Raw genomic sequence first — 57671 nt, forward strand, 5'->3', positions numbered from 1 at the left:
TCCAGGGGTGTCGGTGCCGACTCGACGGGAACGCGCAGGTCACAACGCTCCCGCCGGGCCGTGTCCACTCAGGACAGCACGTGAACGCCCGCCATGTGACGCTTGCCACGGCGAATCACCAGCCATCCGCCCGGAAGCAGGTCGGAGCTGGTGGGACACCACTGCTCGTCGGTGATCCTCGTGTTGTTCACGTACGCCCCGCCCTCGGCGACGGTGCGCCGGGCGGCACCTCGGCTCGTCACCACGCCCGAGGCGACCAGGAGTTCCACGATGGTCAACTCCTCGGTCAAGGCGCGCTCTCCACCCGGTACCTCGGCCATCGCCGAGGACAGCGTGGCCTCGTCCAGTTCGTGCAGTTCTCCCCTGCCGAACAGCGCCGAACTGGCGGCCGTGACCCGACGGGTCTCGTCCGCGCCGTGCACCAGGGTCGTCAGCTCGTCGGCGAGCCGTCGTTGCGCCAGGCGCAGGGCGGGCTTCTCCCGAGTCGTCTGTTCCAGCTCCTCGATCTCCTCCCGGGACAGGAAGGTGAACAGCCGGAGGTAACGACCGACTTCGGAGTCGGCCGTGTTGAGGAAGTACTGGAACCAGGCGTACGGCGAGGTCATCGTGGGATCGAGCCAGACGCTGCCGCCCCCGGTGGACTTGCCGAACTTGCGCCCCTCGGAGTCGGTGACCAGCGGCACCGTCATGGCGTGCGCGGTCTGGGCGGTCACTCGCCGGATCAGGTCGACCCCGCCGACGATGTTGCCCCACTGGTCGGAGCCGCCGATCTGCACGGTGCATCCGTACCGGCGGAACAGCTCGAGGAAGTCGTTGGACTGGAGCAGCAGGTAACTGAACTCGGTGTAGGAGATGCCGTCCGTCTCCAGTCGTCGTTTCACCGTCTCCCTGGCGAGCAGGGTGTTCACGGGGAAGTGCTTCCCGACGTCACGGAGGAACTCCAGGACCGTCATCTCGCCGGTCCAGTTCAGATTGTTCTCGGTCAACGCGCCGGTGATCGGATCGTCGAAGTCGACGAAACGCTCCAGCTGACCACGAAGGCGCACCACCCAGTCCGAGACCGTGTCCTCGCTGTTCAGCGTTCGCTCTCCCACGTCTCGCGGATCGCCGATCATGCCGGTGGCTCCGCCTGCCAGCAGGATCGGTCGATGCCCCGCGAGCTGAAAGCGTCGCAGGGTGAGCAACGGGACGAGGTGGCCTGCGTGCAGGCTCGGTCCGGTCGGGTCGAAGCCCGAATAGAGCGTGAGGGGCGCGTCGTCGAGGGCCCGCCGCAGGGCGGCCGAGTCGGTGGACTGCGCGATCAGGCCGCGCCAGGACAACTCGTCGATGATGTGCTCGCTCACGAACGCATTCTGCCGCATCAGAACGGCCGCGCCGGGGTCACCCTGTCGGCTCGGCGGCGGTCACCCGCCTGCGGCCGCCCCGGCGATAGCTGCTCACCGCGCTCGAGCCGTCCACCCAGAACCGCCACGGGGTGCCGATCGCCGAGGCGACACCGACCCGAGGTCCGTTGCGCACCGAGACGGCGGGGACGTCGGCACCCCAGCGAAGCCGTACCGGGGAGTCCGGGTCGGTCAGGTCGAGGCCGTCATGGTCGCGGTGCAGGCCCAATGTCGAGGTCAGCCGGGCGGGTCCCCGAGCCAGCTCGGCATCGCTGCGGGCGGCGGGCCGCCGCGCGCGAGCGGTCGCGGTCCCGCTGATCACCTCGGCGCCACGAAGCAGAACGGCCCCGGCCACCCCGTCGGTCAGGCAGACGACGTTGGCACAGAAGTGCATGCCGTAGACGAAGTAGACGTAGAGATGACCGGCAGGCCCGAACATGACATCGTTCCGGGGCGTCCGGCCTCGGTAACAGTGCGAGGCCGGGTCGTCGGCGCCCCGATAGGCCTCGACCTCCACCAGCCGAACGACGACCGGCTCGGCGTCGCCGACGGCAGAGGGCAGCCGCGACTCGACCACGCAGCCCAACAGGCGTCTGGCGGCCACCACCGGATCGATCGCCAGTTCATCCCTGGTCACCAGGGCGCCGGGCGTGCCCGGCGTGCCGGAGCTCAGCGTCACTTGATCACCGGGACCGCCGCCCAGGCGCGGTGATCAGCCACGACGGCGGTGAGTCGGGAGAACTGCTCGGCTACTCGCTGCGGCGCCGTTCCGCCGTGTGCGTCCCGCGAGGCGATCGAGCCCGCCACGTTGAGCACCTCACGAACCTCGGGGGTCAGGGCGGGCGAGATCTCGACGAGTTCCTCGTCGGTGAGATCGGCCAGGCCGACCCCCCGCGCTTCGGCTGCCCGCACGCAGGCACCGGCCGCCTCGTGCGCGACGCGGAAGGGCACACCCGCCCGCACCAGCCACTCGGCGACGTCGGTGGCGAGGGTGAAACCCGCCGGAGCCAGGTCCGCCATCCGTGCCACGTCGAAGCGCAGCGTGCCCAGCATCCCGGCGACCGAGGGCAGCAGCAGCTCCAGCTGAGCGACGGAGTCGAACAGCGGCTCCTTGTCCTCCTGGAGATCGCGGTTGTACGCCAGCGGCTGCGCCTTGAGCGTCGCCAGCAGTCCGGTCAGGTTGCCGATCAACCGACCGGACTTGCCCCTGGTCAGCTCCGCGACGTCGGGGTTCTTCTTCTGCGGCATGATCGAGCTGCCGGTCGACCAGGCATCGTCCAGGACCGCATAGCCGAACTCCGCCGTCGTCCAGACGATGACCTCCTCGGCGATGCGGGAGAGGTTCACGCCGAGCATCGCGAGCACGAAGGCGGCCTCGGCTGCGAAGTCCCGCGAGGCGGTGCCGTCGATCGAGTTCTCCACCGGGGCGTCGAAGCCGAGCTCCTCGGCCACCGCCGCCGGATCAAGCCCGAGCGAGGAGCCTGCGAGCGCGCCGGAGCCGTAGGGCGACACCGAGGTGCGCAGATCCCAGTCGCGCAGCCGGGCGACGTCGCGGACCAGCGCCTGTCCGTGCGCCAGCAGGTGGTGGGCCAGCAGCACGGGCTGAGCGTGCTGGAGGTGGGTTCGTCCCGGCATCACTGCGTCCGGGTGGGCGCCTGCCTGGTCGAGCAGCGCCGCCACGACGTCGAGGGTGCCCAGCGCCACCCGGCGCGCGCCGTCGCGAAGCCACATGCGGAACAGCGTCGCCACCTGGTCGTTTCGCGACCGACCGGCCCGGAGCCTGCCGCCGAGTTCTGGACCGACCCGCTCCAGCAGGCCGCGTTCCAAAGCGGTGTGCACGTCCTCGTCAGCGCGGGTCGGCGTGAAGTCGCCATTGGCGACGTCGACGGCCAGCCGATCCAGACCCTCGTGCATGCGCGTCAACTCGTCCGCGCTGAGCAGGCCTGCCCGGTGCAGCACTCGTGCGTGCGCGCGGGAGCCTGCCAGGTCGTAGGGCGCGAGCACCCAGTCGAAGTGGGTGGAATCGCTCAGTGCCGCCATGGCCTCTGCCGGGCCGGAGCTGAACCTGCCGCCCCAGAGACGACCCGTCGAGCCGCTGGAGTCACTCACAGTGCAGACCTCGTCTTCTCACGCCGTGCGGTCGCGGTGGACCACGCTGAACACGCTGTTGTCGAACTATCACAGCCGACCGACCGTCGCGGTCGAGCGGGTCGCGCCGACCGACGACCGACGGGCCGGAGCGGCCCGACCGCACGGGCTGCCCGCGTTCCCCTCGGCTGCGGAGCGATGACCGTCCGCTCGGCTTCGAAGATGCGGCCGAACAGGGCGGCGGCCGAACAGCCGTCGCTGCCTGCCATGGTGGTCGGGCAGCCACGGTTCCTCGGTCACCATGATCAATTGAACACGATGGTCGATTGACCGTCGAACACGGTAGTCGGTCGGTCCGGCACCGTAGCCGGTCGCGGGCGGCGATCGGCAGGCACCACCGGTCGCGGCGGGCCGGTGCCTGTTGGTCGAATCTCGCCCCGACCTGCCGAACTCCGTTCCAGCAGGCACGCCTGGGATCGGCGTGCCTGCCTCCGCCGGAACACCTGCCCCCGGAACACCTGCCGTCTTAGCACCCTGCCGTCGGGCACTTCGCCGCCGAGACACTTGCCCGAGGCGGCGACGCGCCCGGGCCACAACTCCGATCGCCGGGTTCGAAAGGCGGGCAGGCCGCCACGCGACCAGCCGCCGCCCGCCCTGCTCTCGGTCTTCTGCACCCGAGAGCCGCAGCACGATCGGGCAGCAGCGGCGATTGGTGCGGCGGAGCGCCACCAGCGAATCGCCCGGACCGCTGGGCGAGAAGTCCCGCGCCCGCGACGTCGAGCACCTGGCGACGCAGGCAAGCGTCCGAGGCCGAGTGGTGGCCGCCGACACCACGATCGGCCCTGCCGCCGCCCGCCGGGCCCGTTGATCAGGTCAGCTTCGGTTCCTACCCCGGTCGTCGTGTCTTCTGAGCTCCTCCGCCAGCCCGCGCTCCACCTGGGAGGCGACGGCGACCCCGTTGTCCGCACGATTCGCCAACTCGGCGAACCGCCCCGCGAGTTCGGCACCGCTCAGCGGCTCCCGCGCGACCACCAGCAGGGTGTCGTCGCCCGCGATGGTGCCGACCACATCGTGTAGGGCGGCGCGGTCCAGCGCGCTGGCCAGGAACTGCGCGGCGCCGGGCGGAGTACGGAGCACCGCCAGGTTCTGGGAGGAGTCGACAGAGACGAGCAGTTCGTTCAACAGTCTGCCCAGCCGAGAGGTGCCGCCCTCCAGGCTCCGCAGCGGGCTGCCGTCCTCCGGAATCACGTAGACGGCCGCGCCCCCGTCGGCACCACGCAGCTTGACTGCGCCCAGTTCGTCGAGATCGCGTGACAGCGTCGCCTGCGTGACCTCGATGCCCTCGATCGCGAGCAGTCGAGCCAGCTCCGCCTGGCTGCGCACCGCGCGCTGCGTGACGAGCGCGACGATCCGTGCCTGTCGGGCGACGCGGGTCGGGGCCGTGCTTCCCCGAGACTCGGTCATCGCCGTCTCTCCTCCGCCAACAACCAGCACAACAGCGCCTTCTGCGCGTGCAGGCGATTCTCCGCCTCATCCCACACCACGCTCGCCGGGCCGTCGATCACCTCATCGGTGATCTCCCAGCCCCGATGCGCGGGAAGGCAGTGCAGGACGATCGCGTCGGAGTCGGCCCTGGCCAGCAGCGCGCCGTCGATCTGGTAGGGCCGAAACGGTCCGACGCGGTCCTTTCCGTCGTTCTCCTGGCCCATCGAGCTCCACGTGTCGGTGACCAGGACGTTCGCGCCCTCGGCCGCAGACCCCGGATCGTCGGAAAGGGTGACGGAGCCGCCGGTCTGCTCAGCGCGCCGTCGGGCGTCGGCGACGACCGAGGCGTTCGAGTCGAACCCCTTCGGCGCGGCGATCCGCACATGCATGCCCGCCGTGACCCCGCCGAGCATCAGCGAGTGGGCCATGTTGTTCGCGCCGTCGCCCAGGAAGGTCATGGTGAGCCCGGCGAGCGTGCCGTGCCGTTCCCGGATGGTCTGCAGATCCGCCAACACCTGGCAGGGATGGAAGTCGTCGGTGAGCGCGTTGATCACCGGGACGGCGGAGATCGAGGCCATGGCCTCGATCCTCGCCTGCGCGAAGGTCCGCCAGACGACCGCGGCGACGTAACGGGAGAGCACCCGGGAGGTGTCCTCGATCGTCTCCTCCCGACCCAGCTGCATGTTCCGGCCGTCCACCGTGATGGGGTGTCCGCCGAGCTGGGCGATGCCTGCTTCGAAGGACAGCCTGGTGCGCGTGGAGTTCTTCTCGAAGATCACGGCGACGGACTGCGGCCCGGCCAGTGCCCGGTGTCCGAGTGGGTCCTTCTTGAGTTCGTCGGCGAGATCGAGGACCTCCGTCTGCTCGGCAGGGCTCAGGTCGTCGTCCCGCAGGAAATGCCGCAGCATCAGTCACCACTCTCGTTCTCGGCCGCCGGATCGCTCGCATCGAGCACTGCGGGAAGGTCACGGACGAAGCCCTCTGCCTCGTCGATGGTCAGGATCAGGGGCGGGGCGAGCCGCAGGACGTCGGGTTGTGTCGGGTTGACCAGGTAACCCGCCGCACGGGCCTCGTCGGCGACGCGCGCCGCCACCGGCCGGTTCAGCAGAACGCCGATCAGCAGGCCGCTGCCTCGGACTCCGGCGAGCAGCGGATGGCCGAGATTCTCGATCCCGGCGGTGAGCGCCTTGCCGACCCGGTTCACGTTGTCCAGCAGTCCGTCCTCGTCGACGGTACGGAGCACGGCGAGGGCGGCGGCACAGCAGACCGGGTTGCCGCCGAACGTGGTGCCGTGCTGTCCCGGCGCGAGGAGGCGCGCGGCCGGGCCGACCGCGATGCACGCGCCGATGGGCAGGCCGCCGCCGAGCTGTTTGGCGATGGTCAGGACGTCGGGGACGATGCCCTCGCTCTGGAAGGCGAACCAGGAGCCGGTGCGGCCGATCCCGGTCTGCACCTCGTCGATCACCAGCAGCGCGCCGTGCTCGGCGGTGATCTCACGGACGGCCCGCAGGTAGCCCTCCGGCGGCAGCACCACCCCGGCCTCGCCCTGCACGGGTTCGAGCACCACGGCGGCGGTCTGGTCGTCCACGGCCGCGCGCATGGCCTCGACGTCGCCGAAGGGCAGGTGGGTGACGCCTGCGGGCAGCGGTTCGAACGGGGTCCGCTTGGCGGGCTGGCCGGTGAGTGCGAGGGCTCCCATCGTGCGGCCGTGGAACGAGTTCTCCGTAGCGATGATCTTCGTTCGACCGGTGCGGCGGGTGATCTTGAAGGCCGCCTCGACGGCCTCGGTGCCCGAGTTGCACAACAGCACCCGGCCCTGATCACCGAATCCGGTCAGCCTGAGCAGTGTCTCGGCCAGTTCGACGGCCGGGCCGGTGGCGAAGAAGTTGGAGGTGTGGCCGAGCGTGCCGATCTGGCGGGTGACCGCCTCGACGATCGCCGGATGGGCATGCCCCAGGATGTTGACCGCGATCCCGCCGAAGAGATCGAGGTACCGCGTCCCGTCGGCGTCCCAGACGTGGCTGCCCTCGCCCCGTTCCAGGGTGACGGCGGGGGTGCCGTAGTTGTTCATCAGGGCGGCGTCCCAGCGCCGTGCCCCTGTCTTATTGCCGGACTGTCGACTGGTCACCGGTCACCCTCCTCTGGGAGCACCATCGTTCCGACGCCCTGGCTGGTGAAGACCTCCAGCAGGACGGAATGAGCAAGCCTTCCGTCGATGACGTGGGCCCGGGGCACGCCGCCGCGCACCGCCCGCAGGCACGCCTCCATCTTCGGCCGCATCCCGCTGTCCAGATCCGGGAGCAGCCGGGCGAGCTCGGCCGCGTTCAGCCGGTCGATCAACGAGGAGCGGTCGGGCCAGTTCGCGTACAGGCCCTCGACGTCGGTGAGCACCACCAGCTTCGCTGCCTCCAGGGCGACCGCGAGAGCGGCGGCGGCGGTGTCGGCGTTGACGTTGTGGACCACGCCGTCGATATCGGGCGCGATCGTGGAAACGACCGGGATGCGCCCCGCGCGCACGATGTCGAGCACCGCGTCGGGGTTGACCGACACCACGTCGCCGACCAGGCCGATGTCGACGGACACGCCGTCCACCACGGCACCACGACGCCGGGCGGTGAAGAGCTGCGCGTCCTCGCCGGAGATGCCTACCGCGTACGGACCATGGGCGTTCATCAGCCCGACGAGCTCCCGGCCCACCTGGCCGAACAACACCATGCGGACGACGTCCATCGTCTCCGGCGTGGTGACGCGCAGTCCGCCCCGGAACTCGCCCGCGATGCCGAGCCGCTCGAGCATCGTGCTGATCTGCGGGCCGCCGCCGTGCACGACGACCGGATGCAGGCCTGCCAGCCGCAGGAACACCATGTCCTGTGCGAAGGTCCGTTTCAGGTCTTCGTCGATCATGGCGTTTCCGCCGTACTTCACCACGATCGTCGCGCCGTTGAAACGCTGCAGCCACGGCAACGCCTCGACCAGGACGGCGGCTTTGGCACCCGCGTCGGCGAGCCGGTCCTTGGCGTCTCCTGAATCGCCTGGCGTGCTCATGACGAGTACGCGCTGTTCTCTTCGACGTAGGCATGGGACAGGTCGGTGGTGAGCACCGTGGTGCTCTCCTCGCCCAGCTTGAGATCGATGCGGACCTCGATCTCCGGCCCGGACAGGTCGGCGGTGTCCCGTTCGGCGGCCTTCGCCCCGTTCTTGCAGAGCAGGATGCCGTTGATGCTGATGTCGAGGAGATCCGGATCGACGTCGGCACCCGACCGGCCGACCGCCATGGCGATCCGGCCCCAGTTCGGGTCCGAGCCGAACAGGGCGGTGCCGACCAGGTGGTCTTCGGCGACGGTGCGGGCGACCCTCGTCGCGTCGCCCTCACTGTCCGCCCCGCTCACCTCGATGCGCACCCGCTTCGTCGCACCCTCCGCGTCGATCTGCAGCTGCTGCACCAGGTCGGCACACACCTCGGTGAGTGCGCTGGTGAAGACGCCCGCAGCAGGGCTGATCCGGGAGGCGCCGGAGGAGCAGAGCAGGACGGTGTCGTTGGTGGAGGTCGAGCCGTCGACGTCGAGACGGTGGAAGGTGCGTTCCACGGCAGCACGCAGGGCGAAGTCGAGCAGCTTGGCGTCGACCACCGCGTCGGTGGTGATGAGGGAGAGCATCGTCGCCATGTTCGGTGCGCACATTCCCGCGCCCTTGGCCAGCCCGCCGATGCTCCACCCGGCCGGGTGTCGGTAGGCGACCTGCTTGGGAACCGTGTCGGTGGTCATCACGGCGGTGGCGGCGTCGAGCCCGGACCGGGCCGCACTGGAGAGCGCTTCGACTGCGGTGCGGACCCCGCCGTGCACCGCGTCCATCGGCAGCCGCTCGCCGATGAGCCCGGTGGAGCACACCGCGACGTCGATCGCGCCGATCTCGAGCAGCTCGGCGACGCCCTCCGCCGTGGCGTGGGTGTCCTGGAAGCCCGCCGGCCCCGTGCAGGCATTGGCGCAGCCGGAGTTCAACACCACGGCGCGGAGCCGGTGATGGGTCAGGACCTGCTGCGACCAGCGGACCGGTGCGGCGACGACCTTGTTGGTGGTGAACACGCCTGCCGCCACGTCGGCGGGGCCGTCGTTGACCAGCAGGGCGAGGTCCTTGGCGCCGCCTGCCTTGATGCCGGCGGCGACGCCTGCGGCACGAAAGCCCGCCGAGGCGGTGACGCCGAGTTCGCGGTCGAGGGGCAGGTCGCCGAGTTCAGCGGAGAATGTGGTGCTCACGGTGCGACTCCCACGGTGCTCAGGCCGGTGGTCTCCGGCAGGCCGAGTGCGAGATTCATACTCTGGACGGCGCCGCCCGCCGTTCCCTTGGTGAGGTTGTCGAGCGCGGCGACGACGATGAGGCGGCCCGCTTCCTGGTCCACTGCGAGCTGAAGGTGAACGGCGTTGGAGCCGATCGTCGCGGCGGTGGTCGGCCAGGTGCCCGCAGGCAGCAGACGGACGAAGGGCTCATCGGCGTAGGCCTTCCGGTAGACCTCGCGGGCCGCCTGCTCGTCGAGCCCGGCGACGATCGGGGCGGAGCAGGTGGCGAGGATGCCCCGCGACATCGGGGCGAGCACGGGGGTGAAGGACACCCGCACCGGCCTGCCCGCCGCCGCCGTGAGGTTCGAGGTCAGCTCCGGGGTGTGCCGGTGGACGCCGCCGACCCCGTACGCCGACGCGGAGCCGAGCACCTCGGAGGCGATCAGGTGCGGCTTGAGTGCGCGGCCCGCACCGGAGGTGCCGGTGACGCCGACCACGACCAGGTCCGGCTCGACCACGCCCTCGGCGAAGGCCGGGGTGGTCGCGAGCAGCGTGGTGGTGGGGAAGCAGCCGGGCACGGCGATCCGGCGGGCGCCTGCCAACGATTCGCGAGCGCCGGGCAGCTCCGGCAGGCCGTAGGGCCACCGTCCCGCGTGCGGCCCGCCGTACCAGCGCTCCCAGTCGGCGGAATCGGCGAGCCGGAAATCCGCCCCGCAGTCGATGACGACCGTCGCCGGGTCGAGCTGATCGGCGAGGGCGGCCGAGTGGCCGTGGGGCAGCGCGAGGAACACGACGTCGTGGCCCGCGAGCGCCGCCGGGGTGGTGTCGACGAGCACGCGCTCGGCGAGGGGACCGAGGTGCGGCTGGTGTCTGCCCAACGTCGTACCCGCACTGCCGCCCGCGCTGAGCGCGCCGATCTCGACCTCGGGGTGGGCGAGGAGCAGCCGCAGCAGCTCCCCACCCGCATACCCACTGGCTCCGGCGACCGCCACTCGAACCGTCATGCGAATGATTATGCACAGCCATGCAAAGTCAATCAACCGACTTTCGGGTGACACGAGTGGGCGACACGGTCGCCCCTCGAGGCGCGTGCCCGTGGTCACACCTGCGGATTCGCCGCCGAGCCGCCGTCGGACTCGCGCCGCCGGAGTCGCACCGCCACCGCGTCGCAGCGCCGTGGCCCCCGTCCGATCCCCCGTGATTCACCACGCGCCCGGCCGTCTCCCGCGAGGCGTCACCCCCTCGGGAGGTGCGCGGCGCTCCGGCACGACTCGGCGGAGACGGCGGGCAGGCTCGCGGGCAGGCCGAAGGTCCGGAACAGCCGCAGATCGAAGAAGGTGACCACATGGACGATCCCGACGCGCGCCAGAGTCAGCGTCTGCAGGGCGAACGGCCGGTGATCGCCGCGGGCCGCATCGAGCAGGTAGAGCGCGACGCAGGGCGACCCGTTCGCCCTCGTCTGGATGAGGCGAAGGTCACCGGGACCGCCGGGACACCTCGTGACCAGATGGCGGCCGACGTCTCGCCTGCCTCGATACCAGGCGGCGAACGGGGGCATCTCCCAGACGGCGTCGGCGGCGAGCAGGTGCACGACGGCCGGGACGTCCTTGGCCTCGAAGGCCGCGACGTACTGCGCGAGCGTCGCGCGCTCCTCGGCTGCCGACGGCTCGACCAGCTCCTTCTCCGCGATCGAGAGCCGAGCCAGCCGCTCGCGGGCCCGCTGCAGTGCGCTGTTCACCGCGACCGTCGTGACGTCGAGCAGCTCCGCCACCTCCGAGGCCTGCCAGCACAGCACATCCCGGAGGATCAGCACCGCGCGCTGCCGAGGAGCCAGGTGTTGGAGCGCGGCGATGAAGGCGAGGCGGACGTCCGCCCGATCAGTGACGATCTCGGCGGGGTCGGCGAACAGCGCATCCGGCATCGGTTCCAGCCACGGCACCTCGGGTCGGGAGTCCAGCGGGCCGCGCGGATCGGCGTTCGCGCCGCCGAGCCCGACGGGCAGCGGCCGCCTGCCACGCTGTTCCAACGCGGTCAGACAGGCCCTCGTCGCGATCCGATACAGCCAGGTCCGCAGGCTCGACCGCCCGTCGAATCCCGCCCGCCCACGCCAGGCACGCAGCACCGTCTCCTGGACGAGGTCCTCGGCATCGTGCACCGAGCCCAGCAGCCGGTAGCAGTGCGCACGCAGTTCACGACGGAACGACTCGACCTCCCGCAGGAAGCAGCCCTCTGTATCGCTGTTCTCCTCGAGCTGCCGGAGCCGGCTGGTCATCGAAAGTCGTCCTCTGTCTCGGTCGGGTCCCGCGCTGCCGGGGCTCGGCGGCCTGCTGCCGAGGCCCTGTATAGCCGCGCCCACCGACTGATCACCAGCTCGGCGCGTTCCGACGGCGAGCACAACAGACCGAGACGAGACGACGGCGTCGCGATCGGGAGGAGAACACGGGGGCCTGCGCCGCCCTCCTGTCGTCGTCCGTCGGTGAGCATCGGGACCGGGCGTGGGCGAGCTCCGGCGCACTACACGGATGATCGCGGCCACAGACCTACTCGCCCGCCGTCACGTCGGCAGGCGGGGCTGGACCTCGATGCAGGGTCCTGCCATGCGACGACGTCCGTCCGACCGCCGCCGAATTCCGGGCAGACCGCCGTACTCGCCGTCGTCTCGCACATCACCGACCTGCGATCTGTGCTCACGACGCGTTCCGCGCGGTGCTCGACACGATGGACTCCGACGAGACGATGTCGATCGCGACGACCGACGCTCGGCTTCGCGCCGAGACGCGGGGCGCCGGCTTCCACGCAGCCAGGTGCGACTCGCCGAAGACCGCTCGATCCCCGTGGCGATGCGGGATCGGATGATCGCCGAGGCCGACGCGCTCACCCCCGACGACCGATTCGACGTGCACACCCGCCATGCCGGTCACCCGATGTTCCTCCCCCGGGCACCCGAACCGGCCGCCGTCCTGGACTCGCTCGCCTGAGGCGGCGACGGTCGGGCCGCGTCGCGAGCCACCCGATCGAGCCCGCCCGCCGAGTCCGGGCAGGCAGCGTCGATGACGGGCAGCGTCGATGACGGGCAGCAGCATCGAGCAGGTGCCCCGGCGACGACAGGTGCGCCGCGCTCGGACCCCAGCGCGGCAGGCGACGCGCCGTCACGGACCGCGGCGGTCTGCGAGCAGCGGGACGAGTCCTCGAATCAGGCGGCCCGACCGGGATGCGACCGCCGACGGGGGCGCCGAGTGAGCCTGCCGCGCAGACTCACCACCGTGGTGGACAGCCGAGAGGCACCCGTCCCGGTCGTGGGACGCAGGCGGGAATGCTGCACCGCACTCACCAGCCATCGCCCGTCCTGCCGAATCAACACCCAGGTGCCCCGAGACGACGTCCGTGGACCGGGCTCGGCCTGCCAGGGATAGACGACCGAGGAAAGCGCATGGGCCACCGCGACATGCGCACTCAGGAATCGAATGGATTCCACTTCGAAGACGAGCCTGCTGCCTCGGAACACCCCGGAGAACAGCCGGGAATGCCACCGCTGATTCGATAGTCTGCCTCGGCGAAGCACGCCGTCGGCACCCACGAATTCGCTGTCCGGGGCGAAGACCGCGACGAAGCCTGCCGCGTCCCCTCGTGTCCAGGCGTCGGTGGCCTCGGCCAGCAGGGCTTTGATCTCATCGTCGTCGGCTGCGGGACCGTCGGTGGCCGACGGCGGAATCCTTCGGGTCAGCGTCTCGGTCATGTTCCCAGTTCAGCAGCTCCGCTCGCGACACGCCTCCGGAATTTCCCCGAGATGCCCCGCGATCACCCGGAGTCGCGCCGAAGGGCGGCCTGCACCCGGGAATCGCCCTCGCGAACCGGGTCGACGCCGCCGAGGTTCCCGCGCAACACGGCCATACGGGCGGTGACGAAGCCGATCGCGCGCCCACCACGTTCTGCCCGAGGACGTGCCTGCCGTTCTCGCCCGGCGAAAGGCCGATTCGGCAGGAATTCCACGATGTGGTCGTTCCGATGCGGTTCTGGGCAGCCACCTGTTCGACAGTAGTTTCACCCGCATCCAGCACTCCACGCTATTCGGCGAAGGAACGACATGAGTGGTGCAGACGACGCAGCCCAGGCGCCTGCCGACCGGCCTGCTCCCCGACGGATCACGATCAACGAAGACTGGGCCGCCACCGGCCTCGGCCTCCTCCTGCTGGCGCTGACGCTCTCGGCGTCATCCCGGTCGGGCTGGTGCCGTGATGAGCGAACGGCAGCTCCCCCCAGGCGAGATCGACGAAACCCCGGACTCGGGACCGACCGCAGGCTCCGACGCCGATGCCGCCCGGAGCGCGGCAGCGGAGCGAACGCCGGACGCACCGCAGTCGGACGGGTCGACCGCAACAGAGCCACCGGCCGCATCGCGCGCCGGGACGATCGGCTGAACGGCGGCCGGGCTGCTCACCGTGCTGCTGCTCGCAACCCTCGTCCGCGTGCTCGAACAGGGTGTGCCCGAGGCGATGGCGGGCACCTGGGCCGAGGAGTTCCTCTCCGCCGTCGAATACCCGGTCTACGCGATCCTGCTCGGCCTGCTCGGCAATCTGGTGCTCACCAGACTGCGCATCCGCGACCGCCTCAGCGGTGCGTTCCGCACCGAGTTCTTCATCAAGACCGGCCCGGTCCTGCTGGGCGCCTCCACCAACCTCGCGGTGGTGGTCAGTGCGGCAGGCCCCGCCATCGCACAAGCCGTCCTGCTGATCACGATCGTCTTCGGGTTCACCTGGTGGCTCGGCGGACGACTCGGACTGGCCGACAAGCTGCGTGCGCTGCTGGCCTCCGCCGTGTCGAGCTGCGGGGTGAGCGCCGCGATCGCCGCAGCGGGGGCGGTGCAGGCCAAACGCGAGCAGCTCGCCTACACGGCCAGCCTGGTGATCCTCTTCGCCCTGCCGTCGATCTTCATCCTGCCCGCACTCGCCGAGGCCTTCGGGCTGAGCACCGAGGTGGCGGGCGCCTGGATCGGCGGGAACATCGACACGACCGCGGCCGTGACGGCGGCAGGCGCGATCGTCGGCGAGGAGGCCCTGCAGATCGCGAGCATCGTCAAGGTGACGCAGAACGCGCTGATGGGCGTCGTCGCGGTGGCGTTGACCGCGTACTTCACGCTGAAGGTCGAGCGGAATCCGGACGCACCACGACCGGGCGTCTCCGCGTTGTGGCAGCGATTCCCGAAGTTCGTGCTCGGCGTCATCCTCGCCTCGGTCATCGCCACCTGGTACCAGTCGGCGGCGGACCCGGCGACGGCGGCTGACGTCATCGGGATCGTCAACGACCTGCGTGGTTCCTGATCCTGGCCTTCATCAGCATCGGACTGGAGTTCCGGGTCGCCGCGCTGCGTGAGGCGGGCTGGCGGCCGATCGGAGTCTTCGCCGCCGCGACCGGCGTCAACCTGCTCGCCGGGTTGGGCCTGGCGACACTGCCGTTCAGCTCGCTCAGCGTCTAGGGCTGCGACGAGAGATCGGTGACATCACCAGGGCTGCCGGGCAGACCCGATCGGGCTGCCCGGCACCCTCGGTGATCAGGACCGGAGTTCGGCGCCGACCCGGTCGGCCGCCGCAGCCACCGCGGCGTCCCGCCCTGCGGTGGCCTCCTCGACCGTCAACGTGCGGTCGACGGCGCGGAACCGCAGCGAGAAGGCCAGCGACTGCCTGCCCTCGCCCACCTGCTCCCCTCGGTAGACGTCGAAGAGTCGGACGTCCTCGATCAGCTCGCCCGCACCGGACCGCACGGCCTCGGTCACGTCGGCGGCAGGCACTGCGGCGTCCACCACCAGGGCGAGGTCCAACAGCACCGGCGGGTAGGCGGAGATCCTCGGCGAGGGCCTGGGGTCCGTCAGCGGCAGCGCGTCGAGGTTCAGCTCCAGCGCACACGCCCGCTTGGGCAGTCCCAGCGCCTCGACGACCTTCGGATGCAGCTCGCCGGCATGGCCGACGACCTCGCCGCCCACGGTGAATCGGGCGCAGCGCCCCGGATGCCACGGCGCGAGGTCGTCCGAGGAGACCTGCAGCTCGACGCCTGCGGTCTCCCCGACGAGCAGGGCGAGCGACACGGCATCGGACCAGTCGGCGACCCGTCCCGGCCCCCACCAGCCGGACAACTCCCGCCTGCCCGCGAGCACCGCGGCCACGTGCACCGGCTGCGCGGGCAGCGCGGCGAGCAGCGCGGCGACCTGGGCCTCGGACGGCCGCTGCGTGACGCTCACCTCGGGCATCGGAGCCAGCTGCTCGTCGGGCCGCACGACCTGTCCGATGTGGAACAGGGCCACGTCGCGATGTCCGCGAGCCACGTTGCGCACCACGGCATCGAGCAGGCCGGGCAGCAGCGTGGTGACCAGCTCGCCGCGATCGGCCTCGAGCGGATTGGCCAGCCGCATGGTGCGCCTGCGCGGATCGTCGGCAGGCAGGTTGAGCGCGTCCCAGTCGGCCCGGCCCGCGAAGGGGAAGGGCAGCACCTCGACGTACCCGGCCGAGGCGATCGCCCTGGACACGGCCCGCCTGCGCCGCTGGGCGTCCGTCAGTCCCCGACCGGCAGGCGCGGACGGCAGGACGGAGGGAATCGTGTGATAGCCCTCCAGCCGCAGCACCTCCTCGACCAGGTCGGCGGGCTGGACGAGGTCGGAACGCCAGGTCGGCGGGGTGGCCTTGACGACCGCCGTGCCCTCCGTGGTGGTGCCCACCTCCACCCGACAGCCGATCTGCTGGAGCCGCCGCGCCGTCACGCCGCGCTCGTAGCGGACGCCTGCGACCTCGTCCGGCAGGGCCAGCGGCATCGTCACCGGCGCGGGCACCTGCGGATGACCCACGTCGGTCAGGCCACGATGCAGGCTGCCCTCGGCGTAGTGCGCCAGCGCCTTCGCGGTGCGCTCCGCGGCGACGGCGGGCAGGGCAGGGTCGACGACCCGTTCGAAACGCTTGGCCGCCTCGCTCGGCAGCTTGTGCCTGCGCACCATGCGTCCGACGGTCGCGGAGTCGAAGGAGGCGGCCTCGATCAGGACGTCGGTGCTCTTCGCGCCGATCTCCGTCTTCGCACCGCCCATGACGCCTGCCAGACCGATGGGCCCGGTGTCGTCGCAGATCACGATGTCGTCGGGGTCCAGCGTCCTGGTCTGCCCGTCGAGGGTCTCGAGCTTCTCGCCCGCCGCCGCCTTGCGGACGACCACCGTGCCGCGCACCTTCGCGGCGTCGTAGGCGTGCAGCGGCTGACCGACCTCCAACATGATGTAGTTGGTGAGGTCGACGGTGAGCGAGATCGACCGGATGCCGGAGAGCATCAGCCGACGACGCAGCCACCACGGGGTAGGGGCCGTCGGATCGACGCTGGTGACGCGGCGGAACACGAAGCGGGAGCAGGCGTTCTCGTCCTCGATCCGCACCGGCCAGGCGTCGCCGTCGGACTCGTGCAGTTCGAGCACGGCGGGATCGCGGAAGGACAGGTCGAGCGCGCAGGCGATCTCCCTGGCCAGGCCGCGCACCGAGAAGCAGTAGCCTCGGTCCGGTGTGATCGCCAGCTCGATGACCGAGTCGTTCAGCTCCAGGTGTTTCGCCGCATCGGCGCCGGGCGCCGCGGTGCCGGAGGGCAGCACGAGGATGCCCGAGTGATCCTCGCCGAGGTTCAACTCCTTGGCGGAGCAGATCATGCCGTCGCTGACCCGGCCGTAGGTCTTGCGGGCGCTGATGACGAAGTCGCCGGGGAGCACCGCGCCGGGCAGCGCCACGACCACCAGGTCGCCCTCGACGAAGTTGCGGGCCCCGCAGACGATCCCCCGGATGTCCGGCTCGCCGGTGGCCTCCCGGACCACGGGATTCGGGTCACCCTCGAACGGCCGATCGGCGTCCTCCGCCTGCTCACCGTCGCTCGCGTCGGCCGACGGCCCGCCCAGCCTGCCGACCTCCACGCGACAGAAGCGGATCGGCTTCTTGAACTCGGTCAGCTCCTCGATCTCGACGACCCGGCCGATGACCAGGGGCCCGCTGACCGGACCGAGGGTGTCGACGGACTCGACCTCGAGGCCGATCCGCACGAACGCCTCAGCCAACTGCTCCGGTGTGATGTCCTCTGGCGGCTCCACCAGATGCTGGACCAGCCAGGAAACCGGGATACGCACTAGCTCAGGCCTCTCTTGTCGACCGGGTCGTCCGGGTTGCTCCGTCTGGGCGGATCATGCCGAGACCGTCTCGGCGGGTCACGCCTGACTGCTGTCGGCGTCTCACGCCTGGACGCCGAAGGGCAGGGTGAACCGAACGTCACCCTCGACCATGTCACGCATGTCCGGAATACCGTTGCGGAACTGCAGGGTCCGCTCCAGACCCATGCCGAACGCGAAGCCGGAGTACACCTCCGGGTCGACGCCGCAGGCACGAAGGACGTTGGGATTGACCATGCCGCAGCCGCCCCATTCGACCCAGCCCGCGCCGCCCTTACGCTCCTCGAACCAGACGTCGACCTCGGCCGAGGGCTCGGTGAACGGGAAGAACGACGGCCGGAGTCGGGTACGAGCACCCTCGCCGAACATCGCGCGGGCGAACGCGTCCAAGGTGCCCTTGAGGTGGGCCATCGTCAGGCCCTTGTCCACCGCCAGCCCCTCGGTCTGGTGGAACACCGGGGTGTGGGTGGCGTCGAGTTCGTCGGTGCGGAAGGTCCGACCGGGGCCGACGGCGTACACCGGAAGATCACGAGACAGCAGCGTCCTGATCTGCATCGGCGAGGTCTGAGTGCGCAGCACCAGCCCCGAGTCGGCGGGCGCGACGTGGAAGGTGTCCTGCATGGAGCGCGCCGGGTGGTCCTTGCCGAGGTTCAACGCGTCGAAGTTGAACCACTCGGCCTCCAACTCCGGGCCCTCGGCGATCTCGTACCCCATCGCGAGGAAGACGTCGGCGACCCGCTCGGCCAGGACGGTCAGCGGATGCCGGGCGCCGGGGGCGTGCCGGTCGACGGGCAGGGTGACGTCGACCGTCTCCTCCCGCAGCACCCGCTCGTCCCGCTCGACGAGCAGCGCGCTCCGGCGGCTCTCGAAGGCGGCGTCGATCGCGGTGCGAGCCTCGTTGACCCGCTTGCCCGCCTCGGAACGCGCAGCGGGCGGCAGCGCGCCGATCTCGCGGCGGGCCAGCAGCAACGGCGATCGATCGCCGAGGTGAGCCGGCTTCACGGCACCGAGTTCGTCCAGGTCGACGGCCTTCTCGAAGGCTTCGCGGGCCGCATCGACCGCGAGGTTCAGGGTCTGCGGCGCGAGCGCCGCGACCTCCTTCGGGTCGTAGCTGTCATTGACTCCGGACATGAGCGCGGGTACTCCCCAGGGTTGCCAGACGGCTGATCTCCTCCTGCGACGTCGATGCCGCAGGCAGCGGCCCGATTTTAGCCGACGAGCCCGACCCGCCCGCACCCTGTTTCCGGCAGATGCCGAAGCAGTCCGGCAGGCGCGCGGAACCGGGCGGGGCGGGCGACCGGACACGATTCCGCCCGGCACCATTGGATGAGCTGCATCACCGTCCGGTCGACACCCGAGATCTGGCGACACCGTCCGTGGTCACGCGAACACCTGGAGCGCCCGAAATCGGCTTGGCGCGATCTGAGAGCCTTGCCAGATACCGACAGGGAGACGACCCGTGACCGACCGACTCGATGCGCGACCCACGACCAAGATCTATGAACTGGAAGCACTCGTGCGCCAGGCATGGGCAGGCAACGTGCGTATCCCTCACTTCCAGCGCGACTACCGCTGGGGCTCGCAGGATGTGAGTCGCCTGTTCGACAGCATCCTCAAGGGCTATCCGATCGGCAGCCTGCTGTTGTGGATTCGTCCGGCACCGGCCGGGCCGGTTCGGCTGGGCGCACTAGAGATCGAAGCCCCTGCGGAGAATCGGGCGCTCTGGGTCGTCGACGGGCAACAGCGTCTGACCAGCCTCGCCAACACCCTGCACCCGGACGGCGGTGAAGACCCCCGCTTCCGACTGGCCTACGACCTCCGCGAGCGGACCCTGTCCCGGCAGGCGGCCCCTGACAGCCCCTGGCTGGTTCCCCTCTCCGTCATCTTCGACCTGCAACGGCTGCTTCAGTGGTTCGCGGCCAGGCCCGAGATCAGCCATCTGCTCAATGAGGCGAGCGAGGTGGCGACGCTGATCCGTCAGTTCAGCATCCCGGCGTACCAGGTCGAGCACGGCGAGGTCGAGGCGCTGCAGGACATCTTCGACCGGATGAACAACTACGGGAAGCCACTCCGCAGAGCCGAGGTGTTCAGCGCGCTCAATGCAGGCGATGAGACGGCTGATCGACGACTCGACATCCAGGCGATCTCCGAGCAGATCGATGCAGAACTCCGCTTCGGACGAATCGACGACAACACGGTGTTGCAGGCGATCCTGGCACGACGCGGCGTCGACACCCAGCGCGATATCCGGCTCGAGTTCGATGATCACCGGCGCCGAGCCGAGGTGGAATTTCCCGACGAGGATCGAGATGCCGCATACGGCGAGACTCGCTCGGCGTTGGCTCGTGCGGTGTCGTTCCTCCAGCATGACGCAGGCGTCCCTCACGTCGGCATGCTGCCCTACCGCTATCTCCTGGTCGTGCTCAGCCGGTACTTCGCCCACCACCCCGACCCCGTCGGCCGTGATCGAGTCCTGCTTCGTCGCTGGTACTGGCGGGCCGCATTGGTCGGTACCAGGGCCTGGCCCGGCGGAACTGCAGGTGCGACCAGAAAGCTCAACACGCAGATCAGACCAGGTGATCCCAGCGGCTCGATACAGCGGCTGCTCACCGTCACCGACCCGGCCGAGATCGCTCTTCCGGACGGCCGCAGCTTCCGGACCAACAACGCGGCGACGAAGATCATGCTCTGTGGCTGGTGGGCGCTCGCCCCGCGTTCCTGGACGACCGGTGCGCCCTATGAACAGACCGATCTCGCTGCCACGCTCGACGGGAGGACCACGGCAGGCCAGGCCATCGCCCCGCTGTTCCGTCGGGGGGAAATCGACAACGCGAAGCTGTCGTGGTCGGCTAATCAGCTGTTGCTGCTCGACTCGGAACTGATCGAGCCCGAATCCGTCCTCGGTGGTCGACACCCGATGCAGAGCGATCAGCAGTGGGCTGAGACAGCGCGCTCGCACGGCATCACCGTCGATGCCGCCGAAGCCGTCGCCGGCGGCCACCACACCGAGTTTCTCGAGATCAGACAACGAACGCTGGACGACGTCGTCGCCTCGTTCCTCCGACACCAGTGCGAGCACAGATTCGAAGACACCCCGCCGCTCGCGGAATTCGATCTGGATGACGAGGGAGACAATGACGATTCGTGAGACAGCGCACGCGGTCTGGTTGCACGACCAGCGGGTCGGCACGTTGTTCCAACGCGGGGACCACACCCGGTTCGTCCTGCAGGAGGCCTACCGGGAAGATCCCGATCGCGCGGTGCTCGGGCTCGACTTCGAGCAGGACCTGACCCGTAGACATGCCGCACACCTCCGACTGCCGCCCTGGTTCTCCAACCTGCTTCCGGAGGGCAGGCTGCGCCAGTGGATCGCAGTGGACCGGCGGGTGTCAGCCGATCGGGAGATGGAACTGCTCGCCCAGGTCGGACACGATCTTCCTGGCGCCGTCCGGGTACTCGCCGACGACGAACCCCCCGATCTGTCCGAGTGGGACAAGGCGGCCCAGCAGGCACGCTCGCCCGTCACGACGCACCCTGCCTGGCGGTTCTCCCTCGCCGGGGTCGGCCTCAAGTTCTCCATGCTCGCGCAGGGCGAGCGCTTCACCCTGCCTGCTTTCGGTGAAGGTGGCGACTGGATCGTCAAACTTCCGGACGCACACCATTCACAGGTGCCCAGCAACGAGTACACGATGATGACGCTCGCCGCAGCCGTCGGCATCGACGTCCCCGACCGCAGGCTGGTACACCGCGAGGAGTTGACCGGGCTACCACCGGGAACCTGGCCGGGACGGGAGGAGTGGGCGTTCGCCGTCCGTCGCTTCGATCGAGACGAGAACCGCAGACCGGTTCATATCGAAGACCTCGCCCAGGTCCGAGGCTTCTATCCGGACGACAAGTACCACGGCGCCTACGAGACCGTCGCTGCGCTGATCTACCGAAGGCGAGACCCGGCCGCGCTCCGCGAGTTCGTCCGCAGGCTCACGTTCTGCATCCTGATCTCGAACGGCGATGCACACCTGAAGAACTGGTCGTTGATCTACCCCGACCGACGGGTGCCGACGCTCTCACCAGCGTATGACCTCGTCGCCACCGCACCGTATCGAGACCACGTCGACGAGCCGGAGAACCTGGCGTTGAAGTTCGGCCGAGGCAGGCGCTTCAGCGCCGTGAACGCCACGACCTTCGCGCGGCTCGCACACAAGCTGCATGCCCCCGACCTCGCGGACGACCTCGTGTCCGAGTCCGTGACCGTCGTGGACCGGATGCGGGAGCACTGGCCGAGGTGCGGGGAAGAGATCGCCAAGCACCCCGAACTGCACCGGCAGGTGGCGGCGAGCATCGCCGAGCACAGCATGTCCCTACTGCGCACCGGGCACTGACCTCGGCGTTCATCGCCGAGGTCTGTTCAGGCCGGTAGAGGTGGAAAGGCTGCCACGTCCCGCACCGCCAGTCGGCCGATGACCGCGCGCTCGACGAACTCCGGCCGCCGCCAACTGCTCAGGCCCGCTGCGCCCTGGCGGTGGCGTAGAGGCAGACCGCCGCGGCGGTGGCGAGGTTGAGGCTCTCCGCGCGGCCGTGGAGGGGGACGGCCAGCGTCGTGTCGGCGGACGACCGCACCTCGGACGACAGTCCATGCGCCTCGCTGCCGAACAGCCAGGCGGTGGGCGCGGCGAGATCGCCTGCCCGGTCGGCGGCGTCGAGGTCCTGATCCGCTCGACCGTCGGCGGCGACCAGTCGTAGGCCTGCGGCCCGGCAGGCTGCCAGGACCGCGTCGACGTCACGTTCCCTGGCCACCGGGAGGTGGAACAGACTGCCGGTGGTGGCCCGGACGCACTTGCCGTTGTGCGGGTCGACGGCCGATCCCGCGAAGATCACCGCGTCGGCGCCCGCCGCATCGGCCACGCGCAGCACCGTTCCGGCGTTGCCCGGATCGGCGATCTCGACCAGCACCGCGACCAGCCTCGGACTGCCTGTCAGCGCGGTCGCCAACGGCACGTCGACGAGCCCGCAGACCGCGACGAGGCCCTGTGGGGTGACGGTCTCGGAGAGCCCGGCGGCGGCCTTCTCGGTGATCAGGCTGGTAGGGATGCCTGCGACGCCTGCTCGCTGCCACGCCTCGACGTGCCGCTGCGCGGCCTCCGGGGTGGCGAACAGCTCGAACACCCGGCCCACGCCGCGCTCGGCCCAGTCGAGCGCCTCTCGCACGGCCTGGGCACCCTCGGCGAGGAACCTGCCTGCGCGCTCCCGGCCGGTCCTCGTCGTCAGTCGGCGCGCGGCAGCGACCCGAGGGGTCCGCTCCGTGAAGGGAGCCGGAACCGCCTCGGGTCGAGCGGTGCGCGGGTCCGCACTCAGGCCAGGCTCTCCTGATCCTCGGCGGGCAGCGCCGCCTTGGCGGCCTCGGCGAGCACCGCGAACGTCTCGGGGTCGTTCACCGCGAGCTCGGCGAGGATCTTGCGGTCGACCTCGATCTCGGCGAGCCGCAGGCCCTGGATCAGCCTGCTGTAGCTGATGCCGTTGATCCGGGCGGCAGCGTTGATCCGGGTGATCCACAGCTTGCGGAAGTCACCCTTGCGCGCGCGGCGGTCCCGGTAGGCGTAGGTGAGCGAGTGGAGCATCTGCTCCTTGGCCTTGCGGTACAGCCGGGAGCGCTGCCCCCGGTAGCCGCTGGCCTGCTCGAGGATCGCACGGCGCTTCTTGTGGGCGTTCACAGCTCGCTTGACGCGTGCCACGGTTCCGTCCTGTCAATCTCTAGGGGCGAGTGGTGCTGGTGCCCCGGTGGCTAGTAAAGGTGACGGCTCGCGGACTGCGGCGTGAGATCGTTCCGACCTCGCGTTCGCCGTCCCGCCGCGGGCTTCAGCGTCCGAGCATCCGCTTGATGCGGGGCGCGTCGTTGGGCGACACCTCGACGGTGCCCTCCAGACGGCGGGCGAGCCTGCTCTCCTTGCGCTCCAGGTAGTGCCGGTGACCGCACCGCTCACGGCGGATCTTGCCGGTGCCGGTCACCCGGAACCGCTTGGAGGCGCCGCTGTGCGTCTTCTGCTTCGGCATGTCCTGTCCTTGTCTCTTCTTCGTCTTGTTCGCCGCCGTGATCGACGGCCGGCTGTCACACGGCGTGGGCGGGCCGTTCGCCGACGGCCCGTCCCACGGCCACATGAACCGACTACTGGCCGCCCTCGGCGACGGTCTCGTCGGCATCGGCATCGGCGCCGTCGCCGGACCTGCCCCTCGGCGGCTGCTTCTTGTGCGGGGCAAGCACCATGATCATGTTTCGACCGTCCTGCTTCGGCGTCGCCTCGATGAAGCCCAGCTCGGCCACGTCCTCGGCCAGTCGCTGGAGCAGGCGGTAGCCCAGCTCCGGGCGGGACTGCTCACGACCACGGAACATGATGGTCACCTTGACCTTGTTCCCGTGCTCGAGGAAGCGGACCACGTGGCCACGCTTGGTCGCGTAGTCATGCGAGTCGATCTTCGGCCGGAGCTTCTGTTCCTTGATGACCGTGAGCTGCTGGTTACGGCGGGACTCGCGAGCCTTCTGCGCGCTCTCGTACTTGAACTTGCCGTAGTCCATGAGCTTGCAGACCGGCGGCCGGGCCTGCGGTGCGACCTCGACGAGGTCCAGATCCGCTTCCTGGGCGAGTCGGAGCGCGTCCTCGATGCGGACGATCCCCACCTGCTCGCCGTTGGGTCCGACGAGCCGGACCTCCGGTACGCGGATACGGTCGTTGATGCGCGTCTCGGCGCTGATGGGGCCTCCTAGGTTCGTGACGTTCAGACTTGCGCCACGGCAGGCGGAGCACCCTTCGGATGACGAAGGCCCCGCCGCCGGTAAAGGCGATCGGGGCCCGTATCCGACCGATCCGTACGACGAAGTCGTCGCACGCTGTCCGTTCGGTTCGACGTCTGCACGACGAACCACGACAGACCGACACCGATCTGGTCGGCATCGGGACCGGACCCGGCCGCCTGAGGCGGCGACTCGGGTGGGAGCGGGGCTCCACTTGCCGCCCCCGCTGACGCGAAGGCTGGTCGCTCGTGGAAGGGTACCAGCCGTGGATGAGCGGCGACCAGTGGACGGGCAGGACCAGGCCTCGGCGGCAGTGGAGACGGACGAGGTTCGGGAACTCGCCGAGGTGCCCAGCGTCGAGGTGATCAGCCGCGCGGCTGTCATGTTGATGTCGGCGGCGGCGGAGCGACTCGGCCTGGCCGAGGCCGACCCGACGACGAGCCCGCACCGTGATCTGGACGAGGCGCGACGCCTGATCACCGCGCTGGCGGGACTGGTCACCTCCTCCGTCGAGTACCTCGGCCCGCACGCCGGACCGCTGCGCGACGGCCTTCAGACGCTGCAACGCGCCTTCCGCGAGGGTTCGCTCCACCCCGACGCCCCTGGTCAGGGCCCCGGCGAGAAGTACACCGGCCCCGTCCACTGAGCTGTCGTCCCCGACGGGCCTGCGAGCCGAGGGGCAGGCTCGGGCGGCGGATCGCCGACGGGCGACGACCGCGCCGTCTGGAATCCGCAGGCGCGACCGCGTGTTCTCCCTGATCCGCGACGTCGACCGGCGAGATCGTCAGGCACCGTCATTACCCTCCGTCGCGTGCCGACGACCGACCCCCTGCCCGACGCGAGACTCCGGCCGCTCCGGGTCACGCTGCTGACCTGGGCAGCGACAGCAGGTGTGCTGCTGCTCGCCTCGGCGGCCCTAGCCGCTGTCACTGCCCCTGCCGCCGTACTTCGGCCTCGGCCTGCTCCAGCACGGGCTGGACACCGCCGGGCTGGCCCTGGTGCTGGCGGGCACGGCAGGCCTGGTCGCGACGGCGCTGTTCCGCTCCGGGGCCGATGCGCTGCTCGTCGGCGCCCTCGCCGTCCTGCCCGCCCCGTTGGCCGCCGATCCCGGCCACGTCCTGTTCGCCGAGGAGCCCGGCGGGGCGCTGATCTCCTCGGCCTCGTTCCTGGTGGCCTTCGGGGCCTGCCTCGTGTTCGGCGCGGCGCTGCGGTCGGCGTGGTCGCCGATCCTGGACGATGCGTCGTGGCGGGGCGCGATCCTGCCGGTGATCGCGTTGGCCGCGACCACGCTGGGCGGGACGTCCTCGTGGGTCCCGGCCGAGACGCCCCTGGTCTCGCTCGGGGTGGCGGCATCCGCCCTCGGCTGCGCGGCGTGGGCCCGGCACTCGACGCGGCGCTCGGCGGCTGGGGCGACCACCGAGGCGCCTGCGGCTGTGTCGACCGGGGCGGAGACAAGCACCGACCAGGCGGCGTCGACCGGAATCGACGCACCGGACACGACGGCGACAGCCGACGCCGAGGCAGAACCTCGACCGGAGCGTCTCGGGCGCGCCGAGCCCGCCCGCTCCCCCAGGCCTGGCGCCCGGTTCGCGGTCTGGTCGCCGCTGCTGGCCCTCGTGTCGATCGGGACGCTGACGGCACCGCCGAGCCCGCCCGCCTGGGGGTACCTCCTGGTGGCGGCGGGCGCGGCGACGGCGGCCGCCGTCTGGCGGCCCGGCTCCGGGCTTCGCACCGGATTCCTCGCGGCGGCGCTCCTGATGATGATCGGTTCGGCCGGGCTGCTGCACGCAGGCCGGGCTTCGGCCGAGACGGGCTGGGCGCTGCCCGACGACTGGCCGTTGGTCCTGGCGGGCATGACGCTGCTCGCGCTCGCTGCGCCGGTGGTCGCGCGCGCCGAGGCTCGGCGCCGGGTGCGTCCCGTCGACGGGACGCCGGTGGTCTTCTGCCTCGGCGTCGCCGCCGCTGCGATCGTCGCCGCGATCTCGGCGGCCGCGCAGGCGCAGAACGTGGAGGCGATGCCGGGAGTCGAGCTGAGCCGCGCCTACGCCACGCCGCTGGACACGGTGTTCCCCGGTGACCACGAGCTCGTGGCGACGATCTCGGGGCCTCCGCCCACCGTGTCGATCGGGCTGCTCCTGCTCGGCGGTGCGGCGGTGATCGCGCTGTCGTGGCCGCGACGCCGAGCATGAGTCGGGCTCGCGTGCTGCCGCCCGCGGGCAGTCACAGCCGACGGTGCGATCTCACCGGGCCGAGTCGGGAACCCGACCCGGTGAGACGCCGATCAGAGCACCTGGGCCAGGAAGCGGCCGGTGTGGCTGGCCTCGTCGGCCCGCACCTGTTCCGGCGTTCCCTCGGCGACCACGGTGCCGCCGCCGGAGCCGCCCTCCGGCCCCATGTCGACCACCCAGTCCGACGTCTTGATGACGTCGAGGTTGTGCTCGATCACGATCACCGTGTTGCCCTTGGCGACCAGTCCGTTGATCACGCCGAGCAGCTTGCGGATGTCCTCGAAGTGCAGGCCGGTGGTCGGCTCGTCGAGCACGTAGACGGTGCGTCCGGTCGACCGCTTCTGGAGTTCGGTGGCCAGCTTGACCCGCTGTGCCTCGCCGCCGGAGAGCGTCGGGGCAGGCTGGCCGAGCCGCACGTAGCCGAGGCCGACGTCCACCAGCGTCTTGAGATGCCGGTGGATCGCGGTGATCGGCTCGAAGAACGTCGCCGCCTCCTCGATCGGCATGTCCAGCACGTCGGCGATCGTCTTGCCCTTGTAGTGGACCTCCAGCGTCTCCCGGTTGTACCGGGCGCCTCGGCAGACCTCGCAGGGCACGTAGACGTCGGGCAGGAAGTTCATCTCGATCTTGATCGTGCCGTCGCCCGCACACGCCTCGCAGCGGCCGCCCTTGATGTTGAACGAGAACCGGCCCGGCTGGTAGCCGCGCACCTTCGCCTCGGTCGTCGCGGCGAACAGCTTCCTGACGTGATCGAAGACCCCGGTGTAGGTCGCGGCGTTCGAGCGCGGCGTGCGTCCGATGGGCGACTGGTCGACCTGCACCAGCTTGTCGACGTTGTCGAGTCCGGTCACCCGCGTGTGCCTGCCCGGCACCTGGCGCGCCCCGTTGAGCTTGTTGGCCAGCACCCGCGCCAGGATGTCGTTGACCAGCGTCGACTTGCCCGAGCCCGACACGCCCGTGACGGAGACCAGACACCCGAGCGGGAAGGACACGTCGATGCCGCGCAGGTTGTGCTCGCGCGCGCCGACGACGGTGAGCCGTCGCCTGCGATCGATCGCCCGCCGCTTGTCCGGCACCGGGATGGCCCGACGACCGGCCAGGTACGCGCCAGTCAGTGACTCCTCGTTGGCCAGCAGCTCCTGGTAAGAGCCGCTGTGCACGACCTTCCCGCCGTGCTCCCCCGCGCCGGGGCCGATGTCGACCACCCAGTCCGCGGCGCGAATGGTGTCCTCGTCGTGCTCCACGACGATCAGCGTGTTGCCCAGGTCGCGAAGCCTGCTCAGCGTCTCGATCAACCGGTGGTTGTCCCGCTGATGCAGGCCGATGGACGGTTCGTCCAGCACGTACAGCACGCCGACCAGCCCGGAGCCGATCTGGGTGGCCAGCCTGATCCGCTGGGCCTCGCCGCCGGAGAGCGTGCCCGCCGCCCGGTCCAGGGACAGGTAGTCCAGGCCCACGTCGAGCAGGAAGCCCAGTCGGGCGGCGACCTCCTTGAGAACGCGGCCCGCGATCATCTCCTCGCGTTCGCCCAGGGCGAGTCCTTCGAGGAAGCGGGCGCACTCCACGACGCTCATCGCGCAGACCTCGGCGATCGACTTGTCGCCCTGGTCACGGTGCGCCAGCGTCACGGCCAGGATCTCCGGCTTGAGCCGCGTGCCCCGGCAGGCCGGGCAGGGCACCTCCCGCATGTAGCCCTCGTACTTGTCCCGCATGAACTCGGACTCGGTCTGCTCCTGCCTGCGCTCCAGGAAGGGGATGACGCCCTCGAACGCGGCGTAGTACGACCGCTCCCGTCCGTAGCGGTTGCTGTAGCGGACGTGTACCTGCTCGTCGATGCCGTGCAGCACGGCCTTCTGCACGCGGGCGGGCAGGCCGCGCCACGGCAGGTCCATGCGGAAGCCGACCTTCTCCGACAGCGACTCCAGCAGCCGGGTGAAGTAGTCCGCGGTCTGGCCGGAGGCCCATGGCGCGATGGCGCCCTCGGCGAGCGACAGCTCGTCGTCCGGCACCACCAGCTCGGGGTCGACCTCCTTGCGCACCCCGAGTCCGGTGCACTCGGGGCAGGCGCCGTAGGGCGAGTTGAACGAGAAGGAACGGGGTTCGAGATCGTCCACGGCCAGCGAGTGGCCGTTGGGGCAGGCCATCCGTTCGGAGAACCGGCGCTCCCGACCGGCGTCGTGCTCGGGGAGGTCGACGAAGTCGAGCACGACGAGCCCGTCGGCCAGCCGCAGTGCCGTCTCGACCGAGTCCGTCAGCCGCTGCTTCGCCGAGGCCTTCACGGCGAGCCGGTCGATCACGACCTCGATGTCGTGCTTCTCCTGCTTCTTCAGCTTGGGCGGGTCGGTGAGCGGGTGCACCGCGCCGTCGACCCGCACTCGCGAGTAGCCCTGGGTGGGCAGCTCGGCGAAGAGGTCGACGTACTCACCCTTGCGCCCACGCACGACGGGGGCGAGCACCTGGAACCGGGTGCCCTCCGGCAGGTCGAGGACCTGGTCGACGATCTGCTGCGGGGTCTGCCTGCTGATCGCGTGGCCGCACGTCGGGCAGTGCGGCTTGCCTGCACGTGCGTAGAGCAGCCGGAGATAGTCGTAGACCTCGGTGATGGTGCCGACCGTGGAACGGGGGTTGCGGTTGGTCGACTTCTGGTCGATCGACACCGCGGGCGAGAGGCCCTCGATGAAGTCGACGTCGGGCTTGTCCATCTGCCCGAGGAACTGCCGCGCGTAGGCGGACAGCGACTCCACGTAACGACGCTGACCCTCCGCGAAGATGGTGTCGAAGGCGAGACTCGACTTCCCGGAGCCGGACAGTCCGGTGAACACGACGAGGCTGTCCCTGGGCAGGTCCAGGTCGACACCGCGGAGGTTGTGTTCGCGAGCGCCGCGAACGACGAGGCGGTCTGACACTGTGGTCCCTTCAACTGATCACGTGCCCGAGCGAGATGTCACCGGCCCGAGTCGGTCGAGATTTTCTGTGCGACAGGGTTGCGCACCCGCCGCAGACCTGGGGCATCGCGCTCGGCGAGTCGTACACCCGAGCGGGCGCAGGTCAGCCTCCATGCTAGGTCTGAGCACTGACAGGAACCGGTCTTCGTGACTGCGCGCAGAGGGGCAACCCGCCGTTGGAGTGCCTAGCCTCACATCAGCGACATAGATTGCGACCCTCTGTAATTGAGACGACTCGAAGTAGTGGGCAAGTCCCCGATCGGGTGCTTCCTACGTCAGTCGAATCAGGCATACGCTGGAGGTGCAAGGCACGTCCCCTGAAGTCGGGGAGAGAAGCAGTCATGGCAGAGATCCACCTTTCACATCCACAGCCTCTCGAGGAGAGCCTCGTGGCACCCAGGACGAGCGTCGGCGGCGCGGCAGCAAGCGCCGCGCAAGGCCTGCGCGCCCTGGAGGTCGCCAACCGGGCGTTGTTGGAGGTGGTGGAGAGACTGGATGACACGGTGGTGTCCGGGCCCAGTCTGTTGCCGAACTGGTCCAGGGCACACGTGCTCACCCATCTGGCACGGAACGCAGACGGCCTGGTCAACCTGCTCACCTGGGCTCGCACCGACGTCGAGCATCCGATGTATCAGAGCGCGGCCGATCGCAACGCCGACATCGAGGAGGGCGTCGACCGACCCGCGCGGCTCCTCGTCGAGGACGTCCGCGCGGCGACGGAACGCTTCGACGCGGCGGCGGCGGGCCTGGACGACAGTGCCTGGGCCGCCCAGGTCGTCGGACGCGGCAGGACGTTCCAGGCCGACGAGATCCCCTGGATTCGGCAGCGCGAGGTCTGGATCCACCTGGTCGACCTCGACGTGGGCCCGAGCATCGAGGACATTCCCGACGACCAGATCGAGCTGATGCTCGTCGACGTCATCACCCGGTATCGGGCCAGGGACGACGCGCCCCGCTTCGGCCTGCTGGTCGAGTTGTCGGACGGCACCGAGCGCACCTTCTTCATCGGCTCGGCCACCGACGACGGCCCGCCCGCCGTGCGTGGGAAGGCGAAGGCCGTGCTCGGGTGGCTCATCGGCCGCCAGGACGGCGCCGACCTGCTCGGCACGCTGCCGGTACTGCCGGAATGGGACTGACCAGGCAGGACCCGTGAACCGGCGCGGCCAGGCCCACCCCCCCGTCGAGCCGGTGTCACGCGAGGGTCTGCGGTGAGTCGGTCCTCGTCGGCCGGTGACACGTTCGGCCAGCTGCCTCAGGCAGCCCGTTCCGTCCGGCGAACACCGTGGTTCTAGGCTCGTGGGGTGGACGTGTCGCAGCAGTACACCGGTCATGTCGAGCCCGGCGGCCCGGCCGCGCGCCGTGAGCTGGCAGAACTGAGCATCACGAAGGTGTCGGTCGGTCCGATGGACAACAACGCCTATGTCCTGCACTGTCCGCGCAGCGGCGACGCCGTGCTGATCGACGCGGCTGCGGACCCGGAGCGGTTGTCGGACCTCCTCGGCCACGATGACAGCAGGCCTCGCCTGCGCACCATCGTCACGACGCACAGCCATCCCGACCACTGGCAGGCCCTCGGAGCGGTGGCCGGGGCCTACGGGACGAACCTCGCGGCGCACCCGGCCGACGCCGAGGCGCTGCCGGTGCCCCTGGACTTCCTGCTGGAACACGGTCACACGCTGGAGGTCGGGCAGTCCGAACTCGAGGTGATCCATCTGCGCGGCCACACCCCCGGCTCGATCGCCCTGCTGTACCGGGACCCGCAGGGCTCGCCGCACCTGTTCACCGGCGACTCGCTGTTTCCGGGCGGGCCGGGGAAGACGGGCTCGCCTGCGGACTTCGCCTCGTTGATGGACGACTTGGAGCAGCGGGTCTTCGCCGTTCTGCCGGACGACACCCGGGTGTACCCCGGCCACGGCGACGACACCACGTTGGGCGCGGAGCGTCCGCACCTGGCCGAGTGGCGGGCGCGGGGCTGGTAAACCGCAGGCGGCCTGCTGCGCAGAAGTCGCGAGCCTGCCCGGCGCAGGCTGTTTCGACGACGTGCCCGCCCGACGAACGCGCCGTCGGACGGGCCGGAACGTGTTTCTCGCCGATCAGCCGTCCAGCGGGTTCGCCAGGGCTGCGGCCTCCTCGGGGCCGTACTGCTGCACGAGCATGTCCTCGACGAACTGTTCGACGGGGATGTCCTGCTGCTCGGCCATCATGGTGAAGGTCTCATCGGCGATCTCGACGATCGGTCCGATGTCGACCTTCCACACCTCGTCCTCACGCAGGAACTGGAAGCGATAGGGGATCTCCTCCCCGTCGCTGAACACCTCGGCCGAGGCCGTGTCGCCGTCGACCTCGATGGAGCCCAGCTCGGCACTGTCGATCGCCTGTTCACCGATGAGCCCTCGCACGAAGGCCTCCGTCAGGAGTTCGGTCACCGATCCGCTCCGCAGCAGCTCCGGGTCGACCTCCGCGCGGAACACGTAGACCGTGATCTGCGTCGTCGGGCTCAGGCCGTGAAGCTCGTCGGCGGTCGCGCTCAGGGCGAGATGACGCGCCTCGTCATAGAACCTGTGCACCGGACTGGCCAGGACGGCTGTCGCCCGCTCGCCGTCTCGGGCGAGGGCCGCCTCGGTGTAGATGTCGAACGCCTCCTGAACGTCCGCCGTCGCACCGTCTCGGACCTGTACGGCAGTCGGAGCCGACGGGGCGGTCGAGGCGGGGCCCGCGGCGACGTCGCCGGACGACACGCCCCCGCCACATCCACTGAGCGTGAGAAGAAACAGGGGGACACAGAGGCCGAGCAGGCCACGACTGGACTTGGTCACCAACGAAGAGTAGCCATCCGCCTGCTCCGCGTGACGATGTGTCGGTCCTTGTGCCACGCCGGGCCGGTCTGCGACCCGCCGCAGACCGGACGGGAGCACGGCGGGCGGACGCGGCGTGATCGCCTGTCGGTGCCGACGCCGGTGCCGGAAGTGTGAACAGTGTCGGACCGGCGGGCCGCGCCTGCTGCGTCACGCCCGCGTCGTCGTCTCGTTATCTCCTGCGGACCGGAACCGGCGGACGTGGTGAGGAGCGGAATGGCGCGCAGGATCGGTGGAGCAGGCGGCGGCTCGGACAAGGGCGACCGCAAGAGCAACGTGGTGGCCGCCGCGTGTGTGCTGGCGCTGGGCACGGCGGTCGCGGGCGGGACGACGCTCGGCGGCGGGGCCGTGCTGAGCGGCTCCGGCACACTGGGCGGCTCGGGCATCGCGAGCGGCTCCGGCTCGGTGAGCGGTTCGTCGTTCAGTCAGTCCTTGCGCACCCGGACCAATCAGGCCAGGACCTCCGCCCGTAAGGGCGACGCCGACACCGCATGGAAGCGGCTGGGCCTGCGCTCGACCAAGAAGACGATCCGGCGTGACCCGGAGTGCGTCGGCGCATCGTTCGGTCAGGTGCGAACGTTCTTCTTGCACACGCCGTGTCGCTCGCTGGACCGCGTGCTGTTCACCCTCGCCGCCGACGGCGGCACAGTCCTGGTCTCGGTCGCCTGGGTCGACCTCCCCAGCAGGCAGAGCACGCGAGAGTTCGTCGACCTCATCGACGTCCACGGCTCCGGCGACATCCGGCCGCTGGGCGCGGGTCTGCTCGGCATGGCCGACGTCACCTTCACCGCCGACAACTATCGGTCCCGATCTCTTGGCACGACGGTGACCATCGCCGAGACCGAGCCGGCGAGCGGACGGGTCGACGCGGCGGTCCTGCAGGCGGCGGCCGACGTCGCCTCGGAGCTGCCTCGGCCCTGACGGCGTGTCAGCTCGGTCGCCGAGGGCGGAGCCGGCACGGCAGGCCTGCTGATCGGCTGCGGAACTCGCCCGACTCCGAAGCACGGCAGAGCGGGCGGCGTGGCCGAATTCGCCGTTGTACGACACGGATCGGCACGGCCGTCGGTATCGTTCCCGAGTGCCGACTGAGAAGCCCGAGCAGGTCGTGGAGGTCTACACCGACGGGGCGTGCAGCCCGAATCCCGGTCCGGGAGGCTGGGGAGCCGTGCTGCGGTACGGCAGACACGAGCGAGAGCTGTACGGCAGCGAGTCCACGGTGACGACCAACAACCGGATGGAGCTGACCGCGCCCATCCGGGCGTTGGAGAGCCTGACCCGCCCGGCAGTGGTGCGGCTGTACACCGACAGCACCTACGTGAAGAACGGCGTCACCCAGTGGATGCCCCGCTGGAAGAGCAACGGGTGGCAGACCAGCGCGCGCGAACCGGTGAAGAACGCCGATCTCTGGAGGCTGCTGGACGCGGCGGCCGCCGCGCATCGCGTCGAGTGGCATTGGGTGAAGGGACACGCAGGACATCCCGACAACGAACGCGCCGATCGACTCGCCGTCCAAGGCGTGCGGGAGGCCCGCGGCCCCGAGGTCGAGCTTTCGGCCGTCGTCGCGAAACCCGCTGGGTCCCGGCCGAGATCGCCCCGGCCCGCCGCAGGCGAGACGCGACCGCGCTGTCAGGCGATCACGCGGGGCGGTACGAACTGCCCGACGGTCGCCCGCCCGTCCGGCCTGTGTCACGTGCACGATCCCGCCGTGCAGTGCGGGGCGGTCCTCACGAGCGGAAAGCCCTGCGCCGTGGCGACCGGCGGCGGCCGGTGCGAGCGTCATGCCGTGGGCGAGGAGTCGACGCCGGGGCTGTTCTGACGGTCCGGCTGTCCGGACGGCACGTCGGTTCGCCATCGGGCCGGCCCGCACTCAGTCTCGCGGCCTCGACCGTCTCGTCGCCGCAGGCGGAACCGGCGCACCGGACACGGGCCTACGACGGAGGAGGCGGGCGCACCGGCTTCTCCTCGTCGGCGGCCCGCCGACGGCGTCCAGACTCGTCGGCACCCTGTCGCAGAATGGGCGGATGGCAGCGTCACACCGGATCTCGACTCCCGCTCAGGTGCAGCAGCGTTGGCAGGCGCGGCAGGCGCCGGACGGCGACTTCATCGTGTTCGCCGACGGCAGTCTGTCGGCCATGGAGTTCGAGCGGTTCGTCGAACCGGTCCGATTCCGGTGGTGGGAGACCCTCCGGGCCGAGGCGTGGACGCCGATGGACTGGCTCGAGGTGGACGACGTGCTGGCCTCCTGCACTCACGGCCGCCGACGCGCGTCGGCCGGCGAGTCGGCGGCACACGGCAGCGTCGGCTGGGTCGCCCTGACCAGTGCCGACGGCAGAGACACCCTGGAGTGGCTCGCGGTGTCGCGCTACTCCGACCCGTTCTCGTCCGTCACCCTGGACGACCGTGTTCTCAGTGCCACCAGCACCTCGGGCCAGGTCTGGCGCTTCCCCTGCGACGCCCCGGCCGACGTGACCATCAGCGACGGGTCCGGTTGATCCCAGCGTGGCAAGACGTCGGAGTCGACCGACCGGGGCGGGCACGCATCGAGGTCGACGACGTCGAGCGGCAGGCCAGGAGTGCAGGCCGGGAAGTGTGTTCGGCGAATTCTCGTGCTGTGTCCAGTTCTGGACAGTGCCGAGGTCGTGCGCCGGGGAACATCGAGTCACCAGATCGATGCGAAAGGGCGATTCGTGACCAGTCAGCACACCGACGAGGCTTCTGCTCCGGGAACGTACCTCGGCGTGATGGTGATCGACACCCATCGAATCAGCGCACCCGACGATGTCGGACAAGACAGGCTGACGACCCTGATCCCGGAGATCGTGTCGAGTGCGGCACGACGAGGCGGCGTGGAACGTCTCCTGCTCAACCCGCCGGTCGGGACTCCCAGCGGTGAAGGACTCCTCTTCGGATTCGACGCGGAGCTGCTTCCGCTGGCCGTCGACCGCCTCATGGACGCACTGCAGGGTGAGCTGCGGACCAGGGCTCGTGACCTGCGGGCCGACGGGATCACCCTTCGGATGCGGGCAAGCCTGCACCTGGGGCCGGTGCCGTCGTTCACTTCGCTGTTCGTCGACTCGCCCACCGGAAGGGTCGTGATCGACAGTCACCGCATGGTCGGGGCAGCGGAGGTACGGGCATTGCTGGAGCGCTCCGATCCACAGGCGACGTTCCTGGCGACCGTCGTCTCCGATGCCGTGATGGCGGACGTCATCCAGGCGGGCCACACCGTCCGTCGGCCCTCGGAGTTCGTTCGAACCGCGCTCAGCGTGGCGGCCGAGGACTTCCCGTGCATCGGACATCTCCGGGTGCCGGTGCCCTCCGGTGAGCTGCTCACCGCCGGACTGCTCACCCCGCGGCAGCAGGCGTCCGACGCCGAGAGGCCCGCTCCGATCTCGACACCGGGCCTGGGTGCAGCCGACGCTCGGTCGGGGACAGGCTGGACGAGCAATACGACCACGACGAACGGCGGACACCAGCGATTGATCGCGCAGAGCCGGGACGTGGGACACATCGAGGACCACTCCACCGCCGTCGAGGCAGGCCTGTCCGAGGTGGCGGTCAGCGGGAACAACAACAACATCGCGGGACGCGATCTGGACCAGTCGACCGGCAGGCAGGACTTCTCCGGGACGTTCGACGTCGGCGGGGACGGAAGTTTCGGCAGCCACAGCGGGCGCCGGTTCGGCATCCCCGACCAGACCGAGCGGGACTCGTGACCGGCGCCGAGGGGCGCCCCGAGGACGACGTCGACTTTTTCGGGATGCTCGACACCGCGACGAAGGGAACAGACCTCGGTGCCGAGGGCGTCGGCGGACTCGGCCGGGTTCTCGCCGAGGAGCCAGCCGACGGCCGTGCCGACGCACTCGGCGACGACCCGGCAGAGCGTGCGCCGAGCCAGGCGCCGAATCCGGCGGTGGAGCCGTCTGCGGAACCGCTCGCACCAGCTCGAACCTCACCGGTCGCCGAGTCGATGCACCCGCCTCGCCATACCGAGTCCGTCACCGGGATCGCTGGGGACGAGAACTCCGTGGCAGGCAGGGATATCGACCAGTCCCACACGACCATCTTTCAGAACTATCACCAGGTCTTCTCCGCACAGCCCGGCGAACAGGCGGCCGAGATCGCCCGTCCGCGCAATCGGGCCAGGAGCGGGCAGTGGGACTCCGATGCGCTGTCCGCACTGGCCGGACGCTTCGTGACTCCGGCTGGGCTGCTCGACGCGTCGGGAGAGCGGTCCGCGCTCCAGATCCTCACCCACTGGCACCTGGTTCTGATCACCGCAGAGGCGAAGACCGGCGGCCAGTTCACGGCAGCGCTCCGGCTGGCACAGGAACTCCGGCGGGTCGAAGACCCCTCGCTCATCGTCCGCCAGGAGGTCCTCGATCTCGATTTCCGCCTCGATGCGGGTCTGATCCTCGACGTCGACACCCCTGCGGTCGTCATCCTCGACCTGCGCGAGGCGTCCGGCCCGGACGTCATCGAGGTCAGGAACCACCTCGTCGAGTTCGGCCACCACCTGACAGCGCATCACAGCTATCTCGTCGTCATCCTGCCCGTCGCCCAGCGACGCCGCTTCGACGAGCGGTTCCCCGGCAGGTTGCACACCCTTTCTCGACCGCCGGGTGAGGAGGTCTTCGCCCGCCACGTGGAACTGGTGGAGGACCCGCAGCACCTGTTGGACGAGTCCGGACTCCTCGCCCGCGTCGCCGAGGCATGGCCGCCGGAGGCGAAGGAACTCGCCGACGCGGTGTCCGAGGCGCGCAGGGCGGGCATCGAATCGGCGAAGGAGATCGCCGAGCGAATCGCCGATCCGACCGACGTGCTCGCCGAGGAACTCCGTGCGGAGATCACCCGGCATCAGGCGCAGGAGGACGAGGAGGCCATCGGCCTGCTCCTGGCCTGTGGCCTGTTCGAGGGCGCCCCCGCAGACCGCATCCTCGCCGCCTCGGATCTGGTGCTGGGCATGTCGAAGACTCAGGTCCGCCACCCTGATCCGCTGCTCCGGCCGGGCGTGACGACGACGTTGAAACGGCTCAGTCCCGGTCTGTTCAACGTGCGCCGACGGACGTTCACGCTGCCGGATCTCGGCTCTTCGGTGCTCACGTACTTCTGGAACGAGCATCCGGCGCTGCGGCGGACGATCCGAGAATGGTTGAAAGCACTCCCCTTCACGATCGACGACCTCGGACAAGCCGAACTGGAACGCCTCGCCGACCGCGCGGCAGACCTCGCGGCGGAGGCGGGGGTCGAGGTGATCACCGAGCTGGCCCAGGACTGGGCGACAGGCAGGCGGAACCGCGACGTCCCGTCGACGGCGATCCCCAACAGTCGACAGGACCAGACGCGTCGGTCCGTCGCGGTACGCCTGCTGACCAGGACGGCGGTCGATCCGATCCTCGGCAGGGCGGTTCGCGAGAAGCTCTGGGAGTGGTCCAGGACATCGTCTCCCGACCTTCAACTCCTGGTGGCGATCGTCTGCGGCGAGATCGGCCCGGACTTCCCCCGGGTGGCGCTGACCCGGATCAAACACCTCGCGACCGCGACGGAACCACTGGTAAGAGAGAACGCGTCGGCCGCGATGGTCCGGGTCGGCCGTGAGTCGGGATTCGCGACCTTCCTGCGCTATGTCGAGGGCTGGCTCGACCGACCGGACGCCGATCGCATGGAACTACTGGCCTCGAGCATCGAGCGACTGCTCGATGCCGAGCCCCGCAACGTCACCGGCGAGGGCGTACGTGAGTTCTGGAGTCGGGCACTGGACGCGATGCCGATGCACGAGATTCGCCGGGTGGTCGGCGCCTGGCTGCGTCATGGCGCACGTTCGGCCTCACCGTCGGTTCGAGGCGACTCGGTGGAGACACTCGTCGCCGCGACCGAGGGACGTCCACAGCGGATGGCCCGCCTTCAATGGGCCAGCCGGGTGGCTGCCATCCCCCTCGATCCGGCCTTCGTCGAGGACGACCCGGTGAACGCGCTGGTCCAGCTGGTCTGGACCCGGCTGGACGAGATCGATCCCGGACAGATCTGACCGGCCCCGCACCACGACCTGTCGAACGACCAGGATGGCGGAGAGAATCATGCGGCTGCGAAGTCGGCATCCCCGGAGCGCACTCGTCGGGGGCACCAGCCCGGATCATCGCGTGGGGACGACACTGCGGCGGCTCTTCGACGCCCACCAGCGCGGGGACCTCAGCGCCCGCCTGGACGCCCTGGCAGTAGCCCAGGCCTGACGGAGTTCGTCGGCGACGTCCCAGACGTCGCCGACGAACCGGCCTCGTCAGTTCCAGATCGCGTCGGCCCATTCCGGATGGTCGATGAACGGGTTTCGATTGCCCTGGAAGTCGTCGTAGACGACCTGGTTGCGACGCTCCTCGAAGGCGTCCGGCGGGTCCTCGGCGTTCCAGTCGAGCAGCACCGACTGGCGGCCCATGTAGGGGTTGGAGCCGTTGGACACGGTGTCGTTGAGCTCAAGGTCGGCGAAGCCGTCGCCGCCCTCGTAGCGCACGGCCATGTAGAAGATCATCCGAGCGACGTCGCCCTTGACGTCGTCGCGCGGCTCCCAGGAGTCGCCGTCGGTGAGGTTGCCCGGCGCACCCGGCACCGGCGAGCCGCCGTTGTCGAAGTCCTTGTTGCCCCGCGCGGAGTTGACCTGCACGTCGGTGGGGCGCAGGTGGTGGATGTCGGTGCCGGGGCCGGGCGCCGTGCCGATGTCGCCGTGGGACTGGGCCCAGACGTGCTCGCGGTTCCACTGGCCCACGCTGCCGCCGTTGGAGTTCTTGCTCTGCGAACGTCCGCTGTAGAACAGGATCACGTTGTTCGAGTTCGCCGGGTCCTCGTCGGTGGCCTTGAGCGCATCCCAGACCTGACTGTAGGACAGCCTCGTGCTGGTGCTGATGATCTCGTGCAGCTCGTCCTTCAAGGCATCCCCGCTCAGGCCGAGCGCGGTGCGGTAGTACGTCTCGTCGTAGTCGCCGGGGTCCGTGGGCGGTTCGGTGGGCGGCTCGGTCGGGGGCTCAGTCGGGGGTTGGGTGTCACCCGCAGGCGAGAATGCGGTCGGAGAGGTGAGACCGGCGTGTGAGAAGTAGCTGCGCAGCGGGCCCGTGACGTCGAGAGTCGTCCCGAGCAGGTCAGGGTTGGTGCGCAGGCCGTAGTCCGCCCGGAAGGACGCGGTGATCTGCACGTACAGCATCTCGGCCGGGTCGGTCTCGGTGGCCGAGTCGGCGAGGGCGAGCGCGTAGTCGGAGGGGAAGCCCGATCGGACCACGGTCGTGGTCGCCGTCGGCTGCCCCACCACGTGACCGCGCACGGTGCCGGTGCCGCCCTGCTGCGAGATCGCCTCGGCGACGGTGAGCTGGTCGGCGGCGAACGCGGCGGTCGGCACCTGGAATGCCACCACCGCAGCCGCGACGCCGACCAGCGCGGCTAAGGACCTCCACCGACTCACACGGGTTGCTGTCACGACGATGTCCTCCCCAGGTTCGTGCGCCAGCCGATATGTGACGCAGCGTGATCACACAATGGTGATCTCGAGAAGGCTGTCAGAAAATGACCACCCGTTAGTGAAATTTGAGCGGCGGTTTGATGTCGGCGCGATGACGTCGTGCCGGGAGCGCCACCCGGGCGGGTCCACAGTCGACGCGTCGACGGCCGCCAGCGGCGACCGCCCGGAGCGCCGCGTGTGCGCGTCGTCCTGGGCGTGTCCTGTGACGCGACGGCGGCGAGCCGCAGCCCCTGCTGCACGCAGGCTGCGGACATCGTTCACCGGGTGGCGTCAAGAGTTCGACCGATCGGTTTCGACCGCTCCGACGAGATCGACCCGAGATAGACGGCAAAGCGAGCCGCATTGCCCGTGGTTCCTTCGGAGGGCGAGTTCCAGCACCCCGGCTGGAGTATTCCCAGAAGGTGCGTGAAATCCAGTACAGACAATCCGGGCGGACCGCCACGCCTCGCGCTCGCAAGTCCGCCGGGCCACCCGGATGGAGGGCTGATCGGACGATCGCAGCCCGGGAGGTCTGCAAGTGAGCATCCCCGCCGCGCCATGTCTTCGAGCTGCACATCCGGCGTGTCGTAGATCACCGGCCGAAGTGGACACGACCGTGATCACCTCGGCCCCTCGGCCGCCTGGAAGCGCCTGCGAGGAAGGCTCCGACCTCGACGTCGGACGCGCTTTCCCTTTCGTACCTCAAGAGTTGCCTCTTTGTGCCCTCTCGACCCCAGGTATACCTGGGACCAGGCATTCCCACCTGGGGCCGGACTATCTTGGCCGACACCAGAAGTCTAAGGTCTATCACGCTCCATCCTCCGTCACGCTCTGCCTGAACCGAGCACCGATCCGGCGGCCCCGAACGGTGGTCACGAGCCGAGCGTGGGAGGACGAGGGCCAGGCATCGGGGTAGGAACAGACCGCGAAGGGAACCGATGAGCGACTCCGAGTTCGTAAGCGGCACCGCCATGTCGCCGGTGATGATGGGGCAGGGCCAGGCCGTTCCCATGGAAGCCGCGCAGATGACCAGCGTCTCCGCGTCCCAGGAACAGCAGCCCGTGCTGGCCGCGATGAGGGTCGCGCAACTCGCGCAGCAGGTCGGCACGCTCAAGAAGGACATCGAGGCAGGCGATCTGTTCCTCGACCCCGCTGCGGGCGAGGAGATCAAGACGATGCTCCAGGACCAGATGGACCGGGTCGACACCTGGCTGGAGCGGGCCAACGCACTTGCCCGCCGCGCGCCCTTCGGTGCCAATCCCGTCGGCGAGGCGATGGCCCTGAAGTTCGAGGACCGCGCGGGCGGCGAGGGGGTCTCCTTCCGAAGCGTGTTCACCCCGTATCGGGAGGTGCTGCAGGAGGCTCACGAGGCCGTGTCGCAGGCCATGAACCTCTACCAGCAGATCGAGCAGGACAACGTCGACTCCTTCAAGAGAATCCGACCCGACGAGAACCAGGCGGTCTGACCGCCACGCCGAGGACGATCTCGGGCGACGCAGGCGGATTCGGCGCCGCGTCCGCGCGCACCGGGATCATCGGCTCGTCGATGCCGCAACGCCGCGTCGGCACCGACCGTGACGACTCGACCGCGACCGCGGCGATCATCGGCACCGAACCTCCTGTAGCGAACCTCCTGTAGCGAGAGGCGAACATCCGATGTACGTAGAAGGCTCAGCAGTGCCGCGAGGCCACGCGGGGACTCCCGGCGCCCCGGCGCCGGAGAACCACCTCATGCTGACGGACACGCAGAACTGGAGCGCCTACAACCATCGGACGCTCTACGAAGCGGTCCACACCGACAACGATCCCGGTCAGGCAGGCGAGCTCTCCTCCGAGTGGTCGCAGATGGCAAACGAGATCTCCGAGTCCGCACAGTCGATGGGTGATCGGCTCGTCGCGGTGGAGGACGGCTGGACCGGATCGGCGGCCAGGTCCGCACGGGGCGCCATCACCCAGCTCGCCGACTGGAGCAACGAGGCGTCGGTGACCGCCGCCACCGTGGGTACCAAGATCGCCGCGCAGGCCCAGGTCATGGAGGTCGCCCGGTCCGCGATGCCGGAACCCGTCGACTTCGACTACGAGGAGATGCTCACGAGGGGTTTCGCCACCGGCGGGCTCGCGGGTTTCGCGGTTGCGGTCGTCGACGTGGAGCGCAAGAGCGCCGAGGCCAACCTCGCGCATGAACAGGCCGTGGCCGTCATGTCCACGATGGAAGAGGACTCACGCAGCATCGACCAGGAGACCCCGCAGTTCACGCCGCCGCCGAACCCGGTCCGGGGCACCATGACGGCGGCGAGCAACGCTCCGATGGGCGTGATGAGCGGCGAAGGCCAGCTCACTCCGATGCAGCAGGGCACCCCGATGGACGAGACGGCGAGCCGGCTCGCCCCGATGCAGCAGAGCAGAGTGCTTGAGGCTCCCGCGCTCGACCCGCAACTGGCGGGCGGCGGCGTCGGTGAGGTTCCCAATATTCCCGGCGGCCCGGGCGGAGCGCCCGGCATGCCCGGCGGCCCTGGCAGCGTGCCCGGCGCACCCGGTGGAGTTCCCGGGGCCCCCGGCGGACCCGGCGGCATCCCGAACATCCCCGGCGGCCCGGGCGGACCCGGCGGCAGCACGCTGGGCACCAACCCGCAGAGCCCGCCCAACCTCGCGCCTGCGGCCTCGATGCCCGACACCGCCGGTTACCGGCCCGGCGGCGCAGGCGGCACGGTGGGTATGAACCCGGGTGCGATCCCGAACATCCCCGGCGGCGGCGCAGGCGGCGTCGGCGGCGTCGGCGGCGCGATGCCCGGCATCGGCGGCGTCGGCAGCGTCGGCGGCATCGGCACACCGCCGTCGGTCAGCCCGCAGAACTCGCCGAAGATCTCTCCGCAGGGCATGCCCGACATCCCTGACATCCCCGGAGCCAATCGCCCCGGCGGCACGGGCAGCGCCCCTGGCAGCGGCACGATGCCAGGCATCGGCGGTATCGGCGGCGGCGTGCCCGGCGCGACCATGCCGCGCCCGAATCAAGGCGGTAACAGCGGCGGCACGGGCGGTCGCCCCGCCACTCCGCAAATCCCCAACATCCCCGGCGGCAGCGGATCGATGCCCAGCATCGGCAGCGGCACGGGCGGCCCAGGCGGTCGCCCCGCCACTCCGCAAATCCCCAACATCCCCGGCGGCAGCGGATCGATGCCCAGCATCGGCAGCGGCACGGGCGGCCCAGGCGGTCGCCCCGCCACTCCGCAAATCCCCAACATCCCCGGCGGCAGCGGATCGATGCCCGGCATCGGCGGCGGCGGCGCAGGCGGCGCAGGCGGCATCGGCGGCGGTGCTCGAGGGTTCGGCCCCGGCGGCATCCCCAACATTCCCGGTGGTGCAGGCGGCGGCGCAGGCGGCTTCGGTGGTGGCGCGGGCGGCATCGGCGGTGGCGCCGCAGGCCTGGCCGCAGGCGGAGCGACCGGCGTCGGCGGCAGCGGCGGCGCAGGCGGCCGGATGGGCGGCATGCCCGGCGGAATGGGCGGTGGCGTCGGCGCAGGCGGCATGGGCGCGGGCGGCATGGCCGGTGGTGGCGGTGCACCCGCCCGCGGCGCCCAGGACACCGAGGACAAGGAGCACCGGGTCGCTTCGTACCTCAAGGGCGAGAAGGTCTTCGAGCGTCTCGGCGATGATCTGCCGCCCGCGGTGATCGGTGATCGGAAGCCGAAGAAGCAGGGATGATCGGCAGGCGACGGCGCACCCGAGAGTCGGTTACGGGAGAAGGACGATGAGCGACACTGAATTCGTGTTGTCGGCCCGCGAGTTCGAGTTCGTGTGGACTGATCTGGGCCTCGGCCGAATCCCCTATCCGCTGGACGTTCCCAGCAGCGGCAAGACCATGGCCGAACGGGCGGAGCTCAGGGCCGAGGTGTACCGCGAACTGACCGATCGGGGCCTGGTCACCGCAGGCACGGTGTCGACCGAGCTGGAGGCGCTGCTTCGGCTGCTGTCGCAGCCGAAGCTGTCGGTGGACGCCGTGGGGCACGTCGGACGTGCCCTGCGGGCGTTGGCCGCCACCGATCAGGAACTGGGCGTGCTCGCGACGCTGGTCGGCGATGAGCTGCGAGTCAGCGAGATCCGACCGACCTCGCTGGCTCGCTCCATCGTCGGTGTGCTGCCCGTCAAGGAGGCGGGGCCAGGCTGGGCGATGTCGGCCCCGCTGCACGCACTCACCTCGGCGGTGGAGCCCGCCGAAGAGGACGACCCCTGGGGAAGCGACGACGACGACGAGGAACGCGCCCTGCGGAAGGCGGGGATGAGCGCCGACGACGCAGCGGCGCTGAGCGAGCTGGCGGCGAACCGGAAGGGCGGCGGCCAGTTCGGCGTGACGGTGGGGGGAGCGACGCAGCGACAGGCGCGGCGGTCCTCCACACTCGTGACCTGGTTCGACACCCATCAAGGTCGATACCTGATGGTGCGTGAGGACGAGTGGCTCAGCCTGACGCCCGCCGACGGCGAACGTATCGAGGGACGGGTCATGGAGGTGCTGTCACGCGCCGCAGGCGCGCCCAACGGTCGGTGACGACACCGACCGTCTTGACAGAGGCCGGGCCTTTCGACGGCCCGGCCCGACGACCCGATGTCGAGCAGTGTTGATGGAGGTTTCACATGACCGGCCCCGGTACGGGTGGCTTCGTGGGCATGAGCAAGGATCCCGCCGAGATTGAGGCGCGGATCGGCCAGTGGGCGCAGGGCCTTGCGGAGAAGGCACAGCGTTACCAGGCCGCGCATGTCGAGACCGAACAGATTCGATTGACCGCCACCAGCGGCGACGGCGCGGTGAAGGCCACGGTGCGGGCCGACGGCAGCCTGACCGACCTGGTCTTCAGTGAGCGCATCCGCACGATGCCGCTGCCCACGATCGCGAGTCTGGTCCTGTCGACCATGCAGCGGGCGCAGGCCGACATCGCCACCCAGGTCGGCGAGACGATGGCCGAGCATCTGGGTGACGAGGACGCCGAGACGCGGGCCGAGCTGCTGGGCAACCTCCGCGAGCGGTTCCCTCAACCGCCCGACGAAGACGAGGTCGAGGCGGCAGACGAAGAGACCGGCAAGAAGTGGGAGTCGATCGAGTCCAGCGAGGAGCCGACTCCGCCGCCTGCCACGAGCCCCGGGCTCTCGGCTCAGTCGCCGTCGACCGGATTCCAGCCCCCTGCGGGATTCTCACCCCCTGCACCACCTCCGCAGCGGCCGGCAGCACCACGTCGTCGACCCGACGACGATGACGACTTCGACGAGGAGTCCGACCCGCTGCGGGACTGACGTCTCGACCGACAGCACGCTGAGCAGGGGCGAGACCCCAGTCGCCGCCACACGTTCGTGAGAGGAGCCCCACGATGGCCGAAGCCTATGACGTCGTGACCGAGGACCTGGTGGCCCACGCCAGTCACCTCGACGCGCTGACCGACCGGTTGAACACCGCGATCGCTGCGGCGGAGACCGTCAGCATGTCCGATGACGCCTACGGTCTGATCTGCCAGTTCCTTCCTCCGACCATCAATCCGATGGAAGAGGAGGGGATCGCGGCACTGAACGCGGCGGTCGAGGGCGTCACGACCAGTGCGGAGAACGTACGGGCGACGGCCGACCAGTATCTCGACACCGACGACGCGAATCAGCAGTCGTTCCAGAAGATCTCGCTGGACCACATCCAGCCGCCCTCGATCGCGGGTGGTGGGGCGGCCGCAGCCGCGGGCGGGCCGACGGCATTCCAGCGGGCCGCCATGCCCGCCTCCGTCGGGGAACCGGCGCAGAGCGTCACCCCGCAGTCGTACGGGGAACCCGCTCAGCAGGCCTTCGCCCCCCGCGCCTTCGCCGAACCCGCTCAGCAGAGCGTCACCCCGCAGTCCTACGGGGAACCCGCTCAGCAGGCCTTCGCCCCCCGCGCCTTCGCCGAACCCACTCTCCAGAACTCCGCCCGACAGGACTACGTCGAACCCACGCCCCAGAACATCGGCGCCCGACAGGACTACGTCCAGCCCACGCCCCAGAACATCGGCGCCCGACAGGACTACGTCGAGCCCACCCACCAGAACTTCGCCGCTCGACAGGACTACGTCCAGCCCACGCCCCAGAACTTCGCCGCACAGCCCTTCGCCACCGCCGAGGTGTATCAGAACTCGTCGATGCAACGCACCGAGGCAGAGGCCCTCAACGAGGCCAGGTTCCAGCGCCCTGAGGCCTGAGTCCGGGCTGGCTCGTTCTCCCGGATCACCTCCCGCCGGATGTCGTCACGGCATCCGGCGGTCGACGTCTCGGGGAGGGGGAGCGAGACCGGACACTCGGCGTGGCAGTCCCCCCCCATCGACCAGCGCAGCAGCCTGCCCGGCCGCTGCCGTCTTCAGACCAGGTAGAACGTCAACAGGTCAGCCCGAACGGGCGGGAACAACGCGGCCATCACGTCGACGTTCGGGCCCGGATAGACGTCGGGATGGCGGTGGGAGAGCCCGACGATCCCATGCGGGCCGAACAGCAGTGCGGGCACCAGGTCCGGCGCGATGCCCGCTCCACCGACCGAGGCGGGCGACTGGAGCGGCCCACCGGTGACCATCGGTCCGACGACGGCGTCGGTCACGTCGAAGCGCACGTGCGAGCGGAAGAACGAGAGCACCGCCGCGCCGTCGGCCCTCGCATGGTCGACGGCGCGCAGCCTGCCCGACAGCAGCGGGCGCAGCCTGTCGAGCAACGCGGCGGGGTCCGCGACCCGCACGTAGTACATCTCCGCGGCCTCGGGTGCCGCGCCGAGGAACTCGGTCAGTGCCCGGCTCGCGATGGTACCCGGCCGGTCGCCCACCCGGACCGAGGCCGACGTCGGCGCGGCCAGGTCGGTGGCCTGCCGCAGCAGTGCACGGGCTGCGGCCTCGTCCACGGCGGCCAGCTCGCCGAGATGGACGTCGTCCTCCGGCGGTGTGCTGCGTCCCGTCGCGACCGCGCGTCCCTCGCGCTCCACGATCCACTGTGTACTGCCGTCCCGGGCGAGCAGCCGGCGCAGACATTCCGGCGAGTGCGGCATCCGCAGGTCGGCGGTCGCCTGCACCGCGTCCTGGAGGGCGGTGATCGCCTCGACATCCTCGATCGTGGCGGCCCGCACGTGGTGGCCGGGCTCCGGCGGCGGGGCGGTGTGCACCGGCCGGACCGGGTGGTACGGGATCGCGTAGGAGTAGCCGAACTGCCGGTAGAAGTAGGGGATGCCGAGCATCACCTGCGCCAGGTGCCCACGCCGCGCCGACTGCTCGTGCGCCCAGGCCATCAGCGCGCGGACGAGCCCTCGACCTTCGTGATCACGGCTGGTCGCCACCAGCTCCACCTGCCCGGCCGGGATGCGGACTCCGCCGAGGATCAGCTCTTCGTCCAGCAGCGTGGCGGTGGAGACCACACGCCCGTCCGCCGCGACGACCACCGCGCAGGAGTCCCAGCCCGCGTCGGAGTCCTCGACGATCAGTCGGAGATCGACGGCGTCGGCCACCTCGCCGCGCTCGGCGAGCAGGGCCTGGATCTGGTCGAGATCGGCCGAGGTCGCCCGGCGCAGCGTGAACCCCTCGGGCAGCGCAGTGGTCTCGGGCGGCGCGGCGCGTCCATGGTCCATCCGAGAGACTCTGCTGGAGGACGCTCGCTCGCACCACTGATTCTTCGGGCCGACCGGGCGGTCGGATAGGACCTACCTGCCCTGGACCGCCGCCCCGTCGGGCGTGCGCCCCGAAATTCGCTGGCGCGGGTGCACCGCTCGCTGCCATGGTGACATCCGACGTCGGTGGTCCGGCTGCGAGTGGGATACGGGTGAGGTCGATGTGGCTGTCCGGCAGGTTGGTGCGATTACGGCCGATGGAGCCCCATGAGGTCGAGTCGCTGTGGCGCTGGAACCAGGACTCCGAGGTGATGCGGTGGCTGACCGCTCGCTACCCCGAGTCGCTGGCTCAGGCGCAGGAGCGGGCGGCCGCCCGGCCGAGCAACGACTACTCCTTCCTGCTGCTCGGCATCGAGGTGATCGCCGACTCCGCGCTCGTCGGGGTCGCGATGCTGGTGGACGGCAGGCCGGAGACCGGTCGCGCCGAGTTGAACATCTATCTCGGCGAGCGTGACCGTTGGAACTGCGGCTACGGCACCGAGGCCGCGCGGCTGCTCTGTCGCTACGGGTTCGACCAGATGCGGCTGCACGCCGTCGAGTTGTCCGTCGTCGCGGAGAACGAGTCGGCACGACACGTCTACCGCAAGCTCGGCTTCGTCGAAGAGGGTCGGATTCGCGACGGATTCCGCCGGGACGGCCGCTGGCACGACATGATCCTGATGGGCCTGCTCGAGGGCGAGCTGCGCGACGAGGAACAGGCGAGCGGCGCCGAGGGCGGACCTCGCCGAGGCCGTCCGCGCTGAACGACACCGCGACACCGCGACGGCTGCGGCGGCAGCGCGCACGGCCGACGTGCCGAGCGGGTCTCGTCGAGGTCCGGGTCTCGGCCCTGCCGGGTACTGCCGCCTGCGGACTCCGCTCGGGTGCCGCCGTCGCCTGCGTCGGAGCGGCGACGCCGACGAGTCGCGGCGCGGCAGGCCTGCTCCACGAGGTGCCACTCGGCCGCGCCGCGCAGTTGATCGAGTCCCGGCGCGACGGCACCGGCCTGCCGACGGCCCCGGCGGCCCGTTCACAGCCCACAGCCGGACCGGAGCGGCCGGTCTGCACGCCGACCGGCTCCGACGCCGAACCTGATCAGATGCCCCTTTAGAGCCTGTCTGTGGTCCCCCTGGAGTCGTGAGCGGGGATCAGCGTGGCTGAGCTGACAGGCGGAGGAAAGAGGCATAACGAAAGTGATGTCGACTGACGACAACGCCGCAGATCGCCGCGCCTGCCCCGCGCAACAGGACAGTGGGGATCACAGACAGGCGCTCAGGCCGCACGGCCCATCGCGGCACCGACCAGGACCAGCCGAAGCGCCCGCTCGGTGGCGTCGGTGATCAGCTCGGCTGCCCTGGCAATCGCCTCGGAGAGCTCGACCGGTGCGGCGAGGATGCCCGCGAAGGCGTCGATCCCGGCCGCATAGTTGTCCCTGGCACCCCGCCCGATGGTGCCCGCCAGCGCGATCACCGGCCTGCCGTACGGCTTGGCCCGGCGCGCGACCTCGGACGGCACCTTTCCGTGCGGCGTCTGGAAGTCGATCGCGCCCTCGGCAGTGATGATCAGGTCCGCCGTGGCCAGCGCCGCGTCGAGGTCGACGTGGTCGAGCATCACCTCGAACCGGGGTCGCAGCCGCGCGCCGAGGACACCGGCGAGCCCCGCTCCCAGACCGCCGGAGGCGCCGCTGCCCGCCACCCTGCCGAGTTCTGTTCCGCAGTGCTCGGCCAGCACGGCCGCCCACCGATCCATCGCGGCGGCCAGCTGCGCGGTCTGCTCGGCGTCGGCGCCCTTCTGCGGTCCGAAGACCCGTGCCACGCCCGCCGGTCCGGTGAGCAGGTTGTGCGGGTTGCAGGCCAGCACCATGCCGGTGTCCGCGAGGCGCGGGTCCATCCTGCCGATGTCGATCCGATGCACCCCGGTCAGCGCGGCTCCGCCCGGTCGGATCGACTCGCCCCGGACATCGGTGAGTTCGACGCCGAGGGCTTGTAAGGCGCCTGCTCCCCCGTCGCAGGTCCCGGAGTCACCGCAGCCGACGAGGATGCGACGACAGCCGTGATCGAGGGCGGCGAGGATCAGCTCGCCGACGCCCCGCGTGGTGGTGCGGCCCGGGTCGCGGAATGCGGGCGGTACGAGGCGCAGTCCTGCGGCGGCGGCCATCTCCACCACGCCCGTCCGCTCCCCGGGGCCGCCCAGGATGGCGATGTGGGCGTCGACGGGTGTGCCGAGCGGACCGGTGACCGTCACCGGGATCACCTCGCCGCCCGTCACCCGCGCAAGGGTCCGCGCCGAGCCCTCACCGCCGTCGACCAGCGGGATCGAGTCGATGACCGCGTCGGGCACGACGCGGCGAACGCCTGCCGCGATGGCCTCGGCGACCGATTCGGCGTCGAGGGACTCCTTGAATCCGCTGGGGGCCACGACGATGCGTAGCGGCGCGGCGGTGCTGATGGCGATCATGAGACGTCTCCTTGCGGGGGTGGATGAGATGTGTGGGTCCGGCCGTCGGGGCGACCGGAGGGGGGAGTCACCTCGCCGGGAACGTCACCGGGCGGCGCGACTCGACGAGGGAATGCGATGGACCGTCTGGACACGGCGCCTGATCACCGCGCGACCGCACGGCCGCCGACCGCACGGCCGATCACCGCAGCGGGAGGCCGAGGTACGGCCAGCCGAACCAGGCGAAGCCGATCACCAGCGCCGCCAGCAGCGGGGCGAGGAAGACCGACAGCCGCAGCAGGTCGCGGCGGCCGTAGCCGGGGACGTCGCCCAGGTCGGCGAACATCGCCACCGGCTTCGCCGACGACGGCAGCGTGTGGCAGAACCCGGCGGCCGCCGTGGAGGCGAAGGCGACGGCGGCCGGGTTCAGACCGAAGACCACGGCGGCGGGCAGCAGCAACGGGATGAGCACGGAGGATCTCGCCGATCGCGACTGCAGCACCAGATGAGCGGCGGTGCTGAGCGCCACCACGGCCACCAGGAAGCCCGCCGCCGATGCCTCGTCGGCGGCGATGCCGCTCAGCAGGACGGTCATCAGCCAGTCGGCCGCGCCGGAGTCGAGCAGCGCGCCGCCGAGCACCGCCGTCGCGGCCATGAACATCAACAGCGACCAGGGCACCGAACGCAGGGCTGCGGTCAGCGACACGGTGCCGATGCCGGGAGCGGCGACGGCGAGCGCTCCGATCAGTGCGATCACGGCGGGTTCCACCCCGTGCCAGGTCTCGGTGCACCAGGCGACGGCGACCAGACCGACGAGCACCAGCACGTACTTCGCCCGGCGGTCCGGTCGCATCCGGTCCGGTCCGATCGATCCCGCTCCGCGTTGTTCGACGAGATCGGCTCGGCGGACGACGAGCCGCTCCCGCCGATCGGCCCGCCTGGTCATCAGTAACAGCACCAGTTCGGCCGCGAGATGGGAGCTGAGCACCGCGAGCGGCAGGCCCGCCAGCAGCCAGGCGCCGAAGCCGATGCCGCTGCCCGTCGCGGTGCGCAAGACCTCGACGGTGATCAGGTGTGCCCCTGCTCCGGTGAGCGTCGCCACCGCCGACAGCAGGATCACCGTGGGGATCAGCAGCGCCAACGCCCGTACCACCCGCTCCCGTCCGGACAGGGTTCGCGCGACCGCGAGGAACACCGGCAGTGCCAGGGCCGCCCGCCCGGAGGTGGCGGGCACCAGCAGTGCGCTGCCCACCAGGGCGGCGGTGAGCAGATGCACCAGCCCGCGCACCGTCCTGGCCCTGGTCAGCAGCGCCACGGCGAGGCGTTCTGGCAGTCCGGCAGCCGTGAGGCCTGCCGCCAGTACGAACGCGGCGATCAGCAGCCAGATCACGTCGCCGCCCAACGAGCCGAACAGCTCGTCGGCGGTCAACACGCCGATCAACGTGAGGGTCAGCGCGGCGGCCAGCGCCACGAAGGTGTCGTCCCAGCGCGTGCACGTCCAGGCCAGAACGGCACCCGCGAACACCACCAGGGTGACCCTGCCCTCGGCGGGCAGTCCGGCGTCCGGGCCGGGAAGCACCGTGTAGAGCACGGTCAGCGTGATCGCGCCTGCGACCGGGACCAGCAGACCGACGAGGCGCACACCGCTCGCCCGCCGTGTCGACGCAGCCGTCGGGGTGCGCCTCGTCGCGGCGTTCCCGCTCGTCGCCGTGGTGGTGGTTCTGGACCGTGGAGACACTCTCGACGTCGCGGCGGCCGGAAAGGCGCCCGCGCGACCTGCCACCGGTCTCGGCGGCGGGGTGGTCGCGTAGACGGTGAGCGGAGGCTCCCGGTCGGTGTCGAGTTCGGTCACGTTGACCAGCATCTGTCCGCAGACTGATGTCAGGGTGAACGGATCATGAAGGAGTTCTCATGTGCGGCGCGACGGTCCAGGCGCCGCACAGGACTCGTCTGCCGGGCAGGACGCGGACGCGCCGTCCGCTGGTCACCTCGGTCGAGGCGGCCTGCGGCACGGCAGCGCACCAGAGGGGAGCGGGCGGCCCGAGGCGGGCCGGGCCTGCCGGGCGCACGAGCGGGGTTCACGGGCCGCCCGCTCCTAGTGAAAGCGGTAGCCCATGCCTCGGACCGTGACGATGCGATCGGCCCCGAGTTTGCGTCGCAGGGTCCGCACGTAGACGTCCACCACGTTCGAGCCGGGGTCGAAGTCGTAACCCCAGACGTGCGACAGGATCTGCTCACGGGCCAACACCTGGCCCGCATGGCGAAGAAACAACTCCAGCAGCGCGAACTCTCTGGCGGTCAGGTCCACCAGCCTGCCCGGCAGCCGTGCCCGCCGCGTGCGCAGGTCCAGCGAGAGATCACCCGCGTGCAGCACCGACAGGTCCGGTACCCGATCGACCGACCGCACCCGCAGCCGCACCCGCGCGAGGAGTTCCTCGAAGCGGAATGGCTTGGTCATGTAGTCGTCGGCGCCGCCCTCCAGACCGGCGACGGTGTCGTGCACCGAGTCGCGGGCGGTCAGGATGATCACCGGAAGGGTGATCCGGCCGCGTCGCAGTGCTCGCAGTACTTCGAAGCCGTCCCGACCGGGCAGGCCGATGTCGAGCACCATCAGGTCGTGGTCGCCCGAGCTCGCACTCGCGAGCGCCGCCTCGCCGTCGCCGACGACGGTGGTGACGAATCCGTTGGCCCGCAGGCCCTTGTCGATGAACGCGGCGATGCGTGCCTCGTCCTCGGCGATCAGCACGCGGGTCATGTCCGGCCTCCCTCGTCGTGGTGTCCGTCGACGCCGTCCTCCTCGGCGGGCCTGGCGGGCAGGGCCAGTCCGAACGTGGCGCCCTCCCCCGGCCGGGAGACCAGATGTGCCCGGCCGTGATGTGCGTCGGCGATCGCCGTCACGATCGCCAGCCCCAGCCCGGCGCCGCCGACCCGTCCCTCGCCCGGCCCTCGGGAGAACCGGCGGAAGATCCGCTCGGCGTCCTCCGGACGCACGCCGGGACCGGTGTCGGTGATCCAGAACGAGGCGGTGTCCTCGGTGAGGGCCGAGCCGAATCGGACGATGTCACCCGGTCCGCTGTGCGAGACGGCGTTCTGCGCCAGTTGCAGGACCGCCTGGGTGACGCGCTGCGGGTCCAGCCAGGCCTCCCCCTCACCGATCGCCTCCAGATGCCAGCGCCGATCGGCCAGGCTGCGCAGCTTGATGTCGATGTCACTGCTCAGCTCGGGCACCGACACCCAGGCAGGCGTCACGAAGTCGGGCTGTTCGGATCTGGCCAGCAGCAACAGGTCGTCCACCATCCGAGACATCCGATCGAGCTCGTCGGTGCAGACGCGGATCGCCTCCGCCCGCTCGGCGGGATCATCGCCCAACAGCTCCAGGTGCCCGCGCACGATGGTGATGGGCGTGCGTAGTTCGTGACTCGCGTCGTCGAGGAACTCTCGCTGGGTGCGGAACGCCCGTTCCAGCCGGTCGAGCATCGCGTTGAACTGCTCGGTGAGGGCGGCGATGTCGTCCCGACCGTGCACCGGCAGCCGATGGGTGAGGTCCCGCTCGGTGAGAGCGGCGGCGGCGAGTCGGACCTGTCGTACCGGAGCGAGGATCTGCCCGGCGACCAGCCAGCACACCCCCGCACCCGAGAGCAGCGCGCCCGCGCCGACCAGCGTCAGCGCCCGCAGCGTGTCATCGGCCTGTCTGCGGGAGGGCTCGACGAGGTATCCGGTGACGAACCAGGCCGCCGCCGCCTCGGACTCGGCTGCGTCGACGGGCAGGGTCCCGACCTTCGCCCACCGCAGCTCGCCCTCCTCGGTGACGGCGGTCCCCGATGCGGCGGGGTCCTCGACGACGGAGCGCAGCAGTTCGTCGGACAGGGCGACGTCGCGGACCGACTCGTGCGGCTGCTTCACCGCGTCGAGCCCGCCGGGGGCGTCGACGATGCCGATCAGCGTCTCGTACTCGTCGGGATACTGGGCGCCGAGATAGAGGTCCAGCAGTTCGGCAGGGTCCGTGACGACGGCGCCCGCCCGATCCCGCCCGACGGCGGCGAAGGCGGCGTACTCCTGGGACTCCTGGTTCAGGACGCGCATCACCCGCTGGTCGATGTCGTTGAGCAGCAGCTGCCGGACGACCAGGACGATGGTGATCAGTCCGGAGGCCATCACCAGGACCAGCCAGGCCATGATCCGCACCCGCGCCGAGGGCCCGCGCCTGCGGGCCGCCGAGGCGGGCGGCACCGCTGCGGGCTCGGCGCCCCGAGGGTCGCCGTCGGGCCGGGCCGCCTCGGCGGGTGAATCCGCCGCGCCTGCGAAGCCGGGACCGGGGCCCGCCGAGGCCGGAATGTCGTCCGGCACCGGCCCGACGGTTCGAGTCCCGCCGGGCCGGACGGGCTCAGTCATCGTCATCGTCGTCGTCGGAGTCCGGCCGATCGTCGTCATCGTCGTCGGCGTCCACCGGGGGTGGCGGCGGCAGTCGCGTCGGCCCTGGCTCGTCGGGGCCGCCCGACGCATCATCATCGTCGGGGCCGCCCGACGCATCATCACCGTCTGCGGAACCCGGCGCATCGTCGGCATCCGACGAGCCCGCGTCATCGTCTTCGGGCGGCGCGGGCCGCTCACCCGACCCGCCCTCGGGTGCCGACTCGGCGGCGGCGCTCGGCGACGAGTACGACTCGCCGATCCGCACGACGTGCGGGTGGGGCGGCGGTTCGGTCGGGCGGTCGAGCAGGCTGATGGTCGCGACCGCACACAACGGCAACGCGAGGGCGGCGACCAGGGAGAGCACCGTGGAGGAGCGGCTCATGGCCTGGACTCTCTCAGATCGCGAACACCCGCGACTGAAGCCGACATGAAGAGTTCTTCATCTTCGCGGTTCAGCAGGCACGGTCGACCGCACCGTGGACGGCGTCGGACTCCCGCTACGCAGGACGACGGCCCCGTCCGCCACGACGCTCGGGCGGCGGCCCGCCATGATCCAGGGAACGACGAGATCCGTCACCGCACGCCGGGCGTCCACCAGCAGCCGATGGCCGTGGTCGGGGAAGGTCACCGTCACACAGTCAGAGAGCAGCCTCGGCAGCAGCTGCGCCCGGTCGGCGATCTCCGACCGGGCGCCGTACAGGCCGAGCACCGGAATCGGGAAGTCGGCCAGCTCCCGCTCACTCAGCAACGGCCCGGCAGGCACGTCGGCGACCAGCGTCGTGTCTCGCACCAGGGCGCGCATCGCCTCGGCCTGTCGCAGGCCGACCCGGCCGCGACCCGCGCCGAGCCGCTCGACGGCGTCGGGGGCCGTCATCTCCGTCGCCATGTCGTGCAGCACCCGCGCCATCCACCCCGACCAGGACTCGGTGGGCGGCTCGGTCTCCACGGCCGTCACCGACACCACCCGCCTCGGGTGGGCCGTCGCGTAATGGAAGACCACCGTCCCGCCGAAGGAGTTGCCGACGAGCTGGACCGGGCGATTCTGCCAGCCGAGGTGGGCGATCACCGCTGCGAGATCGGCGCCGAAGTCGTCCAGGCGATACCCGGTGGGCGGCCGCTCGCTGTTCCCGTGGCCACGCAGGTCGTACATGGCGACCTCGGCACCGGCCCGGACCAGTGGTGAGCCGATCGTCAGGTAGTAGCTGGCCAGGCTGTCGACCCCCATGCCGTGCACGCAGACCACCGCGGGCTGCTCCGGCCGGGGTTCGGCAGGTGAGAGCAGTTCCAGATTGCAGCGCAGGCCGCTCAGCACGGCAACGGCCATCAGGTCGCCGCCGCCGCGAGCCTGCGCACGATGTACTCGACCAACGAGCCGACCGTCAACGCCGACGTGTCGGCCAGCCTGCCTTCGACGACCAGGTCGACGAAGTTCACTCGCGTCTCGTACACCGTCGTGAGCCGGGCGAACACCGTGACCAGATCCACGCTGGAGAGGGCCAGATCCTCGCGGAGGTCGGTCGTCATGGTGATCTCGTCGATCTCGGGGTCGATCCGGGGGCAGGCCTGGATGATGCCCGAGATCACCTCGGCCAGCACCTGATCCGCGTCGACGGCGAGGTGTCCCGTCATGTCTTCTCCTTCACTGTCCAGGCGACCACATAGCGTGGCGCTGTCTCGAGTTGTCGATCCGTGCCGGATTCGTCGATCATCGCGGTGCGTACGCGATATCTGCGCGAGGCAGGCTGGTGCTGGTCGATGCCCGCAGCGTCCGCTCCCGCACGCGGGCGGTCGTCACCTGCGGGCTCACCACTTGCGGGCTCGTCGGCTGCGATCTCACGGTCACGGCGGTCGCCGTCCAGGCCGCCCACCGTCACCTCCAGGTCGCCGTCCGGCCGGGTCCGCACCGCGAACCGACGAGGACCGCCGGTCAGGCCGGTGCCCTCGGCCTTGGCCACGGCCTCCTTCGCGGTCCAGAACCGGGTGAACCACACCTCCGCCGACTCGCCGGTCAGCCCGACGAGATCCGCGAGCAGTCCGCGTTCGACGGGGTCCAGAGCCAGTTCGACGGTCGCATCGGATCGCGGCAGTACCTGCTCCACGTCGATGCCGACCTGCGTGTCGCCCGGCTCGGCGATGGCGACCGCGATCGTGCCGCTGTGGGCGAGGGAGAGCGACAGCTCCGGCAGCGTCAGGCCGTGCAGTCCCGTCACGTACGGCCTGCCGCTCGCCTCATTGGCCACTCGGATCTCGGCGGGGAACACCCCGTCGGTGCCGACGGCCCGCAGCCGGTGTCGCACCGCGTCCTTCGCCGCCACCCTGCCGAGCAGCCACTGCCTCCTGACCCGCAGGGGCCGCTCCAGGTACTCCGCCCGTTCCTCGGCGTTGAGGACGCCGCCGAGCACCATCTGCCGGGTGGGCAGATCCGACCACTGCTCACGCAGCAGCACCCAGCCGCCCGGACGCGGTTCGGAGAGCAGGTCCCGCTGCGGATTGCGCAGGTACTCCAGGGTCCGTCGATTGTCCGCGAAGACCCGATTTCGCCAGCCGATGATCTCGACGATCAGCTTGCCCGCCACCGTGAGGCGCAGATCCGCGACGGACTCGGTCTCGCTGATCGAGGTCAACTGGGCGATGCAGTCGACCCTGGTACCCGGAGCGGGGAACGGCGCGTGGTAGCGGATCGAGTCCGCAGCCATCGGAAGGGTATGCCTACTCACCGTCGGACTCTGCTGAATCCAATAGCCGAGCAGCTGGGCCGCGCTGTCCAGCAGTACCCCCGGCACGTCAGAAGCGGTGAGCACCCCCCTGATGTGACGCTCGCCGACCGCCAGGATCTCGCTGACCTTGGCGAAGACCGGTCCGTGGAACATCAGCCGTTCGGTGTAGAGCTGCTCGGCGCGATGCCAGGGCTCCGACTCCGCCGGAGAGCGCAGCGTCATCGGCGGTGTCGCTGCGGGGTAGTCGTCGGCGACGGTGACGACCGCCTCGGCGTGACCGCTGACCTCCACGCGATAGCGATCAGTCTCCAGCGCGGTCGCGACGAGCTGCACGTCGGTCGGTGGTGCTGCGTTGATCAGTCGTCGCAGCCGCAGCCCGCTCACCTCGACGACCTGGCGGCCGGGACAGGCCTGCCGGACGAAGTCGACGATGTGCGCCACGATCCCGGTGGCGGGCAGGACCGACTGTCGATCGCGGTCGTCCGGCCAGCCGGGACGCTGCCGGTAGAAGCAGTGATCCCGGAGATGCGGCATCGTCTCGGTGGACACCGTCAGCATCGCGGTGATGTCGGTGCCGCCCTGCGCCGCCCGAGCCTGCGCCGTGGTCGCCACCAGACCGGTCTCGCGGGCGAGGGCCTCGGCGGCGCCCGGCGGCTGCCCAGTCGGCTCCTGCTCACTCGGCGACGGCGGCAGCGGCGGCAGGAGGGTCGGGGCGGCGGACGGGGTCGCGGTGGCCACCGGAGCCCCGATCGCCGGATGCTGCCCCGGAGCAGGCGAGCGGACGACT

The 57671-nt window shown here is 70.4% G+C and carries 50 protein-coding genes and 1 pseudogene (1 of these 51 only partly in view); 22 read left to right on the forward strand and 29 right to left on the reverse strand.

The features are described 5' to 3' along the window. Nucleotides 1–68: 68 nt before the first annotated feature. Genes tyrS through argH form a run of 3 tightly spaced genes read right to left on the reverse strand, consistent with a single transcriptional unit; the run spans nucleotide 69 to nucleotide 3491 of the window. Nucleotides 69–1343: a tyrosine--tRNA ligase gene (gene tyrS / locus UA75_RS22105; protein WP_075744081.1), complete on the reverse strand. Its 1275-nt coding sequence runs from the start codon at nucleotides 1341–1343 to the stop codon at nucleotides 69–71. A 37-nt stretch (nucleotides 1344–1380) separates the two neighbouring features. Beyond that, the gene (locus UA75_RS22110) at nucleotides 1381–2061 is read right to left on the reverse strand and encodes a DNA-3-methyladenine glycosylase (protein ID WP_232237362.1); all 681 of its coding nucleotides are present in this window, start codon (nucleotides 2059–2061) and stop codon (nucleotides 1381–1383) included. Next, nucleotides 2058–3491 carry an argininosuccinate lyase gene (gene argH, locus UA75_RS22115; RefSeq protein ID WP_075741889.1) on the reverse strand — a complete coding sequence of 478 codons (1434 nt, stop codon included), beginning with the start codon at nucleotides 3489–3491 and terminating at the stop codon, nucleotides 2058–2060. Before argH ends, UA75_RS22110 begins: the two co-directional genes overlap by 4 nt. 25 nt (nucleotides 3492–3516) lie before the next feature. Here argH and UA75_RS22120 point away from each other — a divergent pair, with 25 nt between their 5' ends. Together UA75_RS22120 and UA75_RS33335 are read left to right on the forward strand one after the other, a co-directional pair. Beyond that, a complete protein-coding gene (locus tag UA75_RS22120; protein ID WP_157434365.1) occupies nucleotides 3517–3672 on the forward strand; it encodes a hypothetical protein in 156 nt (51 codons plus the stop codon). Nucleotides 3673–4179: 507 nt separating this feature from the next. Beyond that, a complete protein-coding gene (locus UA75_RS33335; RefSeq protein WP_157434366.1) occupies nucleotides 4180–4338 on the forward strand; it encodes a hypothetical protein in 159 nt (52 codons plus the stop codon). A 5-nt stretch (nucleotides 4339–4343) separates the two neighbouring features. Here the strand turns inward: UA75_RS33335 and UA75_RS22125 are convergent, their stop codons facing one another. From UA75_RS22125 to UA75_RS22155, 7 genes are all read right to left on the reverse strand, one after another. Then, nucleotides 4344–4934, reverse strand: coding sequence for an arginine repressor (locus tag UA75_RS22125; protein WP_083683466.1), 591 nt, complete (start codon nucleotides 4932–4934; stop codon nucleotides 4344–4346). Next, entirely contained in the window at nucleotides 4931–5863 is a 933-nt protein-coding gene (gene argF / locus UA75_RS22130; RefSeq protein ID WP_075741891.1) for an ornithine carbamoyltransferase, read from the reverse strand. The genes UA75_RS22125 and argF overlap by 4 nt, the downstream gene beginning before the upstream one ends. Continuing rightward, the gene (locus tag UA75_RS22135) at nucleotides 5863–7083 is read right to left on the reverse strand and encodes an acetylornithine transaminase (protein ID WP_075741892.1); all 1221 of its coding nucleotides are present in this window, start codon (nucleotides 7081–7083) and stop codon (nucleotides 5863–5865) included. Before UA75_RS22135 ends, argF begins: the two co-directional genes overlap by 1 nt. Next, nucleotides 7080–8000, reverse strand: a complete 921-nt coding sequence (gene argB / locus UA75_RS22140) for an acetylglutamate kinase (protein ID WP_075741893.1) — start codon at nucleotides 7998–8000, stop codon at nucleotides 7080–7082. The genes UA75_RS22135 and argB overlap by 4 nt, the downstream gene beginning before the upstream one ends. Beyond that, nucleotides 7997–9208, reverse strand: coding sequence for a bifunctional glutamate N-acetyltransferase/amino-acid acetyltransferase ArgJ (gene argJ, locus UA75_RS22145; protein WP_083683467.1), 1212 nt, complete (start codon nucleotides 9206–9208; stop codon nucleotides 7997–7999). Before argJ ends, argB begins: the two co-directional genes overlap by 4 nt. Continuing rightward, entirely contained in the window at nucleotides 9205–10233 is a 1029-nt protein-coding gene (argC, locus tag UA75_RS22150; protein ID WP_075741894.1) for an N-acetyl-gamma-glutamyl-phosphate reductase, read from the reverse strand. Before argC ends, argJ begins: the two co-directional genes overlap by 4 nt. A 230-nt stretch (nucleotides 10234–10463) precedes the next feature. Continuing rightward, nucleotides 10464–11501, reverse strand: a complete 1038-nt coding sequence (locus UA75_RS22155; protein WP_075741895.1) for a sigma-70 family RNA polymerase sigma factor — start codon at nucleotides 11499–11501, stop codon at nucleotides 10464–10466. 532 nt (nucleotides 11502–12033) lie between these two features. On the opposite strand from UA75_RS22155, the gene UA75_RS33340 reads away from it, so the two are divergent. Then, the gene (locus UA75_RS33340) at nucleotides 12034–12207 is read left to right on the forward strand and encodes a hypothetical protein (RefSeq protein ID WP_157434367.1); all 174 of its coding nucleotides are present in this window, start codon (nucleotides 12034–12036) and stop codon (nucleotides 12205–12207) included. A gap of 215 nt (nucleotides 12208–12422) precedes the next feature. Here UA75_RS33340 and UA75_RS22165 read toward each other — a convergent pair whose 3' ends face one another. Then, a complete protein-coding gene (locus UA75_RS22165; protein WP_075741897.1) occupies nucleotides 12423–12965 on the reverse strand; it encodes an SgcJ/EcaC family oxidoreductase in 543 nt (180 codons plus the stop codon). Nucleotides 12966–13668: 703 nt separating this feature from the next. On the opposite strand from UA75_RS22165, the gene UA75_RS22175 reads away from it, so the two are divergent. Then, nucleotides 13669–14547: a YeiH family protein gene (locus tag UA75_RS22175; RefSeq protein ID WP_232251106.1), complete on the forward strand. Its 879-nt coding sequence runs from the start codon at nucleotides 13669–13671 to the stop codon at nucleotides 14545–14547. Between the two features lie 230 nt (nucleotides 14548–14777). Here the strand turns inward: UA75_RS22175 and pheT are convergent, their stop codons facing one another. Further along, nucleotides 14778–17363, reverse strand: coding sequence for a phenylalanine--tRNA ligase subunit beta (gene pheT, locus UA75_RS22180; RefSeq protein ID WP_075741899.1), 2586 nt, complete (start codon nucleotides 17361–17363; stop codon nucleotides 14778–14780). Between the two features lie 102 nt (nucleotides 17364–17465). Then, nucleotides 17466–18533 carry a phenylalanine--tRNA ligase subunit alpha gene (pheS, locus tag UA75_RS22185; protein ID WP_075741900.1) on the reverse strand — a complete coding sequence of 356 codons (1068 nt, stop codon included), beginning with the start codon at nucleotides 18531–18533 and terminating at the stop codon, nucleotides 17466–17468. 328 nt (nucleotides 18534–18861) lie between these two features. On the opposite strand from pheS, the gene UA75_RS22190 reads away from it, so the two are divergent. Further along, entirely contained in the window at nucleotides 18862–20550 is a 1689-nt protein-coding gene (locus UA75_RS22190; protein WP_075741901.1) for a DUF262 domain-containing protein, read from the forward strand. Continuing rightward, the gene (locus UA75_RS22195) at nucleotides 20537–21781 is read left to right on the forward strand and encodes a type II toxin-antitoxin system HipA family toxin (protein ID WP_075741902.1); all 1245 of its coding nucleotides are present in this window, start codon (nucleotides 20537–20539) and stop codon (nucleotides 21779–21781) included. The genes UA75_RS22190 and UA75_RS22195 overlap by 14 nt, the downstream gene beginning before the upstream one ends. Nucleotides 21782–21899: 118 nt before the next feature. On the opposite strand, the gene UA75_RS22200 is transcribed toward UA75_RS22195, so the two are convergent. The 4 genes from UA75_RS22200 to infC all read right to left on the reverse strand — a co-directional run bounded on the left by UA75_RS22200 (nucleotide 21900) and on the right by infC (nucleotide 24174). Beyond that, nucleotides 21900–22754, reverse strand: a complete 855-nt coding sequence (locus tag UA75_RS22200) for a TrmH family RNA methyltransferase (protein ID WP_075744084.1) — start codon at nucleotides 22752–22754, stop codon at nucleotides 21900–21902. Further along, the gene (rplT, locus tag UA75_RS22205; protein ID WP_075741903.1) at nucleotides 22751–23131 is read right to left on the reverse strand and encodes a 50S ribosomal protein L20; all 381 of its coding nucleotides are present in this window, start codon (nucleotides 23129–23131) and stop codon (nucleotides 22751–22753) included. Before rplT ends, UA75_RS22200 begins: the two co-directional genes overlap by 4 nt. 124 nt (nucleotides 23132–23255) lie before the next feature. Further along, nucleotides 23256–23450, reverse strand: coding sequence for a 50S ribosomal protein L35 (gene rpmI, locus UA75_RS22210; RefSeq protein WP_075744085.1), 195 nt, complete (start codon nucleotides 23448–23450; stop codon nucleotides 23256–23258). A 112-nt stretch (nucleotides 23451–23562) separates the two neighbouring features. Beyond that, the gene (gene infC / locus UA75_RS22215) at nucleotides 23563–24174 is read right to left on the reverse strand and encodes a translation initiation factor IF-3 (RefSeq protein WP_075744086.1); all 612 of its coding nucleotides are present in this window, start codon (nucleotides 24172–24174) and stop codon (nucleotides 23563–23565) included. Between the two features lie 295 nt (nucleotides 24175–24469). Between infC and UA75_RS22220 the strand changes: the two genes are divergently transcribed. Both UA75_RS22220 and UA75_RS22225 read left to right on the forward strand, forming a co-directional pair. Continuing rightward, entirely contained in the window at nucleotides 24470–24832 is a 363-nt protein-coding gene (locus tag UA75_RS22220) for a DUF1844 domain-containing protein (protein WP_075741904.1), read from the forward strand. 352 nt (nucleotides 24833–25184) lie between these two features. Next, nucleotides 25185–26375, forward strand: coding sequence for a hypothetical protein (locus UA75_RS22225; RefSeq protein ID WP_075741905.1), 1191 nt, complete (start codon nucleotides 25185–25187; stop codon nucleotides 26373–26375). Nucleotides 26376–26467: 92 nt separating this feature from the next. Here UA75_RS22225 and uvrA read toward each other — a convergent pair whose 3' ends face one another. Next, on the reverse strand, nucleotides 26468–29320 hold the full coding sequence (uvrA, locus tag UA75_RS22230; protein ID WP_075741906.1) for an excinuclease ABC subunit UvrA: 2853 nt from the start codon (nucleotides 29318–29320) through the stop codon (nucleotides 26468–26470). A gap of 428 nt (nucleotides 29321–29748) precedes the next feature. Between uvrA and UA75_RS22235 the strand changes: the two genes are divergently transcribed. Together UA75_RS22235 and UA75_RS22240 are read left to right on the forward strand one after the other, a co-directional pair. Then, on the forward strand, nucleotides 29749–30495 hold the full coding sequence (locus tag UA75_RS22235) for a maleylpyruvate isomerase family mycothiol-dependent enzyme (protein ID WP_075741907.1): 747 nt from the start codon (nucleotides 29749–29751) through the stop codon (nucleotides 30493–30495). Between the two features lie 165 nt (nucleotides 30496–30660). Next, nucleotides 30661–31338 carry an MBL fold metallo-hydrolase gene (locus UA75_RS22240; RefSeq protein ID WP_075741908.1) on the forward strand — a complete coding sequence of 226 codons (678 nt, stop codon included), beginning with the start codon at nucleotides 30661–30663 and terminating at the stop codon, nucleotides 31336–31338. A 114-nt stretch (nucleotides 31339–31452) separates the two neighbouring features. Here UA75_RS22240 and UA75_RS22245 read toward each other — a convergent pair whose 3' ends face one another. Further along, nucleotides 31453–32175 carry a hypothetical protein gene (locus UA75_RS22245; RefSeq protein ID WP_157434368.1) on the reverse strand — a complete coding sequence of 241 codons (723 nt, stop codon included), beginning with the start codon at nucleotides 32173–32175 and terminating at the stop codon, nucleotides 31453–31455. A gap of 255 nt (nucleotides 32176–32430) precedes the next feature. On the opposite strand from UA75_RS22245, the gene UA75_RS22250 reads away from it, so the two are divergent. From UA75_RS22250 to UA75_RS33345, 6 genes and pseudogenes are all read left to right on the forward strand, one after another. Beyond that, nucleotides 32431–33135, forward strand: coding sequence for a hypothetical protein (locus tag UA75_RS22250; protein ID WP_075741910.1), 705 nt, complete (start codon nucleotides 32431–32433; stop codon nucleotides 33133–33135). Between the two features lie 157 nt (nucleotides 33136–33292). After that, nucleotides 33293–33745: pseudogene (gene rnhA / locus UA75_RS22255) on the forward strand (ribonuclease HI); the annotation flags it as partial. A gap of 490 nt (nucleotides 33746–34235) precedes the next feature. Further along, on the forward strand, nucleotides 34236–34706 hold the full coding sequence (locus UA75_RS22260) for a hypothetical protein (protein ID WP_075741911.1): 471 nt from the start codon (nucleotides 34236–34238) through the stop codon (nucleotides 34704–34706). A gap of 195 nt (nucleotides 34707–34901) precedes the next feature. Next, on the forward strand, nucleotides 34902–35930 hold the full coding sequence (locus tag UA75_RS22265; RefSeq protein WP_083683472.1) for a hypothetical protein: 1029 nt from the start codon (nucleotides 34902–34904) through the stop codon (nucleotides 35928–35930). Then, entirely contained in the window at nucleotides 35927–38242 is a 2316-nt protein-coding gene (locus tag UA75_RS22270; protein WP_075741912.1) for a hypothetical protein, read from the forward strand. The genes UA75_RS22265 and UA75_RS22270 overlap by 4 nt, the downstream gene beginning before the upstream one ends. A gap of 49 nt (nucleotides 38243–38291) precedes the next feature. Further along, nucleotides 38292–38444, forward strand: a complete 153-nt coding sequence (locus UA75_RS33345) for a hypothetical protein (protein WP_157434369.1) — start codon at nucleotides 38292–38294, stop codon at nucleotides 38442–38444. A gap of 47 nt (nucleotides 38445–38491) precedes the next feature. Here the strand turns inward: UA75_RS33345 and UA75_RS35220 are convergent, their stop codons facing one another. Continuing rightward, nucleotides 38492–39673, reverse strand: coding sequence for an endonuclease (locus UA75_RS35220; protein ID WP_075741913.1), 1182 nt, complete (start codon nucleotides 39671–39673; stop codon nucleotides 38492–38494). Between the two features lie 959 nt (nucleotides 39674–40632). On the opposite strand from UA75_RS35220, the gene UA75_RS22280 reads away from it, so the two are divergent. The 5 genes from UA75_RS22280 to UA75_RS22300 all read left to right on the forward strand — a co-directional run bounded on the left by UA75_RS22280 (nucleotide 40633) and on the right by UA75_RS22300 (nucleotide 45900). Next, nucleotides 40633–41160 carry a hypothetical protein gene (locus UA75_RS22280; RefSeq protein ID WP_232237364.1) on the forward strand — a complete coding sequence of 176 codons (528 nt, stop codon included), beginning with the start codon at nucleotides 40633–40635 and terminating at the stop codon, nucleotides 41158–41160. Nucleotides 41161–41425: 265 nt separating this feature from the next. Beyond that, nucleotides 41426–43396 (forward strand): PPE domain-containing protein, encoded by a 1971-nt coding sequence (locus UA75_RS22285; RefSeq protein WP_075741914.1) that lies wholly within the window; start codon nucleotides 41426–41428, stop codon nucleotides 43394–43396. Nucleotides 43397–43442: 46 nt separating this feature from the next. Beyond that, nucleotides 43443–44237 carry an ESX secretion-associated protein EspG gene (locus UA75_RS22290; protein WP_075741915.1) on the forward strand — a complete coding sequence of 265 codons (795 nt, stop codon included), beginning with the start codon at nucleotides 43443–43445 and terminating at the stop codon, nucleotides 44235–44237. 86 nt (nucleotides 44238–44323) lie between these two features. Then, nucleotides 44324–44977 (forward strand): YbaB/EbfC family nucleoid-associated protein, encoded by a 654-nt coding sequence (locus UA75_RS22295; protein ID WP_075741916.1) that lies wholly within the window; start codon nucleotides 44324–44326, stop codon nucleotides 44975–44977. A gap of 74 nt (nucleotides 44978–45051) precedes the next feature. Beyond that, on the forward strand, nucleotides 45052–45900 hold the full coding sequence (locus UA75_RS22300; RefSeq protein WP_075741917.1) for a type VII secretion target: 849 nt from the start codon (nucleotides 45052–45054) through the stop codon (nucleotides 45898–45900). Between the two features lie 155 nt (nucleotides 45901–46055). Here UA75_RS22300 and UA75_RS22305 read toward each other — a convergent pair whose 3' ends face one another. Then, a complete protein-coding gene (locus UA75_RS22305; protein WP_075741918.1) occupies nucleotides 46056–47300 on the reverse strand; it encodes a GNAT family N-acetyltransferase in 1245 nt (414 codons plus the stop codon). 200 nt (nucleotides 47301–47500) lie between these two features. On the opposite strand from UA75_RS22305, the gene UA75_RS22310 reads away from it, so the two are divergent. Further along, on the forward strand, nucleotides 47501–48082 hold the full coding sequence (locus UA75_RS22310; RefSeq protein WP_075744089.1) for a GNAT family N-acetyltransferase: 582 nt from the start codon (nucleotides 47501–47503) through the stop codon (nucleotides 48080–48082). A 508-nt stretch (nucleotides 48083–48590) separates the two neighbouring features. On the opposite strand, the gene UA75_RS22315 is transcribed toward UA75_RS22310, so the two are convergent. From UA75_RS22315 to UA75_RS22350, 8 genes are all read right to left on the reverse strand, one after another. After that, entirely contained in the window at nucleotides 48591–49775 is a 1185-nt protein-coding gene (locus UA75_RS22315) for a glycerate kinase (protein ID WP_075741919.1), read from the reverse strand. Nucleotides 49776–49956: 181 nt separating this feature from the next. Then, nucleotides 49957–51618 carry an SLC13 family permease gene (locus UA75_RS22320; RefSeq protein WP_083683475.1) on the reverse strand — a complete coding sequence of 554 codons (1662 nt, stop codon included), beginning with the start codon at nucleotides 51616–51618 and terminating at the stop codon, nucleotides 49957–49959. Nucleotides 51619–51849: 231 nt separating this feature from the next. Further along, nucleotides 51850–52509: a response regulator transcription factor gene (locus UA75_RS22325; RefSeq protein ID WP_075741921.1), complete on the reverse strand. Its 660-nt coding sequence runs from the start codon at nucleotides 52507–52509 to the stop codon at nucleotides 51850–51852. After that, a complete protein-coding gene (locus UA75_RS22330) occupies nucleotides 52506–54146 on the reverse strand; it encodes a sensor histidine kinase (protein WP_232251107.1) in 1641 nt (546 codons plus the stop codon). The genes UA75_RS22325 and UA75_RS22330 overlap by 4 nt, the downstream gene beginning before the upstream one ends. Further along, a complete protein-coding gene (locus UA75_RS22335) occupies nucleotides 54139–54549 on the reverse strand; it encodes a hypothetical protein (RefSeq protein ID WP_075741922.1) in 411 nt (136 codons plus the stop codon). Before UA75_RS22335 ends, UA75_RS22330 begins: the two co-directional genes overlap by 8 nt. Nucleotides 54550–54606: 57 nt before the next feature. Beyond that, the gene (locus tag UA75_RS22340; RefSeq protein WP_075741923.1) at nucleotides 54607–55491 is read right to left on the reverse strand and encodes an alpha/beta fold hydrolase; all 885 of its coding nucleotides are present in this window, start codon (nucleotides 55489–55491) and stop codon (nucleotides 54607–54609) included. Continuing rightward, nucleotides 55491–55796, reverse strand: coding sequence for a hypothetical protein (locus UA75_RS22345; RefSeq protein ID WP_075741924.1), 306 nt, complete (start codon nucleotides 55794–55796; stop codon nucleotides 55491–55493). Before UA75_RS22345 ends, UA75_RS22340 begins: the two co-directional genes overlap by 1 nt. After that, on the reverse strand, nucleotides 55793–57671 hold the final stretch of the coding sequence (locus tag UA75_RS22350) for a type I polyketide synthase (RefSeq protein ID WP_157434370.1). 3029 nt of this gene lie beyond the right edge of the window; only the last 1879 of its 4908 coding nucleotides appear in the window; its start codon lies beyond the right edge, outside the window; it ends in the stop codon at nucleotides 55793–55795. Before UA75_RS22350 ends, UA75_RS22345 begins: the two co-directional genes overlap by 4 nt.

The organism is Actinoalloteichus sp. GBA129-24 (assembly GCF_001941645.1).
Lineage (GTDB): Bacteria > Actinomycetota > Actinomycetes > Mycobacteriales > Pseudonocardiaceae > Actinoalloteichus_A > Actinoalloteichus_A fjordicus.

Coding starts and splice junctions, on each gene's coding strand:
- rpmI (WP_075744085.1), bottom strand. CDS start 23,450: ATGCCGAAGCAGAAGACGCACAGCGGCGCCTCCAAGCGGTTCCGGGTG.
- UA75_RS22330 (WP_232251107.1), bottom strand. CDS start 54,146: ATGACTGAGCCCGTCCGGCCCGGCGGGACTCGAACCGTCGGGCCGGTG.
- UA75_RS22335 (WP_075741922.1), bottom strand. CDS start 54,549: ATGAGCCGCTCCTCCACGGTGCTCTCCCTGGTCGCCGCCCTCGCGTTG.
- UA75_RS22325 (WP_075741921.1), bottom strand. CDS start 52,509: ATGACCCGCGTGCTGATCGCCGAGGACGAGGCACGCATCGCCGCGTTC.
- UA75_RS22155 (WP_075741895.1), bottom strand. CDS start 11,501: ATGACCAGCCGGCTCCGGCAGCTCGAGGAGAACAGCGATACAGAGGGC.
- UA75_RS22320 (WP_083683475.1), bottom strand. CDS start 51,618: ATGCTGGTCAACGTGACCGAACTCGACACCGACCGGGAGCCTCCGCTC.
- UA75_RS22300 (WP_075741917.1), top strand. CDS start 45,052: ATGGCCGAAGCCTATGACGTCGTGACCGAGGACCTGGTGGCCCACGCC.
- UA75_RS22295 (WP_075741916.1), top strand. CDS start 44,324: ATGACCGGCCCCGGTACGGGTGGCTTCGTGGGCATGAGCAAGGATCCC.
- UA75_RS22310 (WP_075744089.1), top strand. CDS start 47,501: ATGTGGCTGTCCGGCAGGTTGGTGCGATTACGGCCGATGGAGCCCCAT.
- argF (WP_075741891.1), bottom strand. CDS start 5,863: ATGCTGCGGCATTTCCTGCGGGACGACGACCTGAGCCCTGCCGAGCAG.
- UA75_RS22280 (WP_232237364.1), top strand. CDS start 40,633: ATGAGCGACTCCGAGTTCGTAAGCGGCACCGCCATGTCGCCGGTGATG.
- UA75_RS22250 (WP_075741910.1), top strand. CDS start 32,431: ATGGCGCGCAGGATCGGTGGAGCAGGCGGCGGCTCGGACAAGGGCGAC.
- UA75_RS22165 (WP_075741897.1), bottom strand. CDS start 12,965: ATGACCGAGACGCTGACCCGAAGGATTCCGCCGTCGGCCACCGACGGT.
- UA75_RS22290 (WP_075741915.1), top strand. CDS start 43,443: ATGAGCGACACTGAATTCGTGTTGTCGGCCCGCGAGTTCGAGTTCGTG.
- UA75_RS22195 (WP_075741902.1), top strand. CDS start 20,537: ATGACGATTCGTGAGACAGCGCACGCGGTCTGGTTGCACGACCAGCGG.
- UA75_RS22305 (WP_075741918.1), bottom strand. CDS start 47,300: ATGGACCATGGACGCGCCGCGCCGCCCGAGACCACTGCGCTGCCCGAG.
- UA75_RS22315 (WP_075741919.1), bottom strand. CDS start 49,775: ATGATCGCCATCAGCACCGCCGCGCCGCTACGCATCGTCGTGGCCCCC.
- argB (WP_075741893.1), bottom strand. CDS start 8,000: ATGAGCACGCCAGGCGATTCAGGAGACGCCAAGGACCGGCTCGCCGAC.
- argC (WP_075741894.1), bottom strand. CDS start 10,233: ATGACGGTTCGAGTGGCGGTCGCCGGAGCCAGTGGGTATGCGGGTGGG.
- UA75_RS22125 (WP_083683466.1), bottom strand. CDS start 4,934: ATGACCGAGTCTCGGGGAAGCACGGCCCCGACCCGCGTCGCCCGACAG.
- UA75_RS33345 (WP_157434369.1), top strand. CDS start 38,292: ATGCGGCTGCGAAGTCGGCATCCCCGGAGCGCACTCGTCGGGGGCACC.
- UA75_RS22260 (WP_075741911.1), top strand. CDS start 34,236: ATGGCAGCGTCACACCGGATCTCGACTCCCGCTCAGGTGCAGCAGCGT.
- UA75_RS22340 (WP_075741923.1), bottom strand. CDS start 55,491: ATGGCCGTTGCCGTGCTGAGCGGCCTGCGCTGCAATCTGGAACTGCTC.
- UA75_RS22285 (WP_075741914.1), top strand. CDS start 41,426: ATGCTGACGGACACGCAGAACTGGAGCGCCTACAACCATCGGACGCTC.
- UA75_RS22345 (WP_075741924.1), bottom strand. CDS start 55,796: ATGACGGGACACCTCGCCGTCGACGCGGATCAGGTGCTGGCCGAGGTG.
- pheS (WP_075741900.1), bottom strand. CDS start 18,533: ATGTCCGGAGTCAATGACAGCTACGACCCGAAGGAGGTCGCGGCGCTC.